This is a genomic window from Embleya sp. NPDC056575 (assembly GCF_042793325.1).
In the GTDB taxonomy this organism is placed as follows: Bacteria; Actinomycetota; Actinomycetes; order Streptomycetales; family Streptomycetaceae; genus Embleya.
Map to the genome: position 1 here is coordinate 170573 of NZ_JBHTVA010000009.1, position 45910 is coordinate 216482.

The window sequence follows — 45910 nt, forward strand, 5'->3', positions numbered from 1 at the left end:
CCCGCGTGCGCACCCCGCGGGCGGCGCCCGCCCGCACCGCGCGGGACCCCCCCCCCCCCACCACCCCCCCCGCCGCCGGGCGAGCGGCTTCGTCGGATCGGTACTCAGGCCCCGTCCGAGGCCGCCCCCGAACCGGTACCGGCCGCCACCGTCGCGGCGGAGCCCTGCGCCGGCACCCGGCCCGACGCTCCCGGACCCGACGCCCGAACGGCCGTGCTCCCGTGCGGCTTCGCCCGCCGAACCCCGATCGTCAGCACCGTGATCACGGCGGCCGCGAACATGCCCACCCCCGCGATCGTCATGCAGACGTGCATCGCGTCCACGAAGCTGTCGCCGATCGCGCCGAGCGCCCTGCCCGTGGGCTCGGGAGCCAGACCCAGATGGCCGGCCGCCGACAACCCCTCGTCCGACACGGCCGCACGCACGTGTTCGCGGTCGGCGTCGGCCAGCCCGGAGTCGGCCAGGTGCCCCGGCAGGCCCGCGCTGATCCGGCTGGTCAGGACCGCGCCCAGGACCGCCGGACCGAGCGCGCCGCCGAGTTGGCGCAGCGTGTTGTTGCCCGCGCTCGCCATGCCGGCCAGGTGGTGCGGGACGCTGCTCACCGCGATCGAGGTGATCGGCGTCATGACGAAGGCGAAGCCGATACCGATCACCGCCAACGGGGCGATCAGCGCGGCGAATCCGGTGTCCTTGTCCAGCGTGTTCAGGGCCAGCATGCCGATCCCGGTGAGCGCCAGGCCGCCGGTCAGCAGCAGGCCCGGGGCGATCCGCCCGACCAGCCGGCCGACCACCGGGCCGAACACCACGCCGAGACCGTTGACGAGCAGGAAGCGGTAGGCGATCTCGAGGGCGCTCAGGTGCTGGACGTTGCCGAAGAACAGGCTGAGCGAGAAGACGATCCCGACCAGGCCGAACATGGTCAGCATGGTCACCACGCCGGCGCCGCTGAAGGCCCGCGAGGAGAACAGGTCCAGCGACAACATCGGCGCCGCCGAACGGCGCTCGACCCACACGAACGCCACCAGGCCCAGCACCGCGAGCGCGAACGCGGCCAGGACCGGACCGTGCGTCCAGCCGCTGGTGCCGCCCTCGATCACGCCGTAGATCAGGCCGGAGATCGCCACGATCGCGGTGAGCTGACCGGGGACGTCGATGGCCCGGCCGTGCGCCGAGCGCGAGTCCTCCAGGAGCACCGCCGCGACCACCGCGCCGATCAGGCAGACCAGCACGGTCGGCGCGAAGACCCAGCGCCAGGAGGCGTGTTCCAGGATCGTCCCGCTCACCAGCGGGCCCAGGGACATGCCCAGGCCCAGGGACGCGGCCCACGCGGATATCGCCTTGGCCCGGGCCCGGAAGTCGGGGTAGGCGTGGCTGATCAGCGCCAGGCTGGAGGTGAGCAGGGCCGCGCCGCCCGCGCCGGAGAGGGCCTGGCCCACCCAGACCTGGGTCACGCTGTGCGCGGTCAGGTTGACGGCCGCGCCGACGGCGAGCAGGCCCAGCCCGGCCAGGAACGCCTTCTTGCGCCCGTACAGGTCGCCGATCAGGCCGAAGGTCAGGATCAGCGCCGCCATCGGCAGGATGAAGAAGTCGCTGATCCACTGGAGATCGCTCGTGGACGCGCCGAGCCCACGCTGGATGGTCGGCAGGGACACCGCGACCCCGCCGATGGGCACGTACGAGGCGAAAACCCCGAGACAGGCGAGCACCACGGTGAGCGCCGGCCGGGCCACGGCCCCGGTCGGCGGCGGACTCGTTGCGGGCGGGGTGGACTGCGGGGTCGTGGACATGGTGAGACAGCCTTCCAAGTAATCGAAGGCTGTCAAGTTATCAGAAGCCTGTGAACTTGTATGCATACTTAGAACATGCATGTCCCCTGCGAACATGCGCGTCGTCTGCGAACATGCACCTCACCTGCGAATATGTACGTCGACGTGGCCCGGCCGGGGGACGGACGTGCCCTACGGTGACCGGTGAGGCACCCACGGGGTGCGGACCCCGGCACCCCCCGCCGTACGAAGAAGGGAAACGTGTGATGCCCGCCCACCGGGAAGTCGCCGCCGCCGCGTGGAGCGAGCAGCTGCCCCATCTGCTCTGGCGCGCCCAGCAGTCGGTACAGCGGCTGCTCAACGAGCGCCTGGAAGGCATCGGCGTCTCGATCAACCAGCTGGGCCTGGCCGGTCGGCTCGACGAGAACGGCGCGTTGTCCGCCGCCGACCTCGCCCGCGCGCACCACATCACCCCCCAGAGCGTGACCACCGCGATGCTGGCGCTGGAACGTGTCGGTTGGATCGTCCGCCGCCCCCACCCGGTACACAAGCGGGTGGTCCTCCTGGAACTGACCGAACTCGGCAGCGCCGGCGTCGCCGAGGGCCGGCGCGTGGTCAAGGACGTCGACGGCATGATCAGCCGGACGATCGGCCCCGAGGCGGCCGAGGTGTTCGCCGAGAACCTGCGCATGCTCAGCGCGATCATCGACGGCCCGGACGTCCCGGCGGGCCGAATGTGGCCGGAACCGCCGCACTGAGAAGGGGCCGGGCGACCCGGGCCACCGCGGCTCACCCGGTCTTCCCCGCCCCCGTCTCCTCCACCCCGGGCACGCGGAACGCGGGGGCCAGGCGGGCCTCGGTGACCACCCGCAAGTACGGCGGGATCGTCGCGGCGGCGGCGACGGCGAAGGCCAGGAAAGCCGCCCGGACGCCGAACCACTCGGCCAGCACGCCGATCAGGCCCGCGCCGACCGGGATCGCGCCCCATCCGAGCAGGCGGGCGGCACCGCTGTAGCGGCCCATCATGTGCTCGGGGACCAGGTTCTGCGCGATCAACCGGGCGTTGACCGACCACAGCGTGCCGCCCAACCCGCCGACGAACGCCGCGCCGGCGATCGCCCACATCGCGGTGGTCACCGCCGGCACCGCCATCATCACCATCGTGGCGATCAGGTCGGCCAGCATCACCCGCCGGTGGCCCAGCAGCCGGTTCAGCCGGCCCACCAGCACCGCCCCGAGCAGTCCGCCGACGCCGAGCGCGCTCAGCACCACCCCGTACTCCCGGGCGGACATGTGCATCGTGTCGTGCGCGACCAGCGGCATCAGCGCCAGCCACGCGCCCCAACTCGCGAACAACACGGTGAGGATCAGCGTCATCGTGCGCAGGAGGCGATGCCCCCAGAGGTAGCGCAACCCCTCGGCGATCTGCGCATTGACCGTGGCGGGCGCGTCGAGCCCATCCGACCCACCGGCTCCACCCTCGCCCTCCACACCCGCCCGCCCAACCACCCGGAACCGCCCGGTCAGCAAAAGCAGCAACAAACTCGCGGCAAGGTACGCCACCCACGTCGCCCCCAACGCCAGACCGGTGCCCGCGGCCAGCAGCAACCCGCCGACGAACGGCCCGGCGAACTCGTTCGCGGCCGTCTCCGCCCCGGTGATCAGCGCGTTGGCCCGCTCCCGATCCGCCCTCGGCACGATCACCGGGACCAGCGCCGCGGTCGAGGTGAGCGCGATCACCTCGGCCACGCCCAGCACGAGACCGCCGAGCCCCAGCTCGACGATGCCGGCCTCGCCCGCCGAAACGATCGCGAGCAGCCCCCCGATCGCCACCAGCCGCAGCCCGCCGGCCAGCCACAACAATCGACGCCGGTCGACCCGATCCACCAGCACGCCCACGTGCAACGCCACCAGCAACCACGGCAGCGACAGGGCCAGCGACACCAGCGTGACCAACGCCGGCGAATCGGTGGCCCGGGCGGCCAGCACCGGCAACACGATCTTGGTGATGCCGTCGGCCAGGTTGGTGACCACGGTGAAGGCCACCAGGACGGCGGTGTTCCGCGCCCGGGGACCGTCCTCGCGTGGTGCGCCGGACTCGACGGCCCGTCCGGTTCGCCCGCCCCGCAAGGCCATCGCCCACCCCTAACCACCAAAGCCGTTTACCGGTTTGCCCGACTCCCGTGGATCCTGGCATCGACCCGCGCCAAGCGTCAACCGGTAAAAGCGATAGCCGGTTAGTCGCAGTAGGGTGGCATCGGCGACCGAATCGACCCGAAGACGGAGGCGCCGATGCCCGAGGTACCCGCCGCGGCCCTGCTCGTCCAGGCGTTCGTCAACACGGTCGACGTCGAACTCGGCACCGACGACGTGGACACGCCCGCCCGACTCGGCGCGTGGCTGGCCGAGCGGGGACTGCTCGATCCCGACGTCCCGATCGACCCCACCGAGTACGCCGCCGCGCTCGCACTGCGGGCCGGACTGCGCGAACGGCTGGGCGAACCCGTCGGCGATCCACCCGACCCGGACCTGCTCCGGCGCGCCGACGAGGTGACCCGCACGTTGCCCCTGGTCGTCGAACTGAGCCGCGACGAGCACCCCGCCGTCCTCCTACCGAGCCCCGAACTCCCGCCCGTACAGCGGGCGTTGGCCGAGCTGACCATCGCCTGGAGCACCCTGGTCGGCAGCGGCGAGGCAACCCGCCTCAAGCGCTGCCCGGAGCACGGCTGCCACTGGGTCTTCTGGGACGTCTCCAAGAACCGCAGCCGACGCTGGTGCTCGATGCGCGTATGCGGAAACCGCACCAAGGCCCGCCGCTACGCGGCCAGACACGCCGAGTAGAACAACCCGCGACACCGAACAAAGCGGCGGCGGGACCCATCGGGCCCCGCCGCCGCTCACCGCACTCCCCCGAAGCCTCACACCGGAGACCTCACACCAGCACCTCCACCTTGGCCACCGGTTCCCCCGCCTCCGCCACGTCCGCCGCCTCGCCCACCGCACCCGAGCCCGCGCGCCCCCCAGGCAGCAGCTGCACCAGGGCCGCGACCACCGCGCAGAAGGCCGTCAGCAGCCAAAGCCCGTTCACGAACGCGTCCCCGAAGGTGCCCGCCGTCGGCGCGTCGCCCAGCGTGTCGTAGAAGACGATGCCCACCAGGGCCACCCCCAGCGCCCCGCCCACCTGCTGCGCCGTGGACAGCAGGCCCGCCGCCGAACCGGCATGGCGCGCCCCGATCCCGGCCAGCACCGTCGCCGCCATCGGGCCCATCACCAGCCCCATCCCGAACCCGGTCAGCGCGAGCCCCGGGATCAGCCACAACGTCTCGTGCGTGTTCGACACCGTCTCCACGAGCGCCACCTGCCCCGCGCCCTGCACCAGCGCGCCGAGCGCCAGCACCTGCCGACCCAGCCCCGCCGCGATCCGCCCCGAGACCGCCGAGGACAGGAAGTACCCGACCCCGAGCGCGATGAACAGCAGCCCCGAGTCCAGCGCCGACATCCCGTGGCCCAACTGCAGGTACAGCGCCAGGATCAGGAAGAACGCCGCGTTCACCAGGCCGTACACCAGCGCCGTCGTGATGCCCACCGAGAACGGCCGCTCCCGGAACAACACCGGGTCCACCAGCGGCGCGCCGGCGTTCCCGGCGAGCCGGCGCTGGTACAGCGTGAACGCGCCGAGCAGCAGCGGGGCGACGCCGAGCGACAACCAGGTCCACAGCGGCCAGCCCTGCTCCCGGCCCTGGACCAGCGGCAACACCACGGCGACCAGGCCGAGCGTGACCAGTACGGTGCCGAGCAGGTCGAGCCGGGTGCCGCCCCCGCCGCGCGTCTCCGGAATCACCCTCGGGACCAGCACCAGCGCGACCAGCCCGACCGGGACGTTGATCCAGTAGATACCGCGCCAGTCGAGCCCGAACACATCGGCCTGGATCAGCGCGCCCCCGATCAGCTGGCCGAACACCCCCGCGAAGCCCATCGCCAGCCCGTACGCGGTGAACGCCTTGACCCGCTGCTCGCCCACGTAGAGCACATTGACGATGCCCAGCACCTGCGGCATCAGCAGCGCCGCCGCCGCGCCCTGTACCACCCGGGCCGCGATCAGCGTCTCCGCGTTCCCGGCCAGCCCGCAGCCCGCCGACGCGATGGTGAACAGGGCCAGGCCGATCGCGAACATCCGCCGTCTGCCGTAGATGTCGCCCAGTCGACCGGCGGTGATCAGCCCGGCGGCGACCGCGAGGCCGAAGCCCGCCACCACCCATTGGATCGCGGCCGGCGTGGCGTGCAGGTCCTCCTGCGTGGCCGGGATCGCGACGTTGACGATGAAGAAGTCCAGCGTGGTGATGAAGATCCCGGCGAGCAGGACCAGCAGCGCGCCCCACGACTGCCGGGGCGTCGATGTCGCGGCGTCGGGAACGATGGCCGTCGTGGTGGCGGACACGGGTGGTTCCTTCCGGAAGAGGACGTAAAGAAAAAAGAGGAGACGAAGACCCGCGGGGCCGAGCTACCGTCGCCCGGCCCCGGGTCCGACGCGGCGACTCACAACCCCGCCGGCACCTTGTCCAGGAAGCCGCTGACCCGCCCGATCCGGCCGTCCTCGGCGATGTGGATCACGTCGAAGCCGACCACGATGGCCTCCGCGCCCGCCGGGCCGAGGTTCCACGTGAAACGCGCCAGGTCGTGGTGCCCGTCGACGGCCCCGCCCAGGGTGAAGACCAGGTTCGGGAACTGGCTCTGGACCGCGCCGAGCGTCGCGTCGATCGCGTCGTGCCCGACGGCCGCCACCAGCGGGTCGACGTATCCGGCGTCCTCGGTGTACAGCCCCTCGACCAGCTTGCGGCGGGCGGCCGGGTCGGTCTCGTTCCACACGGCGATGTAGCGCTCGGCCAGGGCGGTGTAGTCGATGTTCGTGGTCATGGCGACCGTCCTTCGTGGGGTGCTCCGGGCTTCCGGCGGTTCCGGCGAGCTCCGTTGCCCATGAACCTACGGAGCCCCGAACCGACGGGAATCGGTCGCGCATAGGTACTTTGGCGCTCGGGAGTCGGTAGGTCCGTACCGGTATCGGCGACCACACACCCGGACGGACGGACCCGCCACGGAGCGGGCGCACATGGGGGACGCATCGGCATGTTGTACGGACGAGACGCCGAGTTGGGCACGATCAAGGAGCTGCTCGCCGCGGCCGAGGAGGGCCGCAGCGGCGTGCTCGTGCTCCGCGGCGAGCCCGGGATCGGCAAGACCGCCCTCCTCGACCGCGTGGTCGCCGACACCGACCTGCGGGTGATCCGCGGCACCGGCGTCGAATACGAGGCCGAACTCCCCTACGCCGGGCTCAGCCTGCTGCTCCGCCCCGCGCTCGGCGGCCTCGACCGGCTCCCCGACCCGCAGCGCCAGGCCCTCGAAGCCGCCTTCGGCCTGGCCGTCGGCGAACGCTCGGAGCCGATGTTCGTCGGCCTCGCGGTGTTGTCCCTGCTCTCCGAGTACGCCGGCGACGGACCGCTCCTGTGCGTCGTCGACGACGCGCAATGGCTGGACCGCGCCTCCGCCGACGCACTGGTGTTCGCCGCCCGGCGGCTGTACGCGGAGGGCATCGCGCTGATCCTCGCCGCGCGCGACGACCGCGACGCCTTCCCCGTCCCCGGCCTGCCCGAACTGCGCCTGCCCCCGCTGCCGCCCGAGCAGGCGAGCGCGCTCCTGGACACCCACGCGGAGGATCTGAGTACCGCCGCCCGCCATCGCGTCCTCGCCGAGGCCCGGGGCAACCCGCTCGCACTGCTCGAACTGCCCGTGTCACTGGCCGGCGAACGGGCCGGGGACACCCTGCGGCCGGGGGCGTTGCCGCTGACCAGCCGGCTGCAGATCGCCTTCCACGGCCGGGTCACCCGGCTTGACGAGCGCACCGGGACGTTGCTGCTGCTCGCCGCGTGCGACGACTCCGGCGACCTGGGCGTACTGCTGCGCGCGGGCGCCGCGTTCGGCGCGGGCGCGGCCGATCTGGCCGGCGCCGAGGAGGCGTCGCTGATCGTCGTCGACGACGACCGGCTGCGCTTTCGGCATCCGCTGATCCGCGCCGCGGTACAGCAGCGCGCGCCGATCGACCGGCGCCTGGCCGCGCACCGCGCGCTGGCCGCCGCGTTCGCCGCGCCCGACCACGCGGACCGCCGCGCCTGGCACCTGGCCGCCGCCGCGACCGGCGTGGACGAGGCGGCGGCGACCGCCCTGGAGAGCACCGGCGAGCGGGCCCGCGAACGCAGCGGCCACCTCGCCGCCGCGCTCGCCTACGAGCGGGCCGCCCGACTGACCGAGGACGTCGCGGCGCGCACCCGGCGGCTGACCCTGGCCGCCGAGGCCGCCGCCGAGGCGGGCGAGTCGGACCGGGCCCGCACGTTCGCCGAACGGGCCCTGACCGGCGCCGCGGACGACGCCGTCCGGGCCCGGCTGCTGCACGTCCACGCGCTGGCCGACTTCTGGCAGGGGGCGTTCCCCAGCGCACACGAGCTGCTGCGCCGGGGCGCCGCGCTCGCCGCCGGATCCGACCCCGAGCGCGCGGCCCGGATGTTGCTCCAGTCCGTGCACACCGCGTGGTACCTGGGCGAGGGGCAACTGCGGGAGAGCATCGACGAGTTGGCCGCACTGACGCTGCCCCCGACGGCCCCGGTGACGCCGGTCGCCGCGTTCGTGACCGCCGCCTTCCCGGCCGACGAGCACACCACCGAGCCCCCGGCCCTCGGCGACCTGGTCCGGGTCGCCCACGACTTCGGCGGCGACGAACAGGGCGCCCTCCTGCTTGCCTGCGGTGTCGGGCTCACCCTGGGGCAGGACGTCGACGCGCACGACCTCGCGACGGTGCTCGCGGCCGACAGCCGGCGACACGGCGGCATCGGTCGGCTGCCCACGATCCTGTTCTTCCGGGCCGAGACGGAAATCTTCGAGAGTCGGCACACCGACGCGCTGGCCACCGCGACCGAGGCGCTGCGGATCGCCCAGGACACCGGACAGCGGCAGTGGATCAGCCAGTTCGAAAGCGTGCTGGCCTATCTCGCGGGCGTCGCCGGCGACGAGGCGGCGGCGCACCGACACGCCGACGCGGCGCTGACCGGCGGCGTCGGCAGCGCGATGCCCGCCGGCGCACCCTGGTCGGCCTGGGCGCTGGGCCTGCTCGACCTGGGCCTGGGCCGCCCCGAAGCGGCGCTCAACCGGCTCGAACAGCTCACCCGCGAACCGATGCGCCACCACATCTGCGCGACCCGCTCCGTCCCCGACCTCGTCGAGGCCGCGGTGCGCGCCGGCGACCCCGACCGGGCCCGCGAGCCGCTGGACCGCTTCGAACGATGGGCGCACCGGGCCGGCCGCCCGTGGGCCGACGCCCTGGTCCTGCGCTGCCGCGCGCTGCTCGCGGGCGACGACGCGGCGGAGCGGTCCTGGCTCGCCGCGCTGGACCGGCACGAGGGCGAGCGCCGGCCGCTGGAGCGGGCCCGGACCGCGTTGCTGTACGGGGAGTGGCTGCGCCGCATGCGCCGCAAGACCGAAGCGCGCGACCGCCTGCGTACCGCCCTCGCCGAGTTCGACCGGCTCGACGCCCGCTCCTGGGCCGATCGGGCCCGTACCGAACTGGGCGCGATCGGCGGCAGCGCCACCCCGCGCGGCCCGCGACCCGCCGGCGTACTCGCCCTGCTCACCCCGCAGGAACTACAGATCACCCGGCTCGCCGCGCAGGGCCTGTCCAACCGCGACATCGCCGCCCAGCTGTTCCTGAGCCCGCGCACGGTCGGACACCACCTGTACAAGGCCTATCCCAAGCTCGGCATCGTCTCCCGCACCGAACTGACCACGATCCCGGAGCTGGCCGCCTCGACCGGCTGAGTCGGCCGAACCTCGACCACCCGCCCGCATCCGGCGCGGCCACCCCGCCACCACCTCGCGCAGCGCCGGATGCTCGGCCCCGCCGCCGGCGCCGATGTGCTCGTACACCCCGCGCAACACCTCCGCGCCGCCGGCCGCCCACAACTCCTCGGCGGCCTGGGTCAACCGGAAGTGGAACCACGCGAAGTTGACCGCGCCGTGCTCGAACGAGCGCTCCATGTCCGCGAGTTCGCGCAGCGGGGCGACCTCGACCGGCAGGTCGTCCACGGTCGAGGTCAAGGCCCGCAGGACCGGCAGCAGATCCGGCTCGACCTCGTGCGCGTAGCCGACCATGGCCAGATTCGCGTGCAGCTCGGCGATCCACATGCCGGGATACGCCGGCCAGACCTGGTCCTGGAACAGGTGGGTCAACTCGTGCACCGCCACCAGGTCGAAGTACGGCCGCAGCGCGAGCGGTTCCCCGTACACCTCGCGCAGCCGCCGCACCGTGCCGGCGCCCAGGTGCGGCCGCAGTCCCGCGTACAGCCGTGCCCCGAACCAGCCGTCGTCGGCGGCCACCCGCAGGTGGTCCCCGCTCCCCTGCGGCGTCCCGTACAGCGGCACCGTCGCCACCGCGTCCCAGTCGGCCGCGTCCGCCACCGACAACCGCACCCGCGCCGCGAACCCGAGTCGCTCGCCCAACCACGCCGCGGCCCGGTCGACCCGCCCGGCGACGAACGCGGCCCGCCGCTTCGCCCCCGGGCTGTGCCGGACCGTACCGGCGAAGCCGTCGAGTGTCGCCATCGTTGCCACGCATACCTCCGGAAGGGATCGGCGGCCACCATAGGCACAGCCGATCCGCCGCCGCGCGGATTTCCCGACGCCGCGACGATCCCGCCCGGTCACCGGCGGAATCGAGCCGCCCCACCGCCGTCCGCCCGGCCCCGGGTCAGGGCGTCCAACGCGGATCCCGCCCCGAGGCGGCCAGCGCCCGCTCGAACGCGCTCGCCTCCGCGAAGCCCGCCACCTCCTCGGCGAAGCCCGCGTACTCGCGGTACATCGGCGCGTACTTCGTCACGACGGCCTCGATCCCCTCGCCCAGCGAGGTCGAGGCCCGGTAGTCCTGCCCGGTCGCCCGGGCCACGTCCCAGCCGTGCAGGACCAGCTCCGCGAGCAACATCGCGGCGATCTCCGGCGCGGGCATCGTGCCGCCCCCGCCGAAGTCGATCTCGCCCTCCCACACCGCCGGATCTGCCCAGGCCGCCACGCCCCGACCCAGCTGCGCGGCGTACGCGTCGGCCCAGTCCGGCTCGGCGACGAAGTCGCGCGCGATCAGGTCCTCGGGCAACTCCCGACGCAGCGCACGATGCTCCAGGCCGTGCGAGGTGAACACCACCCAGTGGTTGATCAGCGCACGCAGGTCGTAGTCGGTGCACGGCGTCGGTCCGGCGGCGGGCGCGGGGGCGACACCGTGGGCGATCCGGTCGGCTTCGGCGGCTGCTTCGACGAACAGGTGGTGAATAGTCATGGAAACGACGCTATGGCGCGCTCCCGTGACCGGTCTTGAACAAACGCGACAGCCCGAGCCGATGTCACCGGCGCCGGCTACCGTGGCCGGATGAGGCTTCCCCATCGCCCTCGCGGAGTGCTGCGCGCCGACGGCGCGGCCGGCCATCGGGTGAGCCTGTACGAGCCGGCCGCCGACCTGGCGCCGTTCGTCGAACACCACTGGATCGTGCACTGGGACCTGCGCGGGCGGGCGCCGTTCCGGCAGAAGGTGCTCTCGCACCCCAACGTGCACGTGGTCTTCGAGCAGCCCTTCCCGGCCGTCTACGGCGTGGTGCGCGACATCTTCGAGCGGGAGCTGAGCGGGGTCGGCCACGTGTTCGGGATCAAGTTCCGCGCGGGCGGTTTCCGGCCGCTCCTGGGCGCCCCGGTGGCCACGCTGACCGATCGGGTGGTGCCCGCGGTCGATCTGTTCGGCCCGACGGTCGTGGCCGCCGGCGAGCGGGTGCTGGGCGCCGCCGCCGAGCCGGAGCGGGTCGCCCTCGCCGAGACCTGGCTGCGCGGCGCGCTGCCGGCGGCCGCGCCCGATCCCGCGGTGGCCGAGACCGCCGCGATCGTCGCGCGGATCACCACCGCCCCGAACCTGTTCCGGGTCGACGACCTGGCAGAGGAGGTCGGCGTCCCGGTCCGCCGGCTCCAGCGGCTGTTCGCCGAATACGTCGGGGTCGGCCCCAAGTGGGTGCTCCGCCGGGCCCGGCTCCAGGAGGTCGCCGAGCGGGCCGAGCACGGCGCCGGCATCGACTGGGCGGCGCTCGCGGCCGACCTGGGCTACGCCGACCAGGCGCACCTGACCCGCGATTTCACCGCCGCCGTCGGCACCGCGCCGAGCCGCTACGCCCGCGCCTGAGCGCCCCGCCCGCAGCCCCGCCCGCAGCCGTGAACCCAGCCGTGAACGGGGCCACACGCGGGCCCGGCTCGTCCGCGCGCCGGAAATGCAATCCTTGACGGGTGTCCTCCACGCTCGTCGAAACCCAATTCCACGCCGTCCTGAGCGCGTCCGACGACGCCCTGGCGGACGCGATCGACCTCGGCGCCTCCCTGCTCGCGGCCTCCGCCGCCGACTGGCCCGACGTCTCGCGCGCGGTGCTCGCGCTGTACGAGCGCACCGCCGACGGCTGCCGCCGCCGCGGCTGGGAGCCCGCCGACGTGGTCCGCGCGGTCACCCGCGACCTGGGCGAGCGACACGCCCCGATCGCCGCCGACCTCGTTGCCGCACAGGCCCGGGCCTATGCGGGCACCGGCCGCCGATGGACCGCCCAGGTGCGCGAGCTGAACGCGACGACCCCGTGGTGGAGCGCCGACGACGCCTACCTCACCGAATTGGGCGCCCGCGAGGGCCTGGACCGCTTCGGCACCGCCGCGCGCGTGCTCGAACTGCTCCGCTCGATCGCCCGGCTGCCCGCCATCGAACCGCTCACCGCCGCGACCTTCCGGGAACCGGAGCGGGCCCGCCCGGCGACCGGCGAGGAGCGCCAACTCGGCCGCGTGCGCGCCCTGTTGGCGAAGGCCGAGTCGACCGAATACCCGGAGGAGGCCGAAGCCCTCACGGCCAAGGCCCAGGAGTTGATGACCCGGCACCGGATCGACGAGGCGCTGCTCGGCGTCGGCGCGGACGCGGCACACACTCCCGGCGCCTGCCGGATCGGTGTGGACAACCCGTACGAGGGCGCCAAGGCGCTGCTGCTCGACGCGGTCGCCGACGCCAACGGCTGCCAGGCGATCTGGTCCAGCGCGCTGGGCTTTTCCACCGTGGTCGGCTTCGACTCCGACCTGGACGCGGTCGAACTGCTGTACACCTCGCTCCTGGTCCAGGCCACCGCCGCGATGAACCGGGCCGGCTCGCACCTGCACGACTCCGGCCGGGCCCGGCGCACCAAGACCTTCCGCCAGTCGTTCCTGATCGCCTACGCCGACCGGATCCGCGAACGGCTGGCCGCCGCCGAGGAGGAGGCGGTCGCGGACGCGAACGCGGCTTCCGACAACCGGCTGCTCCCGGCGCTGGCCGCCCGCGAGGTCGCGGTCAAGGAGAGCGCGGAGCGCATGTTCCCCACCCGCACCACGCATCGCCTGCGCGGCCGCGACGCCGACGGTTGGCGGCACGGCAAGGCCGCCGCCGACCGGGCCGACCTCGGCACCCGCGACCGCCTGGAACGCGGCGACCGCGCCACCGAGGCCAGGACGCGCTGAGCGGGCGGGCCCCCTACCAGGGCCCGCGCTGCGCCGGCACCGTCGACGCGCGGGCTCCGCACCGCCCCTCGGCCACCGCCCGATGCGCCTGACGCGGCGTCATGCCCGGTCCGGTCAACGGCTCGACGTCCTCCAGGTGGAGCGGGTCGCCGCATACCGAACAGACCACCTCGGCCTGCGCCTCGTGCCCCTCCGAGCCGCCGTGCCGATAGACCACGGGCGGCCCGTCCTCGTCCGCCAGCCAGGTGTCGCCCCACCGGCCGATCGCCACGAGTACGGGAAAGAAGTCGCGCCCCTTGGCGGTCAGCACGTACTCGTGCCGGGGTCGCCGTTCCTCGTAGGGCACCCGATCGAGCAGGCCCTCCTCGACGAGCAGATTCAGCCGCTGGGCGAGCACGTTGCGGCCGATGCCCAGATTCCCCTGAAGATCCTCGAACCGCCGGACCCCGTAGGACGCCTCGCGCAACACGAGCGGCGTCCATCCGTCGCCGAACAACTCGAGGACGCGGGCGATGGAGCACGGCCAGGTTCCGAACGAGGTCCGCTTCATGCCGCCACATTACTGAGCGGGGCGGGATCGATACGCGATCGATCCCGCCCCGCTCGGTGGTTTGACTACAGCACGGTTACCGTGCGATTACACGGCGCTTACGCGTCACGCTTCCAGCGCGGCTTGCGGTCGCCCGCACCGCCGGCCGGACGGTCGTAGTGCCCGTCCCGACGCGGCGCGCGGTCGTGCGAACGCTCGCCCGAGCCCGAGCCGTACGACGGACGGTCGCCGTAGGACGGCCGGTCGCCACGCGGGGCGCGGTCGCTGCCGTAGGCGGGCCGGTCGGTGCGCGGCGCACGGTCGCCGTACGACGGACGGTCACCGCGGTAGCCGCCCTCGCGCCGGTCGCCGCCGTAGGACGGACGGTCACCGGTACGCGGACCCCGGTCCCCGTACGAAGGACGGTCACCACGCGGGGCACGGTCGCCGTAGGACGGACGCTCGCCACCACGCGCGGAACGGTCGCCGCCGTACGACGGACGGTCGTTGTACGCGGGCCGGTCGCCACGGGGGCCGCGGTCGCCCTGCGGACGGTCACCGCGGTAGCCGCCCTCACGGCGGTCGCCGCCGCCGTAGGACGGACGGTCGCCGGTACGCGGACCCCGGTCGCCATAGGACGGACGGTCGCCACGCGGCGCACCACCACGACGGTCGCCGCCGCGGTCGCCGTAGGACGGACGGTCCCCGCGGTAGCCACCCTCACGCCGGTCCCCACGATCCCCGCGGTCACCGCGGTCGCGGTCCGGGCGCTCGTAGCGCTCGGTGCGCGTCGGGACATCGCCGTTCTTGGCCGCCTCGGCCAGCTCGGCCGCCTTGCGGCGCAGCTCGGCGGCCTCGGCCTTGAGCTCGACGATGCGAACCGCGAGCCGCTCCGCCTCGGCCTCGGCCTCGACCGCGGCGTCCGCCACGGACTGCGCCTTGACCTCGGACAACGTGCGCGCGCCGGTCAGCTTGCGCATCTCCGGGTCGTTGGAACCCTGCACCCGAAGGCGGGTCGGCTCGACGCCGGCGTCCTCCATCAGGCGGTCCACCGTGCGGCGCTGGTGCGGCAGCGCGAGGGTGACCACCGCACCGGCCTCGCCGGCGCGCGCGGTACGACCCGCGCGGTGCAGGTAGTCCTTCGAGTCGGCGGCCGGGTCCACGTGCAGGACCAGGTCGATGCCGTCGACGTGGATGCCGCGGGCGGCGACGTCGGTGGCGACCAGGACCGGCGTGCGGCCCTCCTTGTACTCGGCCAGGGTGCGGGTACGCGCGCCCTGGGTCATGCCGCCGTGCAGCGCCTCGGCACGGACACCGGCCTCGCGCAGCTGCTGCGCGACGCGGTCGGCGCCGAACTTGGTCCGCACGAAGATCATCGTGCGCCCGCGACGGGCCGCGATCGCCGCCGTGACGTACGTCTTGTCCTTCGGCTGCACCACGAGCACGTGGTGCGACATGGTGGTGACCGAGGACGCGTGCGGGTCCACCGAGTGGGTGACCGGGTTGTCCAGATACTTGCGGACGATCGCGTCCACGCCCTTGTCCAGCGTGGCGGAGAACAACATCCGCTGGCCGCCGGGCGGGATCAGGTCGAGCAGCGCGGTGACCTCGGGCAGGAAGCCCATGTCCGCCATCTGGTCGGCCTCGTCGAGGATGGTGATCTCGACGTTGTCCAGCACGGCCGAACCGCGGTCGACCAGGTCCTGGAGGCGACCGGGGGTGGCCACCAGGATCTCGACGCCGCGTTCGAGCGCGAAGATCTGCTTCGGCATCGACATGCCGCCGGTGACGGTCTTCATCCGCAGGTCGAGGATGCGACCGTAGGGCTCCAGCGCGTCGTGCACCTGCATCGCGAGCTCACGCGTCGGGGTGAGGATCAGCGCGAGGGGGCGCCGGGCGCGGGCCTTGCGACCGGAGAGCCGGGTGAGCATCGGCAGGCCGAAGCCCAGCGTCTTGCCGGAGCCGGTACGACCGCGGCCGAGGATGTCCTTGCCGGCCATCGCGTCCGGCAGCGTCGCCGCCTGGATCGGGAACGGGTGGGTCACGCCGCGGCGCGCGAGCGCCTCCACGACGTCCTTGTGCAGACCGAACTCGGCGAAGCTGGGGCCGGTCGGCTCGGGCTTCTCATCGGCCTCGGCCTCGACCTCGGCCCGCTCGTCGGCCTCTTCGTCGTCCTCGACGCCCGCCTCGGCGTCGGTGTCGGTGTCCTCGTCGGCGTCCGCCGCGGACACGGTGTCGTCGTCGTTCGCGACGACCTCGTCGGTGATCTCGATGGCGATCTCGGTGATCTCCGAAGCGACCTCGGTCACCTCGGCTGCCTGCGCATCCGCCACACCCTCCTGCACCTCGGCACCTTCGGTACCGGGCATGGGCGTGGCAGTGTCATTGGCATAGGGGGGCATGCAAAACCTTCCGGATGCGGCCCGTCTCGAAGGTCCGCAGCCGAAATGTGGTCGCACGAGAAAGCGACACTTCTGCGGAGCACCAGAACGAGCCTACGAGGCGCCGCGACTCATGGCGGCGCCTGGATATGGGCAAAGCGATTCACCAGCGTACCCGATCACTGCGCGTTTACGCCTATCGGGTGCGTTCGTACTCCACCCTCAGACGTGCGTCCTCGTGCACCACGAGCAGCCTCGGGCGCTGCCACGACCAGCGCTCGGGGAGCAGGAACAGCGTCCCCGGGGCACGCCGCAACAAGCGCAGTCCGGTGTAGCGGTAACGATAGGAAGCGCCGGCTTCTTCCTCGACCGCGATCCCGTCCTCGGACCGCATCCGCAGATCCTGCACCGAGTAGAGCACCACCCCGGTCCGCCGCGGCAGTTGGTGCGCGAAGGCCCGGCCGTCGTCCCGCCCCGACACCTTCGCGTACGACCCCGCCGCCCAGAACAGACACAGCACCACGACCGCGGCGGTGAGCAGCGACGGCAGCGACCACGGCCGCCCGCGCGTGGCGGACCCGCGCCGGTGCGCGCCGATCCGACGCGAGAGCAGCACCCCGTACGCGCAGATCGACAGCCCGACCGCGAGCGCCCCGGGCAGCAGCAGCGGCCCCCAGCGCGGATCCCGAACCGGCCACCGGTATGCGGCGAGCAGGACCGCGCCCGGCACCACGAACCACGCGCAGCGCAGCGAACGAACGCACCACCCGGCGATCCGCCGGTGCCGGCGCAGCCACACCAGCAGCCGGGGGTGCGCCATCCGCGCGGCGAGCAGCCCGGCGGTGAACACGAGCAGCGGCCCGTACAGGGTGCGCAGGCCGTCCGCCGCATACTCCCGGGCCGGCGTGCCCAGCACGCTCTCGTCGAACCCGAGGTAGTCGGACCGGGCCGCGGCACGGGTCCAGCCGAAGTGGTACAGCAGGCCCACGAGGATCAGCGCGGGCAGCACGAAGAAGGTCGCGAACTCCCAACCGGCGCCGATCGATCGCTCCTCGGGCAACCCGCGCGCGACCTCGGTGCGGGCGGTCTCGGCGGCCCGTCGACCCCGGTACGCGGACCGGTGCCGCCGCGCGACCCGCCGCTCGGTCGCCACGGCCTCATGTTCGACGCGGGGCGCGCTCGGGATCGCGTCGGGTTCGCCGAACCACTCGGCGAGCATCGACATCGGCTCGCCGTGGGAGACCTCCGACACCTCGGCCACCTCGGCCACCTCGGCCGTGAGGTTGCCGCCGGTTTGGAAGAGGGCGAAGTCCCCCACCGAGTCGCCGATTCGGTCCGGGTGCGGGATCCGGGGGACCGCGTGCCCGACGGTCCCCGCGTCCCGCGCCCCCGGTTCGGCGGCCGGGTCCGACCCGAACTCCCGGGCGTCGCCGCCGTGGCCCGGGCCGGGCCGGTCGCGCGGCGGCTCCGGGCTCCCCCACGCCTCGCCGGCGACCGGTTCGTACGGCTGTGCGCTCGGCATCGGACGCCGGGCGTCGCGAGCGCGCGGCACGGCCGGCCGGCCCGCGTGCTCCGGCTCGGACCCGGGCGTCCCGGGGTCGCGCGCGGCATCGGCCGACCGCCGATCGGGCTCGCCCACTCGGGTCAACGATCCGGTTCCGGGAAACTCGGGCTCGTCGTCGGCGAGCTCCGTCATCGGCCCGATGTCCCCCTGCGTGGTCACCGATTCAGCATGGCCGGACACCAACTCCCGCTCCAATTCCGGGACACCGCCCGTCACCCGTTCGGCGGCGGCGCGTGATGTCGTACCGGGAGCGCGCGATCTCCCGGCGGCAACCGCGGCCGGACGGGCACGCGCTAGCGTGACCGGGTGCCCCCGTTCCGACTCCTCGCCGTGATCTCGCTCGGCGGCGCCATCGGCGCGCTGGGCCGCTGGGGCATCGCACAGGCGATGCCGCACTCGGGGACCGCCTTCCCCTGGGCGACGCTGATCACCAACGTGCTCGGCTGCCTGCTGATGGGCGTCCTGATGGGCGTGACCCCGCCCGACCCGCTGCTGCGCCCGTTCCTGGGCACCGGCGTACTGGGCGGCTTCACCACGTTCTCCACGTTCGCGGTGGAGACCCGCACCCTGCTCGCGGGCCACGCGTGGCTCGACGCCTGGCTCTACGTGGCCGGCAGCGTGCTGCTCGGCGGGATCGCGGTCCACCTCGGCCTGGCCGCCGTGCACCGCTCGCGGGGGGCGGCCGGATGATCCCGCTGATGGTGGTCCTCGGCGCCCTCGTCGGCGCCCCCGCCCGCTACCTGACCGACCGATACGTCTCCACGCGGTGGAAGTCGGCCTTCCCGTGGGGCGTGCTCACGGTGAACGTGGTCGGCTCGCTGATCCTGGGCATCGTCACCGGCCTCGCCCCCGGGGCGCGGGTGGCCACCCTCGTCGGCACCGGCTTCTGCGGCACGCTCACCACGTTCAGCACGTTCGCCTACGCGACGGTGGAACTGCACACCCTGGGCCAACGCCTGCTCGCCGCCCTGTACGTACTCCTCAGCGTCACCCTCGGCCTGACCGTCGCCGCCCTCGGCTACGCCCTGGCCCACTGACGCGCCTCAGCCGTACCCGTGCTCGTGCAACCACGCGTCCCCGATCCCGAAGTGATGCGCCACCTCGTGCACGACGGTCACCTCGACCTCCTCGACGACGTGTTCGTACGTCTCGCAGATCCGCAGGATCGGGTTGCGGTAGACGGTGATCCGGTCCGGCAGCACCCCGGCGTACCAGTCCCCGCGCTCGGTCAGCGGGATGCCCTCGTACAGACCGAGCAGGTTGGTCCCGTGCTCCCCGGCGGGGTCGGGCTCGTCCTCGACGAAGATCGCCACGTTGTCCATGAGCTTGGTCAACTCGGGCGGGATCCGGTCCAGGGCCTCGGCCACCAGTTCCTCGAACTCCTCGCGCGACATCTCCAACACCCCCTCATTCTGCGGCCTCCACCCCCGCCCCGCGGGGCCCCGGTTATCCGCTTTGCAAGCGCCAGCGAAAACCCCGTATAGTTCGGGACGTCCCCGACGGCAACAAGACGCCGGACACGGCCAACAAGCCCCCATCGTCTAGTGGCCTAGGACGTCGCCCTTTCAAGGCGGTAGCACGGGTTCGAATCCCGTTGGGGGCACGCACCAACCCTCCTCGGGGGGCCGCAACAAGCCGGACAGCCAGTACGGTAGGGTTCAACACGAAACACCGCGAGGGAAACCCGGGAAGCCGGGAAGAGATCGCAGAGGTCCTGTGGAGCAGTTTGGAGTGCTCGTCACCCTGTCAAGGTGAAGGCCGCGGGTTCAAATCCCGTCAGGACCGCAAGATGGAAGATCGGGGCGCCGAAAGGCGCCCTGATCCATCGAGGCCAGGTAGCTCAGTTGGTACGAGCGTCCGACTGAAAATCGGAAGGTCGGCGGTTCGACCCCGCCCCTGGCCACCAGGCTCATTCAGCCACAACGCCCCGAGCGATCAGTTCGCCAGGGGCGTTTTTTGCGTTCCCGAATGGTGCGCTCCCGGATCGTGTTCGGTGCCGGTGGTTGGGCCGCTCGGGTTCGGGGTGGGGATTCCGGTCGTGTCCGGGCGCTTCGAAGGCGGGCGGATCGTGATACTTCGGGCATGAGTGCCGCTGACGGGTTCGGTCGGGCGTTGCCCACACACGCTCCGCACGACGAGGGCATGGGTACGCGGCTGAACTGGTTGCGGGCGGCGGTGCTCGGGGCCAACGACGGGATCGTCTCCACCGCCGGTCTCGTAGTCGGGGTGGCCGGAGCCACCGACGAGCGGGCGCAATTGCTCACCGCGGGGCTGGCCGGACTGCTCGCCGGGTCGTTGTCGATGGCCGCGGGCGAGTATGTCTCGGTGAGCACCCAGCGCGACGCGGAGCGGGCCGCGCTGGTCCAGGAGCGCCGCGAACTGAGCGACGAACCCGAGGCCGAGCTCGACGAGTTGACCGGGCTCTACGAACAGCAGGGGCTCACCCGAGCGCTGGCGCGCGAGGTGGCCGAACAACTCACCGAGCACGACGCGCTCGCCGCGCACGCCCAGGTCGAGCTGAAGATCGATCCCGACGAGCTGACCAACCCGTGGCACGCGGCCGGCGCCAGCTTCCTGGCCTTCACCGTCGGCGCGTTGTTGCCGCTGCTCGCGATGGTGTTGCCGCCCGCCTCGACCCGGCTGCCGATCACGGTGGCCGCGGTGCTCGCCGCGCTGGTCCTGTGCGGCTGGAGCGGCGCCCGCCTCGGCGGCGCCCCACCGGCCCGCGGGATCGTCCGCACCACCGCCGGCGGGGCCCTGGCGATGGCGGTGACCTACGCCGTGGGCAGCCTGCTCGGCGCCGACGGAGTCTGACCGGTATCCCGGCGCCGGCCCCCCGACGTCTGCTTCGCCACAAAAAGATGCGGATTGGTGCCGAAAAATATGTTTAAAGTAGTGACATGAGTGAACTCTTCGACGCCGAGCTGCCCCGCTGCCCCCTCGCGGGGGTCGTGGACGCGTACCTGCCCCGGCTCGCGGAGTTCGCCTTCGAGCCGGGGCTGGTCGCCGCCGTGGACCAGCACGCCGCGGCGGTGCGCACGTCGCTGGCCGCCGACGGCGCGGGGCTGATCCCGCGCCAACTGCGCCGCCAGGACCTCGCCGACTATGTACTGGGGTTCACCGACGTACTGGCCGAAACCGACTGGCGCGAGCCGGTCGGCTACGACTTCGCCGCGTTGCGCCTGACCGCCGTGTGCTGGCTGGTCCGCGAACACGACCTGCTGGGCTGAGCGAGCGCTACCGGCGTTCCTCGCGCGTCTGCGCGGGCTGCCCGGCGATCGCGTCGCCCCGGCCCCGCTGGTACGCGGTGACACTGGCCCGCGCGTTGACCGTCTCGCGCTCGGCCGCGTCCAGCCAGCGCTCCCAGCGCTGCCGCATCGGCTGGATCAGGCCGCCGCCGACGCCGATGATCAAAATGCCCGCGATGGTGGCGAGCGCCGCGGTGAGCACCGGACCGGTGATCGCCCCGGCGATGCCGGCCTGGCCGAGCGCGGCGATCACGCCGAGCGTGACGATGAACGCCCAGGCGATGGTGCCCATCGTCTTGCCGTAGGAGACCCCGCCGAGGGCCGAGCGCACGATGTCGCGCACCGCGCCGGCGATGGCCATCGTGACGACCACGATCACCAGCGCCACGATGCCTTGCGGGATCCACAACACGATGGCCCGCAGCATGTCGCTGATCGGGTTCGGTCCGAACACCCCGAAGCCCAATTGCAGCGTCATCAGCAGGATCGCGTAGTAGACGACCTTGGCGATGATCCCGGTGGCGTCGTATTTGGACCCCTCCAGGGTCTTGGCGACCCCGCCCCGTTCGGCCACCTTCTCGAAGCCGACCTTGCGCAGTACCCGGTCGAGGACTCGCGCGATCACCTTCGCGACGATCCAGCCGATCACCAGGATCACGAGGAACGCGATCAGCTTCGGCACGAACGTCGCGAAGGAGGACCACGCGTCCGTGAATCCCTGGCTGAAGTCGACCGACAGCGCAAGGTTCTGAGTCTGTGTCATGGCGTCCCTCTTCACTGAGGTCACTGAGGTTTCGCGCGTCACAGTGGTCACACGCGCTCCCTCAAGTGGTAACACCGCGTACACAACCCCGCACGCGGAGCATCGCCCACCTGCGCCACAGTGATGACCGCGCCGAGCCCGGCCGCATCGCCCCGGGCACACGCGCCGGATCCGGCCGGCCGAGAGTGCTCGCACACAGTCACGAAGGCCGGCGTCGCGGCCCGATCCGGATCTTCGCCCAAAACCGCCGATGATCACTCAGCGTGTTCGACTGCCGATTTCCGTCCCGGCCCGTCGAATCCGTCCCGATCGCCTCGTCCGCCCCGCCCGCGGAGCCCGGTCCGGACCGGCTCCCCACCCCGCGAAGACCGGCCCGGCCGGCGGACACCACACCCCTCACCACGGCCGCGAGCACGGCCCGGGCGACCTCGACGCCCGCCCCGCGGCCCCGGCCCGCGACGGCCGCTCACGCCGACCCGGCAGGCACCTCACCGCCGTGCCGAAGTGGTCCCGGCCGGCAGAGGTTCGAACCATTCGCACGAGTCGCCGGGGCACCCTCCGAGAGGGCTGGTGTGACCAAGGTCACTGTTTCGACCGGCGATCGTATTCATCGACGGCCGGAAATCATCCGTGCATTCTATGTGATATTTTACTGGACATCGTCGTGATTCCCTCGCGAAAGCGCCGCCCCGGAGCACCGTCGGCACCCCGATCGCCCCGCGTCCGACCTCGGCGGAAGCACCCCGCCGACCCCGCGACACGGTCCACCACGACCGCGACCGACCCGAGCGCGCACGACGGACGGCAGGCTTCCGACGGACCGGCAGGCGCGGGTACGGGCACACAAAAGAGTGCTGCACCGGACCCGGCGGGATCCGGTGCAGCACTCAGGGGAAAAGCTTTTCGACGCAGCCCTCAGGCTTCGCTGCGCTGCTGCGGAATGCCCGCGAGCAGGGCGCGGACCTCCACCTCGCGGTAGCGACGGTGTCCGCCGAGCGTGCGGATCGACGTGAGCTTGCCGGCCTTGGCCCAGCGCGTCACCGTCTTGGGGTCGACGCGGAACATGCTGGCAACCTCGGCCGGCGTCAGCAGCGGCTCGGCATCAGGCGTACGAGCGGTCATGAGCGGCCTCCTCGGGAGAACCGAACCAACACGGTTCTTTCTTCAAATTCTGCACCTTGACCCACGATGTCCTAAATAGTTCACGAGGGCCAAGTCGGTTATAGGACGAACGGCTTGTCCTTCACAGTACAAGTACACCATCCGCCGCACCCGGTTGGTCAAACCGCCGGAATTGGCATCCCAGGGTTCAAGCCACGCGATCCCGAAGGACCAGGCATAGCGGACAGTCACATGACTGTGACGATGAGTCACACGGGCCCGGCCGTCCCCTCGCGTCCACCCCGCCCCACCAGCAACGAAGTATCCCCGATGACCCGACCCGACCAGACCGACTACATCTGGTTTGTCCTTTTCATCATATACGAACCATTCGCTGGCGTATGCACCTTGTTGTGAGTCGATCTCCGGCAACCTGGAGAGCTGGGAGTCCCACAACTCGAACCAGCAGGTTGAGAGGCTTTCAGATCACAGGGTGACTGAACACGAAAGAGTGACGACGGTCACGCCGAAACTTCATGAAATGCGGACGCTTGCTCAGCTCGCGTGCTCCAGGGCGCGTACCGATTGCCAACGCTCCGTAATCCTGCGGTAGGCCGCCGATGCTCGCGCTCCGTCACCGGACCCCAGTGCGGCGATGCCCTCCGCGACGTCCGCGACGGAGGTGTCGGCGGTCGGATCGGGGGCGACCAGCCGCACCAGGCCGCCGTAGTCGAGCTCGACCATCGCGCGCGGATGGAACTCCTCCAGCCACCGGCCGACGTTCTCCAGGCCGGCGATCAGCGCACCGTCCTCGACCGTCTCGCGCAGCACCTTCAGCGCCCGGGCGATCCGTCGCCTGGCCTGCACCATGGGGGTCCGGTAGTACAGCTCCCCGGGCCCGGCCGAGCCGCCCTCGGCCGCGGGCACCACGACCCGCTCCTCCGGAGCGAACAGCACGAACCAGCGCACCGGGACGTGCCACGTGCTGCTGTGGATGTGCGGGTGCACGTCGGGGTGCGCCGACTTCCACCGCTCGTGCTCCACGTGCGCCTGGTCGATCACCATCCGGGGCCAGAACACGTCCAGGACGGTCGCCGGATACTCCCGGCGCAGCTCGGCCAGCGCGGTCCAGCAGCGCAGCCGGGTCTGCCGGGGGCAGATCACCGTGACGCCGTCCAGGACCTGCACGTAGGCGTCCTCGCTCTCGTGCGGCGGGGCGATCACCGGAGGGGTGGCCAGAAGGTTCTCCAGGCCGCTCCGGTGCTCCTGCGCGGTGAGTCCGGCGGGCGAGGGCGGCTCGGCCGCCGCGGAGGTGCCTGACGGCCGCGTGGCGGCATACGCGGCCCACCGGCCGCGTTCCGGCTCGGAAAACGCCGCCAGCGGCTCGTACACCCGCAGATACGCCGCGTAGGGGGCAACCACCGAAGTCCGCACGAACGCATCTTGGCATGTCGCCGATGTCCCGAGCCGGCGAAGGTCCAACCCGGTGATCCGCTCGGGTCCTACGCTTGAACCGCCGCGCAGATCCGCGCGGCGCAGTGTCATCACGCCACCACGAAACCCATGGAGTCACCACAGTGACCGACAGCATGGACGGCCCGCACGACACGACGTCGGGCCTGGTGTTCGGCAGGTCGACCGGCCACGAACAGGTCGTCTTCTGCCAGGACCGCGCGAGCGGACTGCGCGCGATCATCGCGATCCACTCCAGCGCCCTGGGGCCCGCGCTCGGCGGTACCAGGTTCCACCCCTACGACACCGAGGAGGAGGCCGTCGACGACGTCCTCAACCTCTCCCGCGGCATGGCCTACAAGAACGCCCTCGCCGGCCTCGACCACGGCGGCGGCAAGGCCGTGATCATCGGCGACCCGACCAGGGACAAGTCCGAGGTGCTGCTGCGCGCCTACGGCCGCTTCGTCCAGTCCCTGGGCGGTCGCTACATCACCGCCTGCGACGTGGGCACCTACGTCGACGACATGGACGTGGTCGCCAAGGAGTGCGACTTCGTCACCGGCCGCTCCCCCGAGAACGGCGGTGCGGGCGACTCGTCCGTGCTGACCGCGTACGGGGTCTTCCAGGGCATGCTCGCCTCCGCCGAACACCGCTGGGGCACCCCGACGCTGCGCGGACGCCGAGTGGGCGTGGCGGGCGTCGGGAAGGTGGGCCGGCACCTGGTCGGGCACCTGGTCGCCGACGGCGCCTCGGTGGTGATCACCGACGTCGACGAGCGGGCGGTGGCCCGGGTGCGGCTCGAGCACCCCGAGGTGGACTTCGTGCCCGACACGGACGCCCTGATCCGCATACCGGACCTGGACGTCTACGCCCCCTGCGCGCTCGGCGGCGCGCTGAACGACGACACCGTGCCGGTGCTGACCGCGGCCGTGGTCTGCGGCGCGGCCAACAATCAGCTGGCCCATCCGGGGATCGAGAAGGCGCTGGCCGAGCGCGGCGTGCTCTACGCGCCGGACTACCTGGTCAACTCCGGCGGGGTGATCCAGGTGGCCGACGAGCGGCACGGATTCGACTTCGAGCGGGCCAAGCGCAAGGCCTCCGGCATCCGCGCCACCACCGCGCGGATCTTCGCCCTGGCCGACGAGGAGGGCGTGCCACCGGCCGTCGCGGCCGACCGATTGGCCGAGCGGCGGATGGCGGATGTGGGCCGGCTGCGTGACATCTACCTCCAAAGCTGACCGACAGGGTATCGTCAGACCCGGCAAAGGACCCCAGATCAGGCCCCTGACCAGCTGCAACGGCACAGCCCGGTCGGGGTCCGAGCCCCGCTGTCACCCATGCGACGTACCGTCCGGCGGCGGAAGCAGGTACCGTTAATCCCCTACGGGCCGGTTCTCAAGTGCCATCGAACCGTCCCTGACTATGAACGCGTGTCAAGACCCGGGGCCGTGAGCCCCGTCGTTGAGGGGGTCGAGCCATGGGGCGCGGCCGGGCCAAGGCCAAGCAGACAAAGGTCGCCCGCCAGCTGAAGTACAACAGCGGCGGTACGGATCTGAGCCGTCTGGCTGAAGAGCTGGGCGCGTCGTCGCCAACCGACTTGCCGATCGGCAAGCCCGAGGTTGACGACGACACGAGTGAAGACGAGTTCGACGACCCCTACGCGGGGTATTCGGCTCGCTACAACGATGACGAGGACGAGGAAGACGACGGCCGATCGCGCCATCGTTGACCCCGCACCCCTCGTCGTCGGGCACGGGAGGAAACACCCTCTTCAGCCGGGGTGCCCGTGCGCAGTGACACCGCCCGGTCCGGGACCGAGTAGGACGACTACTCGACCCCGGGCCGTTTGGCGTGTTCGCGAACACGCCCACGGCCGAGCCGCCGTCCCGTCGCGGGACGACGGCGGGCGCCGCGGGTGCCTTCGTCATGCCCGGTGATCGCCGCTCAGTACGGCCCGGCCGGAACCGGTGACGACGTCGCCGAGGATCCAGGCCGGCACGCCGCGCTCGGCGAGCACCGCGAGGGCCGCGTCGGCGGCGTCGGCGGCGACCACCGCGACCATGCCCACGCCCATGTTCAGCGTCTTCTCCAGCTCCGACCGGGGCACCTCGCCGAGCTCGCCGACCAGGCCGAAGATCGGGGCCGGGGTCCAGGTCGAGCGGTCCAGCCGGGCGTCCAGGTGGGCCGGGAGCACCCGGGCCAGGTTGGCCTCCAGGCCGCCGCCGGTGACGTGCGAGTAGGCGTGCACGTCGGTGCGCCGGGCCAGGTCCAGGCAGTCGAGCGAGTAGATCCGGGTCGGCTCGAGCAGTTCCTCGCCGAGCGTGCGGCCCAGCTCCGGGACGTCGCGGTCGAGCTTCCAGCCGGCGACGGCGAAGAACACGTGGCGGGCCAGCGAGTAGCCGTTGGAGTGCAGGCCGGAGGCGGCCATCGCGATCACCACGTCGCCCTCGCGCACACGCTCCGCGCCGAGCAGGCCGTCGGCCTCCACCACGCCGGTGCCGGCGCCCGCGACGTCGTACTCGTTCGGGTCGAGCAGGCCGGGGTGCTCGGCCGTCTCGCCGCCGACCAGCGCGCAGCCGGCCAGTACGCAGCCCTCGGCGATGCCCTTGACGATCGCCGCGACCCGCTCGGGGAAGACCTTGCCGGTGGCGATGTAGTCGGTCATGAACAGCGGTTCGGCGCCGCACACGACCAGGTCGTCGACGACCATGCCGACCAGGTCGTGGCCGATCGTGTCGTGCTTGTCCATCGCCTGCGCGATGGCGACCTTGGTGCCCACGCCGTCGGTCGCGGTGGCCAGCAGGGGGCGCTCGTACCGCTTGAGCGCGGAGACGTCGAACAGGCCGGCGAAGCCGCCCAGGCCGCCGACGACCTCGGGCCGGGTGGCCTTGCCGACCCATTGCTTCATCAGCTCGACGGCGCGGTCACCGGCCTCGATGTCGACGCCGGCCGCGGCGTAGCTCGCGGTGCGGGGGGTGGGGGTGGACTGGTCGCTCACGGCGGCGGCCCTTTCGGGTCGGGGTGGATCCTTGCGGAACGCCCGTCGCGCCCCCGGGAAGGGGGACACGACGCGGCGCACCGGAAACGGAAACTCGCTGGACTGCGCGGACTCGGCGGATCAGGGACGACGGAGCGCGTCCTCCGCGCCGCCGCCGCCGAGGAGGGCCTGCACGCCGTCCACGTCGGTGCGCACGGACTGCTCGATGCCTTCGAGCAGGTGCTTGCCCAACCGCTCGGGGTCGGGCAGCTCGATCGGGTATTCGCCGTCGAAGCAGGCCCGGCACAGCCGGTCCTTGGGAATGGTGGTCGCCTCGACCATCGCGTCGAGCGAGATGTAGGCGAGCGAGTCGGCGCCGAGCGACTTGGCGATCTCGTCCACCGAGAGACCGTTGGCGATCAGTTCGGCCCGGGTGGCGAAGTCGATGCCGAAGAAGCACGGCCACTTCACCGGCGGCGAGGAGATCCGCACGTGCACCTCGGCCGCGCCGGCCTCGCGCAACATGCGCACCAGCGCGCGCTGGGTGTTGCCGCGCACGATCGAGTCGTCGACCACGACCAGGCGCTTGCCCTGGATGACCTCGCGCAGCGGGTTGAGCTTGAGCCGGATGCCCAGCTGGCGGATGGTCTGGCTGGGCTGGATGAAGGTCCGGCCCACATAGGAGTTCTTGACCAGGCCGTTTCCGTACGGGATGCCGGACTGTTCGGCGTAGCCGATCGCGGCGGGGGTGCCCGATTCCGGGGTCGGCATGACCAGGTCGGCGTCGACCGGGTACTCCTCGGCAAGCCGGCGACCCATCTCGACCCGGGACGCGTAGACGCCGCGGCCCGCGATGGTGGTGTCGGGGCGGGCCAGGTAGACGTATTCGAAGACGCAGCCCTTGGGCTTGGCCTCGGCGAAGCGCCGGGTGCGCAGGCCGTGCTCGTCGACCGCGATCAACTCGCCCGGTTCGATCTCGCGGATGAACGAGGCGCCGACGATGTCGAGGGCGGCGGTTTCGCTCGCCACCACCCAACCGCGCTCCAGGCGGCCGAGCACGAGGGGCCGGATGCCCTGGGGGTCGCGCGCGGCGTAGAGCGTGGTCTCGTCCATGAAGACCAGCGAGAAGGCGCCCTTGACCTCGGGCAACACCTGCATCGCGGTCTGTTCCAGGGACAGGTCGGGACTGCCGGCCAGGAGCGAGGCGAGCAGGTCGGTGTCGCTGCTGGCCTCGATCCGGCCCTGGTAGGGGTAGTTGAGTTCGCCGCTGTCGGGACCCTGCTCGGCGACCAGACGGGACAGCTCACCCGTGTTGGTGAGGTTTCCGTTGTGGCCGAGCGCGATGCTGCCGGTCGCGGTGGCCCGGAACGTCGGCTGGGCGTTCTCCCAGACGGACGATCCGGTGGTCGAGTAGCGGGCATGGCCTACGGCCATGTGCCCGCGAAGCGAGCCCAGAGTGGTTTCGTCGAAGACCTGGGAGACCAGGCCCATGTCCTTGAAGACCAGGATCTGGGATCCGTTGCTCACAGCTATGCCCGCGGATTCCGTCCCGCGGTGCTGCAAAGCGTAGAGACCGAAATAGGTGAGTTTTGCGACCTCTTCGCCGGGGGCCCAGACGCCGAAGACGCCGCAGGCGTCCTGCGGGCCCTTCTCGCCGGGGAAGAGATCGTGGTTGAGTCGTCCATCGCCACGTGGCACGTGATCGAGTCTACGACAGGGCCGGATCGGTCGCGGATCACCCCATCAGTGGCAGGTATCCGGACAAGTCGCTGCGTTCGCCACTGGCCAGGACTCGGCCGTCGTCGACGGCGTCCGCCCAGGTCAGACGGCCGGTGGCGAGGCGGATCCAGGTCCTTGGGTCGGTCTCGACCACGTTGGGCGGAACGCCCCGAGTGTGCCGGGGTCCTGTGACGCACTGCACTACGGCGAACGGCGGGACGCGGACCTCGACCGCGTGTCCGGGAGCGCGGACGGCGAGCGCGTCGGCCAGTGCGCGCACCACCGTGCCGAGCGCGTGGCGGTCGTGTGGGAAGGGCTCGCCGGTGGCCCGCTCCAGGTCGTCGCTGTGCACCACGCCCTCGACGAGGCGGGTGACGAGCATGTCGGGCAGGCGCATCGGGCCGATCCGGGTGATCGTCGTGCGGGTGTCGGGGACGCCGTCCAGGGCGGCGATCGCGGCGTCGACGCAGTCGGCGGGGGTGCGGCCGGCCTCGGCCATGTCGTCGGCGATGGCGGAGATCACCGAGGCGTGCGCGGCGGTGCCGTTGGTCCACTGCTCGACGGTGATCGGCGGGCCGGTCGGGGCGGGTTCGGCGAGCCAGCGCGGGACCGCCTCGACGCTCGCGGCCAGGTGGCCGACCAGGTTGGCGGTGGACCAGCCGGTGAGCCCGGAGGGGGCGGCGAGTTGCTCCGGGGTCAGCCGCGCCGTGACCTCGGCCATCGCGCGCCACTCGGCGATCAGCGCGGTGCGCACCTTGGCCGGATCAACCTTGCGGGGGCGGGGCGCTGCGGGGCGGTTCGTCATGGGTGCAGGTTAAAGGGCGGTCGGCGGGCGGGGTGGAGGGTTTTCGGCTGGGGTCGGCGGGTTTTCGGCCCGGAGTAGGCGATTCGTTTCTGCACGGATTCGGCGCGCGCTCGCCCGCCACGGCCGGCGTGCCGTGACGCTGGGTGCATGAGCGATTACGGGGATCCCGGCCGGGTCGAGGCGATCGCGGCCGAGTTGGCCGGGGCGGCGGAGCGGGTGCGGCCGGTCTCGACGGCGGTCGACTGGCGCGGCGGGGCGGCGGAGGCGTTCGCGGCCCGGGCGCAGGTCTGGCGTCGGGAGTGCGCGGCGACGGAGCCGGCGGTGCTGGCCGTGGTCGAGGCGCTGCGGGCGCACGCGGCGGCGATACGGGCGGCGCTGGGCCGGATCGCGGCGAACGAGCGGGCGGCTCGGGAAAGGGTGGGGTCGGCGGCGGGCTCGGACGCGGCGGAGCGTTTTCCGGCGTCGGGCAGCGCGGCGTGGTTGGACGAGCGGTGGGCGGCGCGGTGATCGCCGGGTTCGCCGCCGCGCCCGACGCTCTGGTCACGCTCGCGGGTCGGTTGCGGGTGGTGGCGCGGGAGGTGTGGGGGCTGCGCGAGCGGGTGGCGGCGGTCGATGTCGCGGCGAGCCGCCCGTTGGCGCCGGAGACCTTCGAGGTGCTGCGGACCCGGCTTCGGGAGGCGGTGGAGACGCTGGATCGGGCCGAGCGGGGCGGGGTGGATCTGGCCGATCGGCTGGTCGACAACGCCCGGTCCTACGCGGAGGCGGACCACGGCGAGGCCACCCGACTGCTCGACCTGGCGCCGACGGGCGGGCCGGCCGCGGGGCTCGGACCGGCGGACGGGTGGATCCGCGCGGGCGAGCCGTCGTTCGCGCCGCCGGAGGTGTACGACGGGCCGTTCGCGGTGCGACCGATCGGTCGCGGGGCGGGCGTCGTGCGGATCACGGCGCCGGGGCCGGGCGGGGAGGAGATCGTGGCCCGGGCGAAGCGATGGGCCGACCTGGGGTTGGGCTACAGCATGAGCGGCTTCCACGACGGTTACCGCACGGACTGCTCGGGGCTGGTCTCGATGGCCTGGGGGCTGCCGCCGCCGGGGCTGACCACGGTGACCCTGCCGGAGGTGTCGCACCCGATCGGCGGGGACGACCTGCGCCCCGGCGACATCCTGCTCAACACCGCTCCGGGCGCGTCCGGCCACACGTTGATCTTCGCGGGCTGGGCGGACGCGGCGCACACCAGGTACCACGCGTACGAGGAGAGCGCGCGAAAGGGCGCGCACTTCGACACGATCCCCTACCCGTACTGGCCCGGGCACGGCACGTTCCGGCCGTATCGGCTGGGGACGTAGGGAACGGCGGGGCTCCGCCGGGAGACGGCGATGCCCGTGAGGGGTGCACGGGGCACCCCTCACGGGCACGGGAAAGCCGCCTGCTCAGCCGAACAGGGCCTTCAGGGTCTGCTCGTGGGCGGTGCGCAGTTCGTCCAGCGCCACCGTGAAGTGGCCCTGGAAGTCGAGCGTGTCGCCGTCGACCACACCGATCCGGGCGCACGGCAGGCCGCGCACCTTGCACATGTCGGTGAAGCGCATCTCCTCGCTCCTGGGCACCGCGACGATCGCCCGGCCCGCCGACTCGCTGAACAGCGCGACGGTCGGGTCGAGGTCCTCCGCCAGCACCACCCGCGCGCCGTGGCCGCCGGTCAGGCACGCCTCGACCAGGGCCTGGGCCAGACCGCCGTCGGCGAGGTCGTGCGCGGCGTCGATCATGCCGTCGCGCGAGCCCGCGATCAGGATCTCGGCGAGCAGCCGCTCGCGCTCCAGGTCCACCCTGGGCGGCAGGCCGCCGAGGTGGTCGTGGGCCACCTGTGCCCACGCCGAGCCGGACAGTTCCTCGTGCGTGTCGCCCAGGAGCAGGATGATCTGCCCCTCCTCGGCGAAGCCGACCGGCGTGCGCCGCTCGACGTCGTCGATCACGCCGAGCACGCCGACCACCGGGGTCGGGTGGATCGCCGTCTCGCCGGTCTGGTTGTAGAACGACACGTTGCCGCCGGTCACCGGCGTGCCCAGGACCTGGCACGCGTCGGCCAGACCGCGCGTGGTCTCGGCGAACTGCCACATCACCGCCGGGTCCTCGGGCGAGCCGAAGTTCAGGCAGTCGGTGACGGCCAGCGGCCTGGCACCGGTGGTGGCCACGTTGCGATACGCCTCGGCCAGCGCGAGCTGGGCGCCGGTGTACGGGTCAAGCTTGCAGAAGCGGCCGTTGCCGTCGGTGGCGAGCGCCACGCCCAGGCCGCTCTCCTCGTCGATGCGGACCATGCCGGAGTCCTCCGGCTGGGCCAGCACGGTGTTGCCGAGCACGTAGCGGTCGTACTGGTCGGTGACCCACGACTTGTCCGCCAGGTTCGGCGAGGCGACCAGGTCGAGCAGGGTCGCCTTCAGCTCGTCGGCCGTACCCGGGCGGGGCAGCCGCTCGGCCGCGTCGGCCTGGAGGGTGTCCTGCCACAGCGGGCGCGCGTAGGGGCGCTCGTAGACCGGCCCCTCGTGCGCGACGGTGCGCGGCGGCACGTCGACGATCTGCTCGCCGTGCCAGAAGATCTCCAGCCGGTCGCCCTCGGTGACCTCGCCGACGACGGTGGCGATGACATCCCACTTGTCGCAGATCTCCATGAAGCGGGCCACGTGGGCCGGCTCCACGACCGCGCACATGCGCTCCTGCGACTCGCTCATCAGGATCTCTTCGGGCGAGAGCGTGTGGTCGCGCAGCGGGACGGTGTCCAGCTCGACCCGCATGCCGCCGGACCCGGCCGAGGCCAGCTCCGAGGTGGCGCAGGACAGGCCCGCGCCGCCGAGGTCCTGGATGCCCGCGACCAGGTGCTCGCGGAACAGCTCCAGGGTGCACTCGATCAGCAGCTTCTCCTGGAACGGGTCGCCGACCTGGACGGCCGGGCGCTTGGCCGGGCCGTCCGCGTCGAACGTCTCCGAGGCCAGGACCGAGACCCCGCCGATCCCGTCGCCGCCGGTGCGGGCGCCGTACAGGATCACCAGGTTGCCCGCGCCGGACGCCTGCGCGAGGTGGATGTCCTCGTGCTTCATCACGCCCACGCACAGCGCGTTGACCAGCGGGTTTCCCTGATAGCAGGGGTCGAAGACGATCTCGCCGCCGATGTTGGGCAGGCCCAGGCAGTTGCCGTAGCCGCCGATGCCCGCGACCACACCGGGCAACACGCGCCGGGTGTCGGGGTGTTCGGCCGCGCCGAAGCGCAGCGGGTCCATCACCGCGACGGGGCGGGCGCCCATCGCCAGGATGTCGCGCACGATGCCGCCGATCCCGGTCGCGGCGCCCTGGTAGGGCTCCACGTAGGACGGGTGGTTGTGCGACTCGACCTTGAAGGTCACCGCGTAGCCCTGGCCGACGTCGACGACGCCGGCGTTCTCCCCGATGCCCACGAGCATCGCGTCGTTCTCGGGCATCTTGTCGCCGAACTGGCGCAGGTGCACCTTGCTCGACTTGTACGAGCAGTGCTCGGACCACATCACCGAGTACATGGCCAGCTCGGAGGAGGTCGGCCGGCGGCCCAGGATCTCCCGGATGCGGGTGTACTCGTCCGGCTTGAGGCCGAGTTCGGCGAAGGGCTGCTCGACGTCGGGGTGTTCGAGCGCGTTCTTGACGGTGTCGAGGCTCATCAGGCGTTCACCAGGCGCTTCAGGATCGAGGTGAAGAAGGGGAGGCCCTCGGTCGTGGGACCGGTCAGCGGCTCCACCGCGTGCTCGGGGTGCGGCATCAGACCGACCACGTTCCCGGCCGCGTTGCTGATGCCGGCGATGTCGCGGCGCGATCCGTTCGGGTTGAGGTCCAGGTAGCGGGCGATCACCCGGCCCTCGGCCTCCAGCATGTCCAGGGTGCGCTCGTCGGCGACGAAACCGCCTTCACCGTTCTTGAGCGGAACGGTGATCTCCTGTCCGGGCTCGAAGTCCGACGTCCATGCGGTGGACGTGTTCTCGATCCGCAGCTTTTGGTCCCGACAGATGAAGTGGAGGTGGTCGTTGCGGGTGAGCGCGCCCGGCAGCAGGTGCGATTCGCAAAGAATTTGGAAACCGTTGCAGATGCCCAATACCGGAAGACCGGCCTGCGCCTGCTCGATCACCGATTCCATGACCGGCGAGAAGCGCGAGATGGCTCCGCAACGCAGGTAGTCGCCGTACGAGAATCCGCCGGGCAGGACGACCGCGTCGACCTGCTGGAGGTTCTTGTCCTTGTGCCACAGGGCGACCGGCTCGGCGCCGGCGATGCGCACCGCGCGCCGGGCGTCGTGGTCGTCGAGCGAACCGGGGAAGGTGACGACGCCGACGCGGATCGTCACTTCTCCCCCTCCGCCTCGACGCGGACGGTGAAGTCCTCGATCACGGTGTTGGCGAGGAAGGACTCGGCGGCTTCGCGGATGCGGGCGAGGGCGGCCTCGTCGACCGGTCCTTCCAGCTCCAGCTCGAAACGCTTGCCCTGGCGGACGTCGGTGATTCCGTCGAATCCCAGCCGCGGCAGCGCGCGCTGCACGGCCTGTCCCTGGGGATCGAGGATTTCCGGCTTGAGCATGACGTCGACGACGACGCGTGCCACAGGCACTCCCACTGTGATGGTTCGGGCCGGTCGTCCGTATCGCGGGATACGGGGGGTCGGACCCTGCTGCTGGATCGGGTCGGTCGACGCCGGCACCCGATGGATCGGCGGTATCAGGGTACCGGCCGCCTCCGGGCGACCCACCCCGGCGCCGAGTTATCCACAGCTTTGGGGTTGTCCACAGGGAGCCCGGGCGGGTCCGGATGTCAATATATCGCCTTCAAACGGGCAATGTGCCCCGGCTGGGCTCATCCGGCTGTCGACTCGGCGTCGCGTTGTCCACAGGCTGTGGATCAAACCGGCCGACACTCTGGACACGCCGCCCTCGCGCGGCGAGAGGAATATCTCGCGTATCGTGAAAACGAATCGCCGACCGGTAAATTAGCGCTTACCGAACCGGAGAACAGCGGACCACACCGCAACGGTTCGCGTTTAGCGCTTAGACTCGGCAATGTAGTTTTGTTTTTCGCCTCGGTGCTATCACCCGAGAGGACACCGCCATGGCCCAGCGTGTAGTCGTCAGCCTGCACGACGACATCGACGGAAGCGAGGCCACGGAAACCATCCGTTTCGGCCTCGACGGCAAGTCGTATGAAATCGACCTTTCGGAAGAGCACGTTCAGCAGATGCGGGATGCGCTGGCTCCTTATCTCGCGGTCGCGCGACGTACCGCGCGTACCGGAAAGCCCTTCCGCCAGACGACCGTCGCCTCCGACCCCGCGGCGGTACGGGCCTGGGCCCGTGCGCGCGGTATGGACGTACCCGCCCGCGGGCGCATCCCTGCCCGGGTATACGCGGAATTCGAGGCCGCCAACACCGCGAACTGAGCGCGCCTCCGCACCGGCGACCGACACCACACGTGTCCGACCCGGCCACCTCTCGGCCCCCGTCCCCGCCTGCGGCGGAGCGGGGGCCGGGGTCGTTCCGAAAGAACTTTCCCTGGCAAACCCGGACATCCGTGATGATCCGACTCCGGAGCGTACTGGGCACCCTCGGGGGTCCTATAGAGTTCTCTTGCACCCGGGAAACCGGGGAACACACGCAGGCGTAGCTCAGTGGTAGAGCGCCCCCTTTCCAAGGGGGAGACGCAGTGTTCAATTCCTGTCGCCTGCTCTGCTCGGCCCCTCGAACCGAGGTCGGTGGCAACCACCTCCGCGGATCGGGTAGGGTTGGGGACACAACGCGGGGCAGCGCCCCGAGTCGTGCGGACGTGGCTCAGTTGGTAGAGCATCACCTTGCCAAGGTGAGGGTCGCGAGTTCGAATCTCGTCGTCCGCTCCACAAGAAGGCCGGATCACTTATGTGATCCGGCCTTTCTGTCGTGTGCGCCGAGTCCGCCGGGGGCGCGTGGGCCGAATACCGCCCCGGCCGGCCCGACGGGTGTCGGGCCGGCCGGGGATCGGCGTCCGGCGGGCTCGAATCGATCAGGCCCAGCGGTTGCCGGTCAGTCGCTCGTACACCTCGACGTACTTCTCGTGCGTGCGCGCGACGACCTCCTCGGGCATGTCCGGCGGCGGGGTGTCCGCAACGCGGTCCCAGCCCGACTCGGGCGAGGTGAGCCAGTCGCGCACGTACTGCTTGTCGAAGGACGGCTGGGCGTGCCCGGGCGCCCAGCGGTCGGCGGGCCAGTAGCGGGACGAGTCGGGGGTCAGCACCTCGTCGGCGAGCACCAGGCCCCCCGCCGGGTCGAGGCCGAACTCGAACTTGGTGTCGGCCAGGACGAGGCCGCGCTCGCGCGCGATGTCCCGGGCCCGGCCGTAGACGGAGAGCGTGGCCCGGCGCAGCGCGTCGGCCAGTTCCGCGCCGTGCCGCTCGGCGACGTACGCGAAGGAGACGTTCTCGTCGTGCTCGCCGACCTCGGCCTTGGTGGCCGGGGTGAAGATGGGCTCGGGCAACTCGGAGCCCTCGGTCAGGCCCTCGGGCAGCGCGACGCCGCACACCGAGCCCGAGGCGCGGTACTCCACGGTGCCGGACCCGGCCAGGTAGCCGCGGGCCACACACTCGACCGGCACCATGTCCAGGCGACGGCACACCAGGGTGCGGCCGGCCCAGTCGGCGGGGGCGCCGGCGGGCACGTCGGTGGACAACACGTGGTTCGGGTACAGGTCCGCCAGCAGGTCGAACCACCACAGCGACAGGCTCGTGAGGATCCGGCCCTTGTCCGGGATCCCGGGCTCCAGGACCCAGTCGTAGGCGGAGATCCGGTCGCTCGCCACCATCACGAGGTTGTCGTCGGCGTCGGTGTACAGCTCGCGCACCTTGCCGGTGTGGATGTGGGTCAGACCGGGGACCTCGACCGGCTCGGGTTTGGTGACGAATCCGCTCACGGAACCAGCGCTTTCTTGGGGTGTGGTGGGGCAGGGTGAGTCTTTCACGGGCCCCACCACGGACCCGAGGGCGTCAGGCCGCCGAACCGTCGGGGTGGACCGGCTCGCGGGTGGCGATGCCGATCCGGGCCAGCCAGGCGCGCAGCGGGGCGTCGTTGCGCTCGTCGACGGCACGGGTGATCAGCGTCGCCAGGTCGACCGCGCGGCCGGAGCCGTCGACCAGGACCGGGCCGTCCAGCCAGTCCACCGCGGGGTGCATCCGGCCGGTGTCCAGGGCCGCGCACGCCACCACCGCGAACAGGTGGTCGGCGGCCTTGCGGTGGTCCTCGTCCGGATCCCGGCGCAGCACCGCCAGGGCGTCGTCGACGGGGGCCGCGAACGCCGCCGCGCGGGCCCGCCACACCGGCTCGATGACCGCGTCGGGGTAGTCGGCCCAGGAGACCGGCTCGGGGGTGGGCCCGTCGGCGAAGATGCCCGCCGCGAGCCGGGAGATCTCGCCGTCCACGGCGACCGGGTCGGCGAGCAGGTCGCCGGCGGCCCGCTCGGCCAGGCGGGCGCCGAACGCGTCGGCGAGCTTGTCCCGCCGGGACAACTCGGTCAGCGCCGAGACCACGCCCGCCATCAGCGCGTCCGGGCGGCGGCCGATGGCCCAGGCGGGAGCGGCGAGCCGGGTCAGCAGGCGGTCCCAGCCGGCGTAGGCCAGGCCGACCTGTTCGTGCGCGGTGGCGCGCAGTTCGGGCTCCAGCGGGATGGCCAGGGCCGCCGCGCCGACCGCGATCTCGCGCTCCATCAGTTCGGCGTGGCCCTGGCACAGGCCGAGCAGTTGGCGGGCGAAGGAGCGGGAGAGCCGGCGGGCCGGGCGCAGCGGGGCCGGGCCGAGCGGGCGCCGTACGTCGGCGACCGCGTCGAGGCGGCGGACCCAGCGGCGGGCACCGGCGACCACCGGTTCGGCGGACGCCTCGGTACCCGCCACGACCGGGGCGAGCAGGGCGCGCAACTCGCCCACCCGCAACCACCACAGGAACGGCGCACCGACCACCAGGACGGTGCGTCGGGGTCGGCGGGGGTCGGGTTCCAGCCAGCTGTCGCATTCCGGGCACAAGCGGATGCCGTCGGGCACCGGCACGTTCAGGCGCTCGGCCAGCTCGCGCACCATCGTGTGCAGCTCCGGCGCGTCGTCCGGGGCCAGCACGACCGCCGGGACACCGGTGCGGCGCACCAGCGCCAGGTCGAGCGCGACCCACCCGAGCACGGCCACGATGGCCGTTGCCAAGGCGGCGAGCAGCGTACCCGGGGCACTCTCGCCGAAGGTGCGCGAGGCCCAGTACACCAGCAGGCCCGCGGCCGTCAGCGCGGCCAGGACGGCACCGTTGCGCACCCACAGCACCGCGCGCGCCCGCGCGCGTGCCTCGGCCAGCGCCAGTGGTTCGGCCGACTCGCCCACACGCATCGCCCCCATCCGATCCTGGATCCGGGGATCACTCGTCCGGGTCGTCGGTCACGACCCGCGGTGCTCGCACGATAATGCGACGAGTTCCGGTGTTCAGCCGCTTCGGGCCGAACACCATCCCTGCGAGTGAGATCCGGGGCCGGACGGCTGTGTGGGTTTGAGCCGACCGGTAAAGGGGCCGAACGGCCGAATTCAGCCCTGGGACCGGTAGCCGGCGACCGAGATCTCGCCCCGGCTCGCCCTGGCGGCGATGTCGGTGCGGTGGTGCGAGCCGGGCAGGCCGATCAGGGCCACACCCTCGTACGCGCGCTCCCGGGCCTGCTCCAGGGTCGCCCCGGTGCCGGTGACGGAGAGCACGCGGCCGCCGGAGGACAACACCTCGCCGGCCTCGCCGCGGCGGGTGCCGCCGTGCAGGACGTAGGTGTGCGGGAGCTTGGCCACCTCGGCCAGGCCCTTGATCGGGTCGCCCGTGCGCGGGGTGGCGGGGTAGTTCTCGGCGGCCACCACCACGGTCACGGCCGCGCCCTCGTGCCAGCGCAGCGGCTCCAGTTCGCCCAGTCGCCCGGTCGCGGCGGCGTGCAGCACGCCCGCCAGCGGGGTGGCCAGGCTCGCCAGCACCACCTGGGTCTCGGGGTCGCCGAAGCGGCAGTTGTACTCGATCACGCGCGGGCCGCGCGAGGTGAGCGCGAGGCCGATGAACAGCACGCCGGAGAACGGGGTGCCGCGGCGGCGCATCTCGTCCACGGTGGGCTGGGCGACGGTGCGCACCAGGTCCTCGGTCAGGCCCTCGGGGGCCCACGGGAGCGGGGTGTAGGCGCCCATGCCTCCGGTGTTGGGGCCCGCGTCGTCGTCGCCGACCCGCTTGAAGTCCTGGGCGGGCTGGAGGGCCACCACGTCGTCGCCGTCGCAGAGCACGAACAGCGAGACCTCGGGGCCGTCCAGGAACTCCTCGATCACCACCCGGTCGCAGGACGCGGCGTGCGCGCGGGCGACGTCGAGGTCGTCGGTGACCACGACGCCCTTGCCGGCGGCGAGGCCGTCGTCCTTGACCACGTAGGGCGGCCCGAACGCGTCGAGGGCGCGGTCGGCCTCCTCGGCGGTGGTGCACACGTAGCTGCGGGCGGTGGGCACACCGGCGGCGGCCATCACCTCCTTGGCGAACGCCTTGGAGCCTTCCAGGCGCGCGGCGGTACCGGACGGGCCGAAGCAGTCGATGCCCCGCGCGCGCACGGCGTCCGCGACCCCGGCGACCAGCGGGGCCTCGGGGCCGACGACGACGAGGTCGACGCCGAGGCGCTGGGCGAGGTCGGCGACGTCCCCGGCGTTGAGGGCGTCGACCTGGCGCAGTTCGGCCACCTGCGCGATGCCGGCGTTGCCGGGCGCGCAGTAGACGGCGGACACCGCGGAGTCGAGGGAGAGCGAGCGGCACAGGGCGTGCTCACGGGCACCGCTGCCAATCACGAGGACCTTCACACGGGCAGCCTAGTGGCACACCCGGCGGCGGATGCCCCCGCGCTCAGGCGAAGACGACCATCGCGCCCAGGGTGACGCTCTCCTGGGCGGCGGCGTACAGGGTCGCCCAGACGAAACGTTCGCGGGCGAACGGGGCGCCGTCGTAGGTCGGCGTCGGCCTGGGCGGGTCGAGCAGGTCCACGCCGATGAACGGGGCCAGGTCCTCCAGCTCGCGCAGCATGCCCAGGCTGGAGCCGAGCGGCCCGCCTTCCTCGGGCAGCGGGTCGTCCATCAGCGGTTGCGGGAAGTCGATCGGCAGGTAGGCGCCGGCGTGGTCGTAGTGCCACACCAGGTGGGAGAACTGGGCGGCCGCCTCGAAGGTCTCCAGGAGGCGGTCGTAGTCCTCGCCCAGTCGCTCCACCGGGGTGACCGGGAACCCCGTGCGGTGCAGCAGGTAGGCGCGGCGCAGGTAGTGCAGCGACTCGTGGTCGAACGCGCCCGCGAGCCGCACCTCTGCGGTGCCCGGCTGCCAGGTGCGCACCGGCACGGTGGGCAGGCCGTGGCCCACCAGTGCGGCGTCGTAGGCGGCCAGTTCGTCGCGGAACGGATTCTCCGGGTTGTGACACAGCGCGTCCACCAGCGGAACGAGCCAGACGTCGCAATCCACGGTGCAGCTCCCGGTCCTGTCGATCCCACGCGGCGGTTACCGGCGCCACCGTACCGCCACCGCGCCGGCCCCCATCCTGTGGGCAAGCGTCAGTGCGCGTCCGCGAGTTCGCGGGCGAGCCGGCGACCGGCCGAGGTGTAGTCGCGCATCAGCGCCATCGATCCCTCCGCGTCGCGCGCGGCGACCCGGTCGGCGAGTTCGCGATAGCGGCCCCAGCCCGACGCGGTCGGCGGGGCGTCGCGCAGGTAGGGGACGATGTACATCCAGGCTTGGACCCGAAAGACCGCGAGCACGTCGGCGAGTCGGCGATTGCCGCTCCAGCGACCCAGTTCGCCGAAGAACCGCCGGTCGAGCAGCGCGACCTCGGACACGTCGCCGTTCCAGTGCGCGCCGTCGAGTCGGTCGCCGAGCGCGCGCAGCACCGGCATCGCCTCGTCCGGCGCGGTCCGGGCGATCCGGCCGATCAGCGGCACGCCCAGCAGTCGGCGCGACTCGACGATCTCGGCGAAGTCGGTCCAGGTGAACCGGCAGACCTGGAAGCCGCGATGGTGGCCGCCGAGCAGCAGGCCCTGCGCGGCCAGTTGGATCAGCGCCTCGCGCACGGGGGTCGCCGACACCCCGAAACGTTGCGCGGTCTCGTTGACGGTGAGCGAGGTACCGGCCGGCAGCCGGCCCGTCACCAGGTCGTCGCTCAACACCTCGGCGATCTCCTGGCGCAGGCTGATCCGCCGCAACGGGGCCTGAGCACCGCCGGGATCGGCCGGGCCGAAAAGCAGGCCGCCGTCTAAAACACTGCCCTGTGCCGACTGCACGCGGTCTCTTCTCGCCGGCCGTCGGCACCGTCGCGCCGACGGGCACCCGTCCGATCAAGTCGATCGCGTCGATCATATGAACCGATATCCGATTTGGGGAGCAACGTGCCCATCCGATTTCGCCCGGGACGCCGGGAGTCGGGGCCCGAAGGGGTGATCGGGCGGCGAACACCGGGGGCGGAAACGCGAAAAAGCCGTACCCGCGCCGAAGTCGGCGCGGGTACGGCCCGGTTCGCGAAGTGTCGCACGCGGTGCGAAGGGCTACCCGCAGAACGCGTCGGCGACGGTCAGCGCCTCGTCCAGGATGGCCAGGCCCTCCTTGACCTCGGCCTCGGTGCTCGTGCACGGCGGCACCACGTGGGTGCGGTTCATGTTGACGAACGGCCACAGGCCGCGCGCCTTGCACGCCGCGGTGAACTCGTTCATCGGCCGCGCGGCGGGGCCGGCGGCGTTGTAGGCGACCAGCGGCTCGCGGGTCTCCTTGTTCTTGACCAGCTCGATCGCCCAGAACACGCCGAGGCCGCGCACCTCGCCGACGCTCGCGTGCCGCGCCGCCATCGCGCGCAGTTCGGGGCCGATCACGCTCTCCCCGAGCCACTTGGCGTTCTCGACGATCTTCTCGTCGCGCATCGCGGTGATCGTCGCGACGGCGGCGGCGCAGGCCAGCGGGTGACCGGAGTAGGTCAGGCCGCCCGGGTAGGGGCGCTCGCGGAAGGTCTCGAAGATCCGGTCCGAGATGATCACGCCGCCGAGCGGGACGTAGCCGGAGTTGACGCCCTTGGCGAAGGTGATCAGGTCGGGGGTGATGTCCCAGTTGTCCACCGCGAACCACGCGCCGGTGCGGCCGAACCCGGCCATCACCTCGTCGGCGATGAAGATGATCCCGTACTTGTCGCACAGCGCCCGCACACCCGCGAGGTAGCCGGCCGGCGGCACCAGGATGCCGGCGGTGCCGACCACGGTCTCCAGCACGATCGCGGCGATCGTCTGGGCGCCCTCGAACACGATGGTGTTCTCCAGGTGCGCCAGCGCGCGCTCGCACTCCTGCGCCTCGCCGTCGGCGTGGAACGCGGAGCGGTAGGCGTACGGGCCCCAGAAGTGCACGATGCCGGACACGCCGGTCTCGTTCGGCCAGCGGCGCGGGTCGCCGGTCAGCGCGATCGCGTTGGCGGTGGCGCCATGGTACGAGCGGTAGGTGGAGAGCACCTTGTGCCGGCCGGTGTGCAGCCGCGCCATCCGGATCGCGTTCTCGTTCGCCTCGGCGCCGCCGTTGGTGAAGAAGACCCGGTTCAGGTCGCCGGGCGCCAGCTCGGTGATCAGCCGCGCGGCCTCGCTGCGGGCGTCGTTGGCGAAGGCCGGCTGGACCATGCACAGCTTGTCGGCCTGCGCCTTGATCGCCGCGACGACCTTGGGGTGCTGGTGTCCGATGTTGGTGTTGACCAGCTGGGACGCGAAGTCCAGGTATCGGTTGCCGTCGTAGTCCCAGAAGTAGGAACCCTCGGCGCCCGCGACCGCCAGCGGGCTGATGAGCCCCTGTGCGGACCAGGAGTGGAAGACGTGGGCGCGGTCGGCGTCGTAGACGGCCTTCCCGGCCGCCGGGTCCAGAGTGCTCATGCGGCCACCCTAAGGCCGGGCAAACGCCGTCCGAAGCGACAGATTGTCAACGATCACGGGGTCCTGCCGACAGTGTGTCGGCAGGACCCCGCGTGGCCTCGAATCCGTGCGCTACTTGCCGCGCAGCAGGCTGTTGATCTCGATGGTCTGTGTGCGGCCGGGGCCGACGCCGATCGCCGAGATCGGGGCGCCGGACATCTCCTCCAGGGCCCGGACATAAGCCTGCGCGTTCCGCGGCAGATCCGCGAAGGTGCGCGCGCCGGTGATGTCCTCGGTCCAGCCGGGCAACATCTCGTAGATCGGCTTCGCGTGGTGGAAGTCGGTCTGCGACATGGGCAGTTCGTCGTGCCGCACGCCGTCGATGTCGTACGCGACGCAGACCGGGATCCGCTCCCACCCGGTGAGCACGTCCAGCTTGGTCAGGAAGAAGTCGGTGAGCCCGTTGACCCGGGTGGCATACCGCGCGATGACCGCGTCGAACCAGCCGCAGCGCCGGTCGCGCCCGGTGGTCACGCCGCGCTCGTGGCCGATCCGGCGCAGCGCCTCGCCGTCCTCGTCGAAGAGTTCGGTCGGGAAGGGGCCGGCACCCACGCGCGTGGTGTACGCCTTGAGGATGCCGATCACACCGGTGATCTTGGTCGGGCCGATGCCGGATCCGGCGCACGCGCCGCCCGCCGTGGGGTTGGACGAGGTGACGAACGGATAGGTGCCGTGGTCCACGTCCAACAGCGTGCCCTGACCGCCCTCCAACAGGACGACCTTGCCCTGGTCCAGGGCCTGGTTCAGGACCAGCGTGGTGTCGGTGACGTAGGGCCGCAGCTGATCGGCGTAGCCGAGGTATTCCTCGACGATCTCCTCGACCTTCAGCTCGCGGCGGTTGTACATCTTGACCAGCATCTGGTTCTTGTCCGACAGCGCGCTCTCGACCTTTTGGGTCAGGATGCCGGCGTCGAACAGGTCCTGGACGCGGATCCCGACCCGGTTGATCTTGTCGGCGTAGGACGGGCCGATGCCGCGTCCGGTGGTGCCGATCTTGCGCTTGCCGAGGAACCGTTCCGTCACCTTGTCCAAAGTGCGGTGGTACGGCGTGATCAGGTGCGCGTTGCCCGAGATGAGCAACTTGGAGGTGTCGATGCCGCGTTCGACCAGGGTGCTGATCTCGTGCAGCAGCACCCCCGGGTCGACCACGACACCGTTGCCGATGACGGGCGTGCACTCGGGCGTGAGGATGCCGGAGGGCAGCAGGTGGAGGGCGTACTTCTGATCGCCGATGACAACGGTATGGCCGGCATTGTTGCCGCCCTGGTACCGAACCACGTAGTCGACGGATCCGCCGAGCAGGTCGGTAGCCTTCCCCTTGCCCTCGTCTCCCCATTGGGCGCCGACGAGTACGAGTGCGGGCATGAGGCGTACACCCCTTCCAGGCGGGGCATGTTTGACAACGGGAGCCCCGGACGGTCCAAGCCCCTTGACGCGATGCGCGGCAAGGGGCTCTTGCGGGGAGAGGTTACCTGAGGAAGGACGACCGGTGTCGGCCGAGCGCTCGCTGCTCGTGATCACGGACCCTGCGGCTCGCTCGGCGGACGGCGAATCCGTCCGGGTCGCGCTCGATGTTCTGCGGGCCTGCGCCCCCAGCAAGATCGTCATTCCCACCGACCCCGCCGACCTGCAGCGCGCCCTCGCGCGGCGGGGGCGTCGGCGTGTCGTGGTGATCGGCGGGGATGCCGGAGTACACGCCGTCGCGCGGTTACTGGATCGTGCGGGCGAGCTCGGCGAGACGCCGCTGGGCATCGTCCCGATCGACACCGGAAGCGGCCACGGGCTCGCCGAGGCGCTGGGCCTGCCGGCCGAGCCCGCCAAGGCGGCACGCGTGGCACTGGGCGAGAACGAACGTTCCTTCGACCTGTTGTCGGACGACCTGGGCGGCCTCGCGCTGCGCTCGGTCCGGATCGGACACGGCGTGCGTGCCGGTCGCGTCGGGCCGGTCGCGGGCATGTCCGGACGCGGCTGGCGCGGGTTGTGGGATCAGGCCGCGCGGACCGTGTCGAGCACCGTCGGCGCCGCCGTCGGGCCCTCGGGACACCGGCTGCGGATCGAGGCGGACGGCCGGGTCGTGGCCGACACGGATCGCCCCGTGTTGTCCGTGCACCTGGGCTGCGACGGGTCGAGCACGCCCGGCCCGAGGATGACGGAAGTCACAGTGAACGGGTACAACGGCCGAAGCGGAACACACGGGGCGAACGGCTCGAACGGCGTGGGCACCGCGACCGTGATGATCACCGGCCACCCGGGCACGTCCCGCTTCGGCACCAACCCGGCCCTCGACGCACCGGTACAACTGCGCGCCCACGAAATCACGGTACGCGGCCGCGACTTCACCTACGCCGCCGACGGAATGCCCACCGGCCCGGTCCACCTGCGCACCTGGACGGTACGCCCGACAGGCTGGCGCCTGTTCGTCCCGGCGTAACACCGCGACCGCGCCCCACCCGGGGCGCGGCCGAACAGCAGCCGCAGCCAAAAACGCCGGCCGGGCAAACCAACCAGCCCGGCCGGCGTTTGAGGCCAATCAGCCCGGCCGGCGTTTGAGGCCACCTCGGCCGGAGGCCGGGTGCTCAGCCCTCCAGGGCGTTGGCCCCCGTCGCACTGCTGTCCCGCAGGAAGATGGTGCAGCGCGAGTACTCCTCCTCCTCACCGATGGCACCCGCGGCCCGCGCAAGCGCGTGCAGGGAACGCAGGAACCCCCGGTTCGGCTCGTGCTCCCACGGCACCGGCCCGTGCCCGCGCCACCCCGCCCGCCGCAGCGCGTCCAGTCCGCGGTGGTAGCCCACCCGCGCGTAGGCGTAGGACTCGATCACGCTGCCCCGGTCGAATGCCTCGTCGGCCAGGTCGGCCCACGCGAGCGAGAAGGTCGGGAACTTCGCGGCCACCTCGGCCGCCGGCACGCCGTCCACGAGCAGCGCCAGCGGCTCGGACTCCTCGGGCAGGTAGGTGGGATCGGGTCCGCCGAAAAGGTTCTGGTCGATGGTCATGGACCCCATGATCGCCCATCACGCGCCGAGGCCCGCGACCTCGTGGTCG

Annotated in this window: 41 protein-coding genes and 5 tRNA genes; 20 read left to right on the forward strand and 26 right to left on the reverse strand. The window is 72.0% G+C overall.

The window, feature by feature from the left end; all coding sequences use genetic code 11:
• Positions 1-104: 104 nt before the first annotated feature.
• The gene (locus tag ACFRCG_RS09560; RefSeq protein WP_380030225.1) at positions 105-1787 is read right to left on the reverse strand and encodes an MFS transporter; all 1683 of its coding nucleotides are present in this window, start codon (positions 1785-1787) and stop codon (positions 105-107) included.
• Positions 1788-2032: 245 nt separating this feature from the next.
• Between ACFRCG_RS09560 and ACFRCG_RS09565 the strand changes: the two genes are divergently transcribed.
• Positions 2033-2524: a MarR family winged helix-turn-helix transcriptional regulator gene (locus ACFRCG_RS09565; protein WP_380003486.1), complete on the forward strand. Its 492-nt coding sequence runs from the start codon at positions 2033-2035 to the stop codon at positions 2522-2524.
• Positions 2525-2555: 31 nt separating this feature from the next.
• On the opposite strand, the gene ACFRCG_RS09570 is transcribed toward ACFRCG_RS09565, so the two are convergent.
• Positions 2556-3902: an MFS transporter gene (locus ACFRCG_RS09570; RefSeq protein ID WP_380030226.1), complete on the reverse strand. Its 1347-nt coding sequence runs from the start codon at positions 3900-3902 to the stop codon at positions 2556-2558.
• A gap of 156 nt (positions 3903-4058) precedes the next feature.
• Here ACFRCG_RS09570 and ACFRCG_RS09575 point away from each other — a divergent pair, with 156 nt between their 5' ends.
• Entirely contained in the window at positions 4059-4607 is a 549-nt protein-coding gene (locus ACFRCG_RS09575) for a CGNR zinc finger domain-containing protein (RefSeq protein ID WP_380030228.1), read from the forward strand.
• 91 nt (positions 4608-4698) lie between these two features.
• Here the strand turns inward: ACFRCG_RS09575 and ACFRCG_RS09580 are convergent, their stop codons facing one another.
• Positions 4699-6204, reverse strand: a complete 1506-nt coding sequence (locus ACFRCG_RS09580; protein WP_380030230.1) for an MFS transporter — start codon at positions 6202-6204, stop codon at positions 4699-4701.
• 98 nt (positions 6205-6302) lie between these two features.
• Positions 6303-6680, reverse strand: coding sequence for a nuclear transport factor 2 family protein (locus ACFRCG_RS09585; RefSeq protein ID WP_380030231.1), 378 nt, complete (start codon positions 6678-6680; stop codon positions 6303-6305).
• 210 nt (positions 6681-6890) lie between these two features.
• Here ACFRCG_RS09585 and ACFRCG_RS09590 point away from each other — a divergent pair, with 210 nt between their 5' ends.
• Positions 6891-9626, forward strand: coding sequence for an AAA family ATPase (locus ACFRCG_RS09590; protein ID WP_380030232.1), 2736 nt, complete (start codon positions 6891-6893; stop codon positions 9624-9626).
• Between the two features lie 928 nt (positions 9627-10554).
• Here the strand turns inward: ACFRCG_RS09590 and ACFRCG_RS09595 are convergent.
• Positions 10555-11133: a TIGR03086 family metal-binding protein gene (locus ACFRCG_RS09595; protein WP_380030233.1), complete on the reverse strand. Its 579-nt coding sequence runs from the start codon at positions 11131-11133 to the stop codon at positions 10555-10557.
• A 90-nt stretch (positions 11134-11223) separates the two neighbouring features.
• Here ACFRCG_RS09595 and ACFRCG_RS09600 point away from each other — a divergent pair, with 90 nt between their 5' ends.
• Together ACFRCG_RS09600 and ACFRCG_RS09605 are read left to right on the forward strand one after the other, a co-directional pair.
• Positions 11224-12018, forward strand: a complete 795-nt coding sequence (locus tag ACFRCG_RS09600) for a DUF6597 domain-containing transcriptional factor (protein WP_380030234.1) — start codon at positions 11224-11226, stop codon at positions 12016-12018.
• A 101-nt stretch (positions 12019-12119) separates the two neighbouring features.
• Positions 12120-13358 (forward strand): DUF2786 domain-containing protein, encoded by a 1239-nt coding sequence (locus tag ACFRCG_RS09605; RefSeq protein ID WP_380030236.1) that lies wholly within the window; start codon positions 12120-12122, stop codon positions 13356-13358.
• Between the two features lie 13 nt (positions 13359-13371).
• On the opposite strand, the gene ACFRCG_RS09610 is transcribed toward ACFRCG_RS09605, so the two are convergent.
• The 3 genes from ACFRCG_RS09610 to ACFRCG_RS09620 all read right to left on the reverse strand — a co-directional run bounded on the left by ACFRCG_RS09610 (position 13372) and on the right by ACFRCG_RS09620 (position 17991).
• Entirely contained in the window at positions 13372-13908 is a 537-nt protein-coding gene (locus tag ACFRCG_RS09610) for a winged helix-turn-helix transcriptional regulator (RefSeq protein WP_380030237.1), read from the reverse strand.
• A gap of 98 nt (positions 13909-14006) precedes the next feature.
• A complete protein-coding gene (locus tag ACFRCG_RS09615; protein WP_380030238.1) occupies positions 14007-16256 on the reverse strand; it encodes a DEAD/DEAH box helicase in 2250 nt (749 codons plus the stop codon).
• A gap of 208 nt (positions 16257-16464) precedes the next feature.
• Complete coding sequence (locus ACFRCG_RS09620) at positions 16465-17991, reverse strand: hypothetical protein (RefSeq protein WP_380030239.1); 1527 nt, start codon at positions 17989-17991, stop codon at positions 16465-16467.
• Positions 17992-18138: 147 nt separating this feature from the next.
• Between ACFRCG_RS09620 and ACFRCG_RS09625 the strand changes: the two genes are divergently transcribed.
• Entirely contained in the window at positions 18139-18522 is a 384-nt protein-coding gene (locus ACFRCG_RS09625) for a fluoride efflux transporter FluC (RefSeq protein ID WP_380030240.1), read from the forward strand.
• Entirely contained in the window at positions 18519-18869 is a 351-nt protein-coding gene (gene crcB / locus ACFRCG_RS09630) for a fluoride efflux transporter CrcB (RefSeq protein WP_380030241.1), read from the forward strand. The genes ACFRCG_RS09625 and crcB overlap by 4 nt, the downstream gene beginning before the upstream one ends.
• Positions 18870-18875: 6 nt before the next feature.
• Here the strand turns inward: crcB and ACFRCG_RS09635 are convergent, their stop codons facing one another.
• On the reverse strand, positions 18876-19235 hold the full coding sequence (locus ACFRCG_RS09635; protein ID WP_078976134.1) for a metallopeptidase family protein: 360 nt from the start codon (positions 19233-19235) through the stop codon (positions 18876-18878).
• A 127-nt stretch (positions 19236-19362) separates the two neighbouring features.
• Between ACFRCG_RS09635 and ACFRCG_RS09640 the strand changes: the two genes are divergently transcribed.
• From ACFRCG_RS09640 to ACFRCG_RS09660, 5 genes are all read left to right on the forward strand, one after another.
• Positions 19363-19435: transfer RNA gene (locus ACFRCG_RS09640), tRNA-Glu, on the forward strand.
• Positions 19436-19542: 107 nt separating this feature from the next.
• Positions 19543-19617: transfer RNA gene (locus tag ACFRCG_RS09645), tRNA-Asp, on the forward strand.
• A gap of 44 nt (positions 19618-19661) precedes the next feature.
• A tRNA-Phe gene (locus ACFRCG_RS09650) sits at positions 19662-19738 on the forward strand.
• A gap of 176 nt (positions 19739-19914) precedes the next feature.
• Positions 19915-20646: a VIT family protein gene (locus ACFRCG_RS09655; RefSeq protein WP_380030242.1), complete on the forward strand. Its 732-nt coding sequence runs from the start codon at positions 19915-19917 to the stop codon at positions 20644-20646.
• Between the two features lie 86 nt (positions 20647-20732).
• Complete coding sequence (locus tag ACFRCG_RS09660; protein WP_380030244.1) at positions 20733-21062, forward strand: DUF6401 family natural product biosynthesis protein; 330 nt, start codon at positions 20733-20735, stop codon at positions 21060-21062.
• A gap of 7 nt (positions 21063-21069) precedes the next feature.
• Here the strand turns inward: ACFRCG_RS09660 and ACFRCG_RS09665 are convergent, their stop codons facing one another.
• From ACFRCG_RS09665 to ACFRCG_RS09675, 3 genes are all read right to left on the reverse strand, one after another.
• Positions 21070-21843: a hypothetical protein gene (locus tag ACFRCG_RS09665; RefSeq protein WP_380030245.1), complete on the reverse strand. Its 774-nt coding sequence runs from the start codon at positions 21841-21843 to the stop codon at positions 21070-21072.
• Positions 21844-22758: 915 nt separating this feature from the next.
• Positions 22759-22965, reverse strand: coding sequence for a developmental transcriptional regulator BldC (gene bldC, locus ACFRCG_RS09670; RefSeq protein ID WP_020555617.1), 207 nt, complete (start codon positions 22963-22965; stop codon positions 22759-22761).
• A 534-nt stretch (positions 22966-23499) separates the two neighbouring features.
• Positions 23500-24378: a hypothetical protein gene (locus tag ACFRCG_RS09675; protein WP_380030246.1), complete on the reverse strand. Its 879-nt coding sequence runs from the start codon at positions 24376-24378 to the stop codon at positions 23500-23502.
• Positions 24379-24533: 155 nt separating this feature from the next.
• On the opposite strand from ACFRCG_RS09675, the gene ACFRCG_RS09680 reads away from it, so the two are divergent.
• Together ACFRCG_RS09680 and ACFRCG_RS09685 are read left to right on the forward strand one after the other, a co-directional pair.
• Positions 24534-25634, forward strand: a complete 1101-nt coding sequence (locus ACFRCG_RS09680; protein ID WP_380030268.1) for a Glu/Leu/Phe/Val dehydrogenase — start codon at positions 24534-24536, stop codon at positions 25632-25634.
• 239 nt (positions 25635-25873) lie between these two features.
• Entirely contained in the window at positions 25874-26125 is a 252-nt protein-coding gene (locus ACFRCG_RS09685) for a DUF3073 domain-containing protein (RefSeq protein ID WP_020555620.1), read from the forward strand.
• 195 nt (positions 26126-26320) lie between these two features.
• On the opposite strand, the gene purM is transcribed toward ACFRCG_RS09685, so the two are convergent.
• The 3 genes from purM to ACFRCG_RS09700 all read right to left on the reverse strand — a co-directional run bounded on the left by purM (position 26321) and on the right by ACFRCG_RS09700 (position 29897).
• A complete protein-coding gene (gene purM / locus ACFRCG_RS09690; protein WP_380030247.1) occupies positions 26321-27394 on the reverse strand; it encodes a phosphoribosylformylglycinamidine cyclo-ligase in 1074 nt (357 codons plus the stop codon).
• Positions 27395-27514: 120 nt separating this feature from the next.
• The gene (purF, locus tag ACFRCG_RS09695; protein WP_380030248.1) at positions 27515-29071 is read right to left on the reverse strand and encodes an amidophosphoribosyltransferase; all 1557 of its coding nucleotides are present in this window, start codon (positions 29069-29071) and stop codon (positions 27515-27517) included.
• Positions 29072-29108: 37 nt separating this feature from the next.
• On the reverse strand, positions 29109-29897 hold the full coding sequence (locus ACFRCG_RS09700; protein WP_380030249.1) for a sterol carrier family protein: 789 nt from the start codon (positions 29895-29897) through the stop codon (positions 29109-29111).
• A gap of 147 nt (positions 29898-30044) precedes the next feature.
• Here ACFRCG_RS09700 and ACFRCG_RS09705 point away from each other — a divergent pair, with 147 nt between their 5' ends.
• Together ACFRCG_RS09705 and ACFRCG_RS09710 are read left to right on the forward strand one after the other, a co-directional pair.
• Positions 30045-30404 (forward strand): hypothetical protein, encoded by a 360-nt coding sequence (locus ACFRCG_RS09705; RefSeq protein ID WP_380030250.1) that lies wholly within the window; start codon positions 30045-30047, stop codon positions 30402-30404.
• Positions 30374-31243, forward strand: a complete 870-nt coding sequence (locus ACFRCG_RS09710) for a hypothetical protein (RefSeq protein WP_380030251.1) — start codon at positions 30374-30376, stop codon at positions 31241-31243. Before ACFRCG_RS09705 ends, ACFRCG_RS09710 begins: the two co-directional genes overlap by 31 nt.
• A gap of 84 nt (positions 31244-31327) precedes the next feature.
• Here ACFRCG_RS09710 and purL read toward each other — a convergent pair whose 3' ends face one another.
• The 3 genes from purL to purS are packed head-to-tail and all read right to left on the reverse strand — an operon-like array spanning position 31328 to position 34514.
• Entirely contained in the window at positions 31328-33577 is a 2250-nt protein-coding gene (gene purL / locus ACFRCG_RS09715) for a phosphoribosylformylglycinamidine synthase subunit PurL (RefSeq protein WP_380030252.1), read from the reverse strand.
• A complete protein-coding gene (gene purQ / locus ACFRCG_RS09720) occupies positions 33577-34254 on the reverse strand; it encodes a phosphoribosylformylglycinamidine synthase subunit PurQ (protein ID WP_380003459.1) in 678 nt (225 codons plus the stop codon). Before purQ ends, purL begins: the two co-directional genes overlap by 1 nt.
• Positions 34251-34514 (reverse strand): phosphoribosylformylglycinamidine synthase subunit PurS, encoded by a 264-nt coding sequence (gene purS / locus ACFRCG_RS09725; RefSeq protein ID WP_078976147.1) that lies wholly within the window; start codon positions 34512-34514, stop codon positions 34251-34253. The genes purQ and purS overlap by 4 nt, the downstream gene beginning before the upstream one ends.
• 494 nt (positions 34515-35008) lie before the next feature.
• On the opposite strand from purS, the gene ACFRCG_RS09730 reads away from it, so the two are divergent.
• From ACFRCG_RS09730 to ACFRCG_RS09740, 3 genes are all read left to right on the forward strand, one after another.
• The gene (locus ACFRCG_RS09730; RefSeq protein ID WP_020555629.1) at positions 35009-35335 is read left to right on the forward strand and encodes an Lsr2 family protein; all 327 of its coding nucleotides are present in this window, start codon (positions 35009-35011) and stop codon (positions 35333-35335) included.
• 214 nt (positions 35336-35549) lie between these two features.
• Positions 35550-35621 (forward strand) — tRNA-Gly (locus ACFRCG_RS09735).
• A gap of 91 nt (positions 35622-35712) precedes the next feature.
• Positions 35713-35788, forward strand: a tRNA-Gly gene (locus tag ACFRCG_RS09740).
• A 143-nt stretch (positions 35789-35931) separates the two neighbouring features.
• Here the strand turns inward: ACFRCG_RS09740 and ACFRCG_RS09745 are convergent.
• From ACFRCG_RS09745 to ACFRCG_RS09775, 7 genes are all read right to left on the reverse strand, one after another.
• Positions 35932-36834 carry a phosphoribosylaminoimidazolesuccinocarboxamide synthase gene (locus ACFRCG_RS09745; protein WP_380003457.1) on the reverse strand — a complete coding sequence of 301 codons (903 nt, stop codon included), beginning with the start codon at positions 36832-36834 and terminating at the stop codon, positions 35932-35934.
• 73 nt (positions 36835-36907) lie between these two features.
• Positions 36908-38284 carry a hypothetical protein gene (locus tag ACFRCG_RS09750; RefSeq protein WP_380030253.1) on the reverse strand — a complete coding sequence of 459 codons (1377 nt, stop codon included), beginning with the start codon at positions 38282-38284 and terminating at the stop codon, positions 36908-36910.
• Between the two features lie 192 nt (positions 38285-38476).
• Complete coding sequence (gene purD / locus ACFRCG_RS09755; RefSeq protein WP_380030254.1) at positions 38477-39757, reverse strand: phosphoribosylamine--glycine ligase; 1281 nt, start codon at positions 39755-39757, stop codon at positions 38477-38479.
• A 43-nt stretch (positions 39758-39800) separates the two neighbouring features.
• The gene (locus tag ACFRCG_RS09760; RefSeq protein WP_380030255.1) at positions 39801-40403 is read right to left on the reverse strand and encodes a hypothetical protein; all 603 of its coding nucleotides are present in this window, start codon (positions 40401-40403) and stop codon (positions 39801-39803) included.
• A gap of 89 nt (positions 40404-40492) precedes the next feature.
• The gene (locus ACFRCG_RS09765; RefSeq protein WP_380030256.1) at positions 40493-41215 is read right to left on the reverse strand and encodes a GntR family transcriptional regulator; all 723 of its coding nucleotides are present in this window, start codon (positions 41213-41215) and stop codon (positions 40493-40495) included.
• Positions 41216-41476: 261 nt separating this feature from the next.
• On the reverse strand, positions 41477-42829 hold the full coding sequence (locus tag ACFRCG_RS09770) for an aspartate aminotransferase family protein (protein ID WP_380030257.1): 1353 nt from the start codon (positions 42827-42829) through the stop codon (positions 41477-41479).
• Positions 42830-42940: 111 nt separating this feature from the next.
• Positions 42941-44233 (reverse strand): adenylosuccinate synthase, encoded by a 1293-nt coding sequence (locus tag ACFRCG_RS09775; protein ID WP_380030258.1) that lies wholly within the window; start codon positions 44231-44233, stop codon positions 42941-42943.
• A 124-nt stretch (positions 44234-44357) separates the two neighbouring features.
• Here ACFRCG_RS09775 and ACFRCG_RS09780 point away from each other — a divergent pair, with 124 nt between their 5' ends.
• Positions 44358-45299: a diacylglycerol kinase family protein gene (locus tag ACFRCG_RS09780; RefSeq protein ID WP_380030259.1), complete on the forward strand. Its 942-nt coding sequence runs from the start codon at positions 44358-44360 to the stop codon at positions 45297-45299.
• Between the two features lie 145 nt (positions 45300-45444).
• Here the strand turns inward: ACFRCG_RS09780 and ACFRCG_RS09785 are convergent, their stop codons facing one another.
• The gene (locus ACFRCG_RS09785; RefSeq protein ID WP_380030260.1) at positions 45445-45861 is read right to left on the reverse strand and encodes a DUF3151 domain-containing protein; all 417 of its coding nucleotides are present in this window, start codon (positions 45859-45861) and stop codon (positions 45445-45447) included.
• Positions 45862-45910: the final 49 nt, after the last annotated feature.

Bases quoted from the DNA above. Each gene is read 5' to 3' on its own strand.
- ACFRCG_RS09560 (WP_380030225.1), bottom strand. From the start codon at position 1,787: ATGTCCACGACCCCGCAGTCCACCCCGCCCGCAACGAGTCCGCCGCCG.
- ACFRCG_RS09565 (WP_380003486.1), top strand. From the start codon at position 2,033: ATGCCCGCCCACCGGGAAGTCGCCGCCGCCGCGTGGAGCGAGCAGCTG.
- ACFRCG_RS09570 (WP_380030226.1), bottom strand. From the start codon at position 3,902: ATGGCCTTGCGGGGCGGGCGAACCGGACGGGCCGTCGAGTCCGGCGCA.
- ACFRCG_RS09575 (WP_380030228.1), top strand. From the start codon at position 4,059: ATGCCCGAGGTACCCGCCGCGGCCCTGCTCGTCCAGGCGTTCGTCAAC.
- ACFRCG_RS09585 (WP_380030231.1), bottom strand. From the start codon at position 6,680: ATGACCACGAACATCGACTACACCGCCCTGGCCGAGCGCTACATCGCC.
- ACFRCG_RS09590 (WP_380030232.1), top strand. From the start codon at position 6,891: ATGTTGTACGGACGAGACGCCGAGTTGGGCACGATCAAGGAGCTGCTC.
- ACFRCG_RS09595 (WP_380030233.1), bottom strand. From the start codon at position 11,133: ATGACTATTCACCACCTGTTCGTCGAAGCAGCCGCCGAAGCCGACCGG.
- ACFRCG_RS09600 (WP_380030234.1), top strand. From the start codon at position 11,224: ATGAGGCTTCCCCATCGCCCTCGCGGAGTGCTGCGCGCCGACGGCGCG.
- ACFRCG_RS09610 (WP_380030237.1), bottom strand. From the start codon at position 13,908: ATGAAGCGGACCTCGTTCGGAACCTGGCCGTGCTCCATCGCCCGCGTC.
- ACFRCG_RS09615 (WP_380030238.1), bottom strand. From the start codon at position 16,256: ATGCCCGGTACCGAAGGTGCCGAGGTGCAGGAGGGTGTGGCGGATGCG.
- crcB (WP_380030241.1), top strand. From the start codon at position 18,519: ATGATCCCGCTGATGGTGGTCCTCGGCGCCCTCGTCGGCGCCCCCGCC.
- ACFRCG_RS09655 (WP_380030242.1), top strand. From the start codon at position 19,915: ATGAGTGCCGCTGACGGGTTCGGTCGGGCGTTGCCCACACACGCTCCG.
- ACFRCG_RS09660 (WP_380030244.1), top strand. From the start codon at position 20,733: ATGAGTGAACTCTTCGACGCCGAGCTGCCCCGCTGCCCCCTCGCGGGG.
- ACFRCG_RS09665 (WP_380030245.1), bottom strand. From the start codon at position 21,843: ATGACACAGACTCAGAACCTTGCGCTGTCGGTCGACTTCAGCCAGGGA.
- bldC (WP_020555617.1), bottom strand. From the start codon at position 22,965: ATGACCGCTCGTACGCCTGATGCCGAGCCGCTGCTGACGCCGGCCGAG.
- ACFRCG_RS09680 (WP_380030268.1), top strand. From the start codon at position 24,534: ATGGACGGCCCGCACGACACGACGTCGGGCCTGGTGTTCGGCAGGTCG.
- ACFRCG_RS09685 (WP_020555620.1), top strand. From the start codon at position 25,874: ATGGGGCGCGGCCGGGCCAAGGCCAAGCAGACAAAGGTCGCCCGCCAG.
- ACFRCG_RS09700 (WP_380030249.1), bottom strand. From the start codon at position 29,897: ATGACGAACCGCCCCGCAGCGCCCCGCCCCCGCAAGGTTGATCCGGCC.
- ACFRCG_RS09705 (WP_380030250.1), top strand. From the start codon at position 30,045: ATGAGCGATTACGGGGATCCCGGCCGGGTCGAGGCGATCGCGGCCGAG.
- purL (WP_380030252.1), bottom strand. From the start codon at position 33,577: ATGAGCCTCGACACCGTCAAGAACGCGCTCGAACACCCCGACGTCGAG.
- ACFRCG_RS09730 (WP_020555629.1), top strand. From the start codon at position 35,009: ATGGCCCAGCGTGTAGTCGTCAGCCTGCACGACGACATCGACGGAAGC.
- ACFRCG_RS09750 (WP_380030253.1), bottom strand. From the start codon at position 38,284: ATGCGTGTGGGCGAGTCGGCCGAACCACTGGCGCTGGCCGAGGCACGC.
- ACFRCG_RS09770 (WP_380030257.1), bottom strand. From the start codon at position 42,829: ATGAGCACTCTGGACCCGGCGGCCGGGAAGGCCGTCTACGACGCCGAC.
- ACFRCG_RS09775 (WP_380030258.1), bottom strand. From the start codon at position 44,233: ATGCCCGCACTCGTACTCGTCGGCGCCCAATGGGGAGACGAGGGCAAG.
- ACFRCG_RS09785 (WP_380030260.1), bottom strand. From the start codon at position 45,861: ATGACCATCGACCAGAACCTTTTCGGCGGACCCGATCCCACCTACCTG.